General features: G+C 57.9%; 50 protein-coding genes and 5 pseudogenes (1 of these 55 running past the window's edge). 11 read left to right on the top strand and 44 right to left on the bottom strand.

Annotated features, from left to right (window positions below; translation table 11 throughout):
• The 25 genes and pseudogenes from bcsA to FBY04_RS26885 form a co-directional block, all read right to left on the bottom strand.
• On the bottom strand, positions 1-140 hold the beginning of the coding sequence (gene bcsA / locus FBY04_RS26995) for a UDP-forming cellulose synthase catalytic subunit (RefSeq protein WP_145318230.1). Its footprint begins 2452 nt before the window's first position; only the first 140 of its 2592 coding nucleotides appear in the window; it begins with the start codon at positions 138-140; its stop codon lies beyond the left edge, outside the window.
• Positions 137-859 carry a cellulose biosynthesis protein BcsQ gene (bcsQ, locus tag FBY04_RS26990; protein WP_145318227.1) on the bottom strand — a complete coding sequence of 241 codons (723 nt, stop codon included), beginning with the start codon at positions 857-859 and terminating at the stop codon, positions 137-139. The genes bcsA and bcsQ overlap by 4 nt, the downstream gene beginning before the upstream one ends.
• Complete coding sequence (gene bcsR / locus FBY04_RS26985; RefSeq protein WP_145318225.1) at positions 856-1107, bottom strand: cellulose biosynthesis protein BcsR; 252 nt, start codon at positions 1105-1107, stop codon at positions 856-858. The genes bcsQ and bcsR overlap by 4 nt, the downstream gene beginning before the upstream one ends.
• Entirely contained in the window at positions 1077-2684 is a 1608-nt protein-coding gene (gene bcsG / locus FBY04_RS26980; RefSeq protein WP_145318222.1) for a cellulose biosynthesis protein BcsG, read from the bottom strand. The genes bcsR and bcsG overlap by 31 nt, the downstream gene beginning before the upstream one ends.
• Positions 2677-2871 (bottom strand): cellulose biosynthesis protein BcsF, encoded by a 195-nt coding sequence (gene bcsF / locus FBY04_RS33360; RefSeq protein WP_145318219.1) that lies wholly within the window; start codon positions 2869-2871, stop codon positions 2677-2679. Before bcsF ends, bcsG begins: the two co-directional genes overlap by 8 nt.
• Complete coding sequence (bcsE, locus tag FBY04_RS26970) at positions 2868-4397, bottom strand: cellulose biosynthesis protein BcsE (RefSeq protein ID WP_256667178.1); 1530 nt, start codon at positions 4395-4397, stop codon at positions 2868-2870. The genes bcsF and bcsE overlap by 4 nt, the downstream gene beginning before the upstream one ends.
• A 263-nt stretch (positions 4398-4660) precedes the next feature.
• Positions 4661-5374, bottom strand: coding sequence for a methyl-accepting chemotaxis protein (locus tag FBY04_RS33355; protein ID WP_371927872.1), 714 nt, complete (start codon positions 5372-5374; stop codon positions 4661-4663).
• 147 nt (positions 5375-5521) lie between these two features.
• A pseudogene (locus FBY04_RS33350) lies at positions 5522-6589 on the bottom strand (methyl-accepting chemotaxis protein); the annotation flags it as partial.
• A gap of 119 nt (positions 6590-6708) precedes the next feature.
• The gene (locus FBY04_RS26960; RefSeq protein WP_145318210.1) at positions 6709-7242 is read right to left on the bottom strand and encodes a chemotaxis protein CheW; all 534 of its coding nucleotides are present in this window, start codon (positions 7240-7242) and stop codon (positions 6709-6711) included.
• A 4-nt stretch (positions 7243-7246) separates the two neighbouring features.
• Positions 7247-8446 carry a methyl-accepting chemotaxis protein gene (locus FBY04_RS26955; RefSeq protein ID WP_371927871.1) on the bottom strand — a complete coding sequence of 400 codons (1200 nt, stop codon included), beginning with the start codon at positions 8444-8446 and terminating at the stop codon, positions 7247-7249.
• Positions 8420-8959 (bottom strand): annotated as a pseudogene (locus FBY04_RS33345) (MCP four helix bundle domain-containing protein); the annotation flags it as partial. The gene FBY04_RS26955 and the pseudogene FBY04_RS33345, both read right to left, overlap by 27 nt.
• Positions 8960-9346: 387 nt before the next feature.
• Positions 9347-10081, bottom strand: a complete 735-nt coding sequence (locus tag FBY04_RS33340) for a methyl-accepting chemotaxis protein (RefSeq protein ID WP_371927870.1) — start codon at positions 10079-10081, stop codon at positions 9347-9349.
• 123 nt (positions 10082-10204) lie between these two features.
• Positions 10205-10891: pseudogene (locus tag FBY04_RS33335) on the bottom strand (cache domain-containing protein); the annotation flags it as partial.
• A gap of 228 nt (positions 10892-11119) precedes the next feature.
• Positions 11120-12181: a chemotaxis response regulator protein-glutamate methylesterase gene (locus FBY04_RS26945; protein WP_145318203.1), complete on the bottom strand. Its 1062-nt coding sequence runs from the start codon at positions 12179-12181 to the stop codon at positions 11120-11122.
• The gene (locus FBY04_RS26940; RefSeq protein WP_145318199.1) at positions 12178-12690 is read right to left on the bottom strand and encodes a chemotaxis protein CheD; all 513 of its coding nucleotides are present in this window, start codon (positions 12688-12690) and stop codon (positions 12178-12180) included. Before FBY04_RS26940 ends, FBY04_RS26945 begins: the two co-directional genes overlap by 4 nt.
• Positions 12683-13489, bottom strand: coding sequence for a protein-glutamate O-methyltransferase CheR (locus FBY04_RS26935; protein ID WP_145318196.1), 807 nt, complete (start codon positions 13487-13489; stop codon positions 12683-12685). Before FBY04_RS26935 ends, FBY04_RS26940 begins: the two co-directional genes overlap by 8 nt.
• Positions 13486-14412, bottom strand: coding sequence for a chemotaxis protein CheW (locus FBY04_RS26930; RefSeq protein ID WP_145318193.1), 927 nt, complete (start codon positions 14410-14412; stop codon positions 13486-13488). The genes FBY04_RS26935 and FBY04_RS26930 overlap by 4 nt, the downstream gene beginning before the upstream one ends.
• Positions 14413-14459: 47 nt before the next feature.
• Positions 14460-14903 (bottom strand): annotated as a pseudogene (locus FBY04_RS26925) (methyl-accepting chemotaxis protein); the annotation flags it as partial.
• A gap of 41 nt (positions 14904-14944) precedes the next feature.
• Entirely contained in the window at positions 14945-15478 is a 534-nt protein-coding gene (locus FBY04_RS26920; RefSeq protein WP_145318189.1) for a chemotaxis protein CheW, read from the bottom strand.
• A 4-nt stretch (positions 15479-15482) separates the two neighbouring features.
• Positions 15483-17123, bottom strand: a complete 1641-nt coding sequence (locus FBY04_RS26915) for a methyl-accepting chemotaxis protein (protein WP_145318186.1) — start codon at positions 17121-17123, stop codon at positions 15483-15485.
• Positions 17124-18027: 904 nt separating this feature from the next.
• Entirely contained in the window at positions 18028-18396 is a 369-nt protein-coding gene (locus FBY04_RS26905) for a hypothetical protein (RefSeq protein ID WP_256667176.1), read from the bottom strand.
• 44 nt (positions 18397-18440) lie between these two features.
• Entirely contained in the window at positions 18441-20021 is a 1581-nt protein-coding gene (locus FBY04_RS26900) for an integrase (RefSeq protein WP_145318177.1), read from the bottom strand.
• Between the two features lie 47 nt (positions 20022-20068).
• Positions 20069-20533 (bottom strand): hypothetical protein, encoded by a 465-nt coding sequence (locus FBY04_RS26895; RefSeq protein ID WP_145318174.1) that lies wholly within the window; start codon positions 20531-20533, stop codon positions 20069-20071.
• On the bottom strand, positions 20523-22064 hold the full coding sequence (locus FBY04_RS26890; RefSeq protein ID WP_145318172.1) for a site-specific integrase: 1542 nt from the start codon (positions 22062-22064) through the stop codon (positions 20523-20525). The genes FBY04_RS26895 and FBY04_RS26890 overlap by 11 nt, the downstream gene beginning before the upstream one ends.
• Entirely contained in the window at positions 22057-23178 is a 1122-nt protein-coding gene (locus FBY04_RS26885) for a site-specific integrase (protein ID WP_178118332.1), read from the bottom strand. The genes FBY04_RS26890 and FBY04_RS26885 overlap by 8 nt, the downstream gene beginning before the upstream one ends.
• A 267-nt stretch (positions 23179-23445) precedes the next feature.
• Between FBY04_RS26885 and FBY04_RS26880 the strand changes: the two are divergent.
• A pseudogene (locus tag FBY04_RS26880) lies at positions 23446-23976 on the top strand (histone deacetylase); the annotation flags it as partial.
• A 185-nt stretch (positions 23977-24161) separates the two neighbouring features.
• On the top strand, positions 24162-25403 hold the full coding sequence (locus tag FBY04_RS26875; protein ID WP_145318166.1) for a TIGR03862 family flavoprotein: 1242 nt from the start codon (positions 24162-24164) through the stop codon (positions 25401-25403).
• Positions 25404-25537: 134 nt separating this feature from the next.
• Here FBY04_RS26875 and FBY04_RS26870 read toward each other — a convergent pair whose 3' ends face one another.
• Both FBY04_RS26870 and yedA read right to left on the bottom strand, forming a co-directional pair.
• On the bottom strand, positions 25538-26872 hold the full coding sequence (locus FBY04_RS26870; protein ID WP_145318163.1) for a DEAD/DEAH box helicase: 1335 nt from the start codon (positions 26870-26872) through the stop codon (positions 25538-25540).
• Between the two features lie 52 nt (positions 26873-26924).
• On the bottom strand, positions 26925-27851 hold the full coding sequence (yedA, locus tag FBY04_RS26865; protein ID WP_145318160.1) for a drug/metabolite exporter YedA: 927 nt from the start codon (positions 27849-27851) through the stop codon (positions 26925-26927).
• A 164-nt stretch (positions 27852-28015) separates the two neighbouring features.
• On the opposite strand from yedA, the gene FBY04_RS26860 reads away from it, so the two are divergent.
• A complete protein-coding gene (locus tag FBY04_RS26860; protein ID WP_145318157.1) occupies positions 28016-28471 on the top strand; it encodes an Lrp/AsnC family transcriptional regulator in 456 nt (151 codons plus the stop codon).
• Positions 28472-29047: 576 nt separating this feature from the next.
• Here FBY04_RS26860 and FBY04_RS26840 read toward each other — a convergent pair.
• The 3 genes from FBY04_RS26840 to FBY04_RS26830 form a co-directional block, all read right to left on the bottom strand.
• Positions 29048-29659, bottom strand: coding sequence for a PolC-type DNA polymerase III (locus FBY04_RS26840; protein ID WP_145318154.1), 612 nt, complete (start codon positions 29657-29659; stop codon positions 29048-29050).
• A 22-nt stretch (positions 29660-29681) separates the two neighbouring features.
• Positions 29682-30161, bottom strand: a complete 480-nt coding sequence (locus tag FBY04_RS26835; protein WP_145318151.1) for an NYN domain-containing protein — start codon at positions 30159-30161, stop codon at positions 29682-29684.
• Between the two features lie 269 nt (positions 30162-30430).
• Positions 30431-31177 carry a DUF2076 domain-containing protein gene (locus tag FBY04_RS26830; RefSeq protein WP_145318148.1) on the bottom strand — a complete coding sequence of 249 codons (747 nt, stop codon included), beginning with the start codon at positions 31175-31177 and terminating at the stop codon, positions 30431-30433.
• Between the two features lie 178 nt (positions 31178-31355).
• Between FBY04_RS26830 and FBY04_RS26825 the strand changes: the two genes are divergently transcribed.
• Together FBY04_RS26825 and FBY04_RS26820 are read left to right on the top strand one after the other, a co-directional pair.
• Positions 31356-32030 (top strand): YciC family protein, encoded by a 675-nt coding sequence (locus FBY04_RS26825; RefSeq protein WP_084319622.1) that lies wholly within the window; start codon positions 31356-31358, stop codon positions 32028-32030.
• Between the two features lie 67 nt (positions 32031-32097).
• Entirely contained in the window at positions 32098-33174 is a 1077-nt protein-coding gene (locus FBY04_RS26820) for an endonuclease/exonuclease/phosphatase family protein (protein ID WP_145318145.1), read from the top strand.
• Positions 33175-33289: 115 nt separating this feature from the next.
• On the opposite strand, the gene FBY04_RS26815 is transcribed toward FBY04_RS26820, so the two are convergent.
• The 5 genes from FBY04_RS26815 to FBY04_RS26795 form a co-directional block, all read right to left on the bottom strand.
• On the bottom strand, positions 33290-34126 hold the full coding sequence (locus tag FBY04_RS26815; protein WP_084319608.1) for an ABC transporter ATP-binding protein: 837 nt from the start codon (positions 34124-34126) through the stop codon (positions 33290-33292).
• Complete coding sequence (locus tag FBY04_RS26810) at positions 34114-34917, bottom strand: ABC transporter permease (protein WP_084319610.1); 804 nt, start codon at positions 34915-34917, stop codon at positions 34114-34116. Before FBY04_RS26810 ends, FBY04_RS26815 begins: the two co-directional genes overlap by 13 nt.
• Positions 34918-34926: 9 nt before the next feature.
• Complete coding sequence (locus FBY04_RS26805; protein WP_084319612.1) at positions 34927-35913, bottom strand: ABC transporter substrate-binding protein; 987 nt, start codon at positions 35911-35913, stop codon at positions 34927-34929.
• A gap of 398 nt (positions 35914-36311) precedes the next feature.
• A complete protein-coding gene (locus tag FBY04_RS26800; RefSeq protein ID WP_145318142.1) occupies positions 36312-37682 on the bottom strand; it encodes an aspartate aminotransferase family protein in 1371 nt (456 codons plus the stop codon).
• A gap of 21 nt (positions 37683-37703) precedes the next feature.
• Positions 37704-39194: an aldehyde dehydrogenase gene (locus tag FBY04_RS26795; protein WP_145318285.1), complete on the bottom strand. Its 1491-nt coding sequence runs from the start codon at positions 39192-39194 to the stop codon at positions 37704-37706.
• A gap of 225 nt (positions 39195-39419) precedes the next feature.
• Here FBY04_RS26795 and FBY04_RS26790 point away from each other — a divergent pair, with 225 nt between their 5' ends.
• Complete coding sequence (locus FBY04_RS26790) at positions 39420-40367, top strand: LysR substrate-binding domain-containing protein (protein ID WP_084319739.1); 948 nt, start codon at positions 39420-39422, stop codon at positions 40365-40367.
• Between the two features lie 477 nt (positions 40368-40844).
• On the opposite strand, the gene FBY04_RS26785 is transcribed toward FBY04_RS26790, so the two are convergent.
• Positions 40845-41420, bottom strand: coding sequence for an ABATE domain-containing protein (locus tag FBY04_RS26785; RefSeq protein ID WP_144930613.1), 576 nt, complete (start codon positions 41418-41420; stop codon positions 40845-40847).
• Positions 41421-41619: 199 nt separating this feature from the next.
• Between FBY04_RS26785 and FBY04_RS26780 the strand changes: the two genes are divergently transcribed.
• The gene (locus tag FBY04_RS26780) at positions 41620-42507 is read left to right on the top strand and encodes an alpha/beta fold hydrolase (RefSeq protein WP_144930612.1); all 888 of its coding nucleotides are present in this window, start codon (positions 41620-41622) and stop codon (positions 42505-42507) included.
• 331 nt (positions 42508-42838) lie between these two features.
• Here the strand turns inward: FBY04_RS26780 and FBY04_RS26775 are convergent, their stop codons facing one another.
• The 5 genes from FBY04_RS26775 to hrpB form a co-directional block, all read right to left on the bottom strand.
• Positions 42839-43273, bottom strand: coding sequence for a hypothetical protein (locus tag FBY04_RS26775; RefSeq protein ID WP_144930610.1), 435 nt, complete (start codon positions 43271-43273; stop codon positions 42839-42841).
• Positions 43270-45321: an integrase gene (locus FBY04_RS26770; protein WP_145318139.1), complete on the bottom strand. Its 2052-nt coding sequence runs from the start codon at positions 45319-45321 to the stop codon at positions 43270-43272. Before FBY04_RS26770 ends, FBY04_RS26775 begins: the two co-directional genes overlap by 4 nt.
• Positions 45318-47135 carry a hypothetical protein gene (locus FBY04_RS26765; protein ID WP_256667173.1) on the bottom strand — a complete coding sequence of 606 codons (1818 nt, stop codon included), beginning with the start codon at positions 47133-47135 and terminating at the stop codon, positions 45318-45320. The genes FBY04_RS26770 and FBY04_RS26765 overlap by 4 nt, the downstream gene beginning before the upstream one ends.
• Before the next feature lie 106 nt (positions 47136-47241).
• A complete protein-coding gene (locus FBY04_RS26760) occupies positions 47242-48714 on the bottom strand; it encodes a site-specific integrase (protein WP_144929885.1) in 1473 nt (490 codons plus the stop codon).
• Positions 48715-48782: 68 nt separating this feature from the next.
• Positions 48783-51284, bottom strand: a complete 2502-nt coding sequence (gene hrpB, locus FBY04_RS26755; protein WP_145318133.1) for an ATP-dependent helicase HrpB — start codon at positions 51282-51284, stop codon at positions 48783-48785.
• A gap of 110 nt (positions 51285-51394) precedes the next feature.
• On the opposite strand from hrpB, the gene FBY04_RS26750 reads away from it, so the two are divergent.
• Positions 51395-51814, top strand: coding sequence for a hypothetical protein (locus FBY04_RS26750; RefSeq protein WP_017340970.1), 420 nt, complete (start codon positions 51395-51397; stop codon positions 51812-51814).
• Positions 51815-51844: 30 nt separating this feature from the next.
• Positions 51845-52753 carry a cation diffusion facilitator family transporter gene (locus FBY04_RS26745; RefSeq protein ID WP_084319732.1) on the top strand — a complete coding sequence of 303 codons (909 nt, stop codon included), beginning with the start codon at positions 51845-51847 and terminating at the stop codon, positions 52751-52753.
• Here FBY04_RS26745 and FBY04_RS26740 read toward each other — a convergent pair.
• Entirely contained in the window at positions 52738-53766 is a 1029-nt protein-coding gene (locus FBY04_RS26740; protein ID WP_145318130.1) for a DUF6515 family protein, read from the bottom strand. The genes FBY04_RS26745 and FBY04_RS26740 overlap by 16 nt on opposite strands.
• 575 nt (positions 53767-54341) lie before the next feature.
• Between FBY04_RS26740 and FBY04_RS26735 the strand changes: the two genes are divergently transcribed.
• Both FBY04_RS26735 and FBY04_RS26730 read left to right on the top strand, forming a co-directional pair.
• Positions 54342-54821: an Lrp/AsnC family transcriptional regulator gene (locus FBY04_RS26735; protein WP_007894448.1), complete on the top strand. Its 480-nt coding sequence runs from the start codon at positions 54342-54344 to the stop codon at positions 54819-54821.
• 201 nt (positions 54822-55022) lie between these two features.
• A complete protein-coding gene (locus tag FBY04_RS26730) occupies positions 55023-55232 on the top strand; it encodes a DUF2788 domain-containing protein (protein WP_007937369.1) in 210 nt (69 codons plus the stop codon).
• On the opposite strand, the gene FBY04_RS26725 is transcribed toward FBY04_RS26730, so the two are convergent.
• Both FBY04_RS26725 and amn read right to left on the bottom strand, forming a co-directional pair.
• A complete protein-coding gene (locus tag FBY04_RS26725) occupies positions 55227-55868 on the bottom strand; it encodes a pseudouridine synthase (RefSeq protein ID WP_084319730.1) in 642 nt (213 codons plus the stop codon). The two genes, FBY04_RS26730 and FBY04_RS26725, sit on opposite strands and share 6 nt — an antisense overlap.
• 71 nt (positions 55869-55939) lie before the next feature.
• Positions 55940-57439, bottom strand: a complete 1500-nt coding sequence (gene amn / locus FBY04_RS26720) for an AMP nucleosidase (protein ID WP_174602660.1) — start codon at positions 57437-57439, stop codon at positions 55940-55942.
• Positions 57440-57671: the final 232 nt, after the last annotated feature.

Genomic DNA, 57671 nt, shown 5'->3' with positions numbered 1-57671 from the left:
AGCAACTGTCGCCAGGCGGGTGATTCCAAACGCAGTACCGTCCAGGCCAAGAGACTCCACAGAGCCAGCAACAGCGCGACCGACGGCGGGCAATCATGCTGGCCGCGCAACTGCCCATAAGGAAACCAACGAGCAATCACCTCAGCTCACCTTGGTGGGCCTGACACCAGATCGCCAGGCTCAGCACGTCCTGGGCCACCAGGCTGTCCGGCGCATAGCGACCCACCGGCTGCTTGTAGGCCAGCGCTTCGCGCATCGCTTCATCGCTGTGTACCGTCACCGGCAGCAGCCGCGCGTCGTAGTGCTGACGCCAGATCAACGCGAGATCACGTTGAATCTGGCTGGCAGGATCAAAACGATTGAGCAACAGGCTGTCCGCCCTCTCCTCCTGCTGTTGCAGCAACACATGACACGCGGCATCGGCTTCGATGACCTGAATCTGCAATTGGCACGGCACAGCGTCATCCCGCCAAGGCGAGCGCCGAGGCAAATCGAACAGGATCCAATCGAAATGTTCTGCCAAGACGTTCATACGCCGGGCCCAGAGTCCGGGCCGGTGGTTCAACGCTTGCTCCAGATGCGCGCGGTCGGCGCCGATGAGACGGCCATGGGGCAGCACACTCAAATTCGGCGCAAGACTCCAGATCTGGTCGGTCCAGTCCTGGCCATCGAGCAAGGCCCGGGCCCATCCATCGGTTTGCGTGAGGGCGAGATTGAAGTGCAGGCGCAGCAGATTCTCCGGGCACATGTCCACCAGCAGTACGCGCCGCTCCAGGGTGTGCAGGGCATAACCGAGCGCCGCCAGCAATGAACTGCTGCCGGTGCCACCCCGTAGTCCGTACAACCCCAGCGAAGTCATGCGCTCACCGGCTGTTCATCGCGACGCGCCAACGACACACGCGCGTCCGGCGCACGCTGTGCCTGCTCGAGTTCGGCGAACAACGGCCAGCGCTCCACGGCGCGGCGCAGCTCCCTCTGGAGCGACACGTCGACGTATTTCAGGGCGGGCAATTGCAGCTCCACCTTCAATCGCGCGATGTCATCGGCCCGCTCGGTGCGCGACATCAGCCTGGCGCTCATTGGGACACCGGACGGTAAGGCAGCCATGGGTCGTTCTCCGTAATCCGTACATAGGGAGTTGCGGCGTAATCGAGGACGATGCTGCCTTCGCTTTCGGAAACCAGCCGGGCCTGAGCCAGGCCTGTCAGCAGCGGTTGCCAGTCAGGCTGCTCGCCCCCTGCTGGCGATGGCGTGCCATACAATCGGTTAATAAGCTGCGCCACGGCCAGATAGCTACTCGGTTCGCTGACGTGCAACGGCATGGACCGAGGATTACGGCCCATGCCGATCAACTTGATGCCAACCGGTACTTGGGTGATGGACGGGCTGGGTATCTCGTGCATGCCGGGGAGTTGCATGCGATCGCCGCGCAGGGCCGCGCCGTGACCAGGCACCATCACCACGACCACGCGACGGCCACTGTGCTCCAGTTGCTCGATAAACCCGCTCAGGTCATCCAGCAGGACCTGGGCTCGTGCCTTGTAGTCGGCACGACGGATGTTGCCATCGGCTGCCACGACATGATTACCCTCGTGCAAAGTCTGGGTGTTGTAGAACAACGCCACCCGCGCCTCAGGCTGCGCTTGACGCTGTCTCCACCAGTCGCCCAGCACTTCGCGATCACGCCACACCGGCGAACCGTCCGGCCCTGAGAGCATTGACTGCCAATGGCCGGCATCCACTTCCGGCTCCGGCAGCGAACCCAAGGTTTGCACGGCATTCAGAAAACCCGCGAAACGCCCCGTGTGGTTGAGCAGCGTCTGGCCGACGAAACCCTGCTTGCCCAGTTCATCGAACAGCAGGCAAGACTCTGGCGCCGGAACGAACAAGTCACGGCGAGCTGGCTGCCCACACCCGGCACGCAGCAGCCGAAGCGCCGCCGGGACCTGGTCGGAAGCGGCCGAGTTGAAGTGGTCGAACAGCACATCCATCTGCCGCAGCAGCGGGTGGTCGCGCAAACCGACGGCATCCAGATCGTCCCAGGACATGGAATTGATGTGGATCAGCAACAAGTCAAAAGGCTGAGCCGCAGCCGTCGCAGGCAAGAACGAGACTCGCCGATCAGCCTCCGAGTCGTAAAACTGCTTCAAATAAACGTCGACAGGAGCGGCCTTGTCTGCCGAGGCCAGGGCGCGGGTCAAACTTGCTCCGTGGGTGAGCGGCAACACCGACGGATGGGTAACACTCAACCACGCCAGGCCGGCCAGGCTCAGCGTGGTCAGGCGCAGCCAGGGCTGGACGAACTGGTACGCCATTACCAACACCAGCAGCCAACCACAAAGGCTCCAGTCGACCAGGCTCCCGGCCAACGTCAAAAGATGGTCGGAAGAAAAATCCATCACCGAAGGCCACTTAACCCATTCATCCAGAGGTGGCAGCCAGGTGTCTCGATACAACAGCGCCATGGCCACCGGCACAGCGAGCAATCGACGGATGACAACTGTGGAATGCTTGCGCAAGGGAATCAGCAAAAAAGCCACGAACAACAGGTTGGGCAATACCTGGATGTTCAGATAACCGCCCCACTGCAACGCGAACTTGAGGATGAAATACAGATTCCAGTGCCCCAGGCCGGGCCAGACCCGCGCCGTGCTCGCGCCAGTCACCGACTCGAACTTACTCATGGGGCGCCTCCGGGACCACTGGTGGGCAAGCGCGCCGAGGCGAGCGGCGGGGTTTCAGATAGCGCGGCGGCAACAAGGACTGGAGCAATGCTTGCCCCTGACGCCAAACGCTGCGCAACAGCCACACACACGCCAGCGTCAACAGACTGCTCACGGCAATCAATTGGAACAACTCAAACAGATTCATTCACAGGCATCCGCGATGGCCAGCGTGATCCGCTGTGGTGTGTAGGCACCCAACTGTGCTTGCGTGCGCAGCGGTGTGTCGGTGCGGTCCGGGGCCATACGCAACGTCTGCGGCAGACTGACTGCATTGCTGAACGCCTCATGCGGCAAGTCATCGAATTCGGCGAGAGTCTGGCAATCGCTGAACAGGTTGCGCCATGACAGGCGACAGATATTGCCCAGCGCCGCTTCCAGACCATCGCTACGACAAGCGAATAGAAACAGATAGAAAACCCCATTCGCCACGGTGGCGACGTCGCCGAACCGGCGCAGGCTTAGCTGGTACAGACAATGCTCCATTGTCAATGCCGGGCGCGGGTGCAGCCGCAACAATTGGTGCTCGACTTCACCGGCGGCACCGCCATAAATCTGCTCCAGCGCCGACAGAAACTCCCGGGGCGCCAACAGGCCTCGCATCTTCGGCGCGCGCAGACGTTCGATGAGCGACTCCAGGTCACCGCTCAGGCGACCGCGCCTCCAGACCTGCCCCTGCACACTGTCCAACAGGCTGAAGAATCGGGATAACGCGATGCCGAAAGGCACGATGATATTCGCCCCACACGACATCAACAGACGCTCGTCGCGATAGCGCAGGCAGGGCTCCATTTCCCGGATAACGATTTTCAACGCCGTACCGCAGCGCTCGCGCAGCTCGTACAATTCTCGCGCCAGTACTTCCACCTGCTGATCGCTGTCGACAGCCACGATAACGCTCGCGGCGCGGGCCAGGGCCGCCTGCCCCAGCAGGTCGATGCGCCGTTCGAATATGCGCCAGTGTTCCGACAGTGCCGTGGCACCTTCCAGCGCGACGCGCTGGGCAAGATAGATGCGCTGGTCATCGGTGCGTGTCGGCAGCGCGACGGCCTGTTCGGCCGGGGCCAGGCTAAAACCCGAGGCTTGCAGATCGAGCTCGAACGCCTGGGCACCACAGACGCCTCGCTCGTTGTGCCAAAAATGCGACTGATAGTGGATAACGCCGTCTCGCCGATACAACTGCGCCAGACCGGACAAATGCTCATTGAGACGAATCAGCTCGGCATGCAGATCGGGGGCCTCGCCATGGCACAGCACCAGGAGCGTGCAACGTTGTTCACGCAACCAGCGCTTTACCCTGCTGCACCATTGACGCAACTGCACCGCGTCGAATGCCTGCCAGCCACTGGTCGGCAGCATCAACAATACGAGGCTGCCCGGCACTGTTCCAGCACGCTTCAACTCACTGGGCAGCGATTTGAGCGCCGCGCTAATGGCGGCCTTGGACACTTCGAAAACCCGCAACTCGTCGGGCACGGACCGTTCGCCCAAGGCGCTTATCATTTGCTCGGGGTGATGACCACACCACACCAGACTCGCCCGGTGCCGCTCGGGCAAGGCGGCCAGACTCTGGAACGCCAACGCTTCGACATCACGGGTACGGTCGACAGCCACCCAATACAGTCCTCCTTGACACATCAACAACTGCTCATCCGGAACTTCCCGGATAGCCAAGGAAACATGACTCAAGCGTACGCCCCTCCCCTTATATGTGATGAACGCGTGACGGGGCAGTTCGTAAAGCCAGGGATCGATCCAGGCAATCGGAAGAGCAACGCAGCGACAACACGATCACCGTTCAACTTTCGGAAGCGGCGATATCAAAACAGTGGCGATAATGCAGGGGGTCAGGCGCAGAGACCATCAGGTGCGCCTGATTTTTACCAGGAAAAAGGATTACACTTGTAGGGCCAACCCTACCCCATACTTCCTCCACTTCAAATTTTGAAATGGCCGACCATCATCTGCAACTGATTTCCCAACCGTGCCAACTCGACGCTTGAGGCAGCCGTCTCGTCGCTGGCGGCGGCGGTTTGCTCGGACACGTCGCGCACACTGACGATGCTGCGGCTGATCTCGTCGGCCACGACGCTTTGTTGTTCGGCAGCGGCCGTTATCCGCTGACTCATCGATTGAATGTCCGACGCCGTGCGAGTAATGCTTGCCAGCGATAAACCGGCCTTGCGTGCCAGCTCGACACTGCTCTCGGCCAGGCTGCGACTATTGCTCATGACGTGGGTCACCCGCTCGGTAGCGCTCTGCAGGCCGGACAGCATTCCTTCAATTTCTTCGGTGGAATTCTGAGTCCGCAGGGCCAGGCCACGGACTTCGTCGGCCACCACAGCAAAACCGCGCCCCGCGTCACCGGCGCGAGCGGCCTCGATGGCGGCATTGAGTGCCAGCAGATTGGTCTGCTCGGCCACGGATTTGATGACACCCATGACGCTGCCGATTTGTTTGCTTTCTTGCTGCAACACTGTCACAGCTTCGCTGGAACGGGCGACCTCCCTGGCCAGATGTTCGATCCGCTCTATCACCTCAGCGACGACCTTATCGCCTTCGCGAGCCTTGTCATCGGCGGCCGTGGCGGCTTGCGAAGCCTGCCGGGCGTTACGCACGACTTCCTGCCCAGAGGCGGTCATCTCATGCATGGCGGTGACGATCTGATCAGTTTCGATTTTCTGATGGTTGATCCCAACACTGGTTTGCTCGGTCACGGCCGACAGCTCTTCGGCCGCGCTGGCGATCTGCGTGACACCCTCGCGAACACCGCCGATCAGGTCGCACAGTGTCTCGCCCATGTGCAGGATGCCTTGTTGCAACACTCCCAGCTCATCGCGGCGGGTGACCACTAGATTATGCGTGAGGTCGCCGGCGGCAATGCGTTCGACAATATCCATCGCCTCACGGACAGGACGGGTGACTTGGTGACTGATGATGATGGCGGCCAAGATACCCAGCAACAAAGCGGCACTCGCGATACCGATGAGCAGCATTTTGGATTGTCTGGACACCTGATCGCGCTTCACGATTTGTTCGGACGACATCTGCTTGAACAATTCAAACAGCCGAGTCACTTCGTCATCCAGAATATTTTGCGCCTTTTGCGCGGCAAGTTGCGCATTGCGAAACTGATCGACGGCGGCGCGAAAACCTGTGAGCGTCCGACCGACACCTTGCACGCCATCGGCCAGCTCAGGGGGCATGCTGTCGACCAGTCGATCGATACCGTCTTGAGCCCGGTCGATGGCGTCTAGCGCAGATCGCTCCAACTGCACCTTACCGCTGGCGGCGTATTCAACCCATTTGAATCGTGCCTCTCGTATCAGCATGCCTTGCGCGACAACGGCATCCTGCAGCTTTTCCTGTTTATCCAATCCCCCATAAGGAGTCGCTCGTTCATGCAGTACATCGAAAATCTTGCTGAGTGCACTCGAAGAGGCATCGGCATACTGGTGGGATTGATCAAGGATAGCCCCACCCGCTTCGACGGCGCGACTGAACTGGCTGAACGCGGCGCGATAGTTGCTGGCGCTCCTTATGCATTCTTCTATCGCTTGAATATCCCGGGGTGCCTTATGAAATGCCCGAGCCTGCAGCAGATTTTGATCGAGACGGTCCAATTGCCCGACGACGGCCGCAGCATTCACAGCACCATGATTGGCGGCGTAGAACAGACGTGCGATACGTAAATCCTTGCTGATTTTTTCAATTTCCGAAATCGACATCTGCTTGTCGCTACGCACGCTCATGGCGTTCAACCCGAACCAACCGACAAAGGTGATGATCAACGTCAGCAGCAAGACCAGAGAGAAACCCAGTGCAAGCTTCAGGTTTACGCTCAGATTACCCAGCAGTTTATTCATTGGAATTTTTTCTCGCGGAGCCTTTCGCTCTTCAGTTTCAAGCGACACCTACCGGTCATGCCGTAGAGTCGGTCGCTCGGTTATCAATGAGCACAGCCCCCCCCAGGAAACCTTGGAGTTCAATTATCATCCTCCTCGTATCCTGATGCCCCGCTCACTTTCTCCAGCGTGGCAAGCTCATCCACCGAGAGCACCTGGCCGATGTCCAGAAGAATAACGAAACGGTCACCGACCTTGCCCATGCCCTGGATAAAGTCGGTGCGCACATGCGCACCGAAGGCCGGTGGCGGCTCGATGGCCGCCGGATTGATTTCCAACACCTCGTTCACAGCGTCGACCAATACGCCGATCACTTGGCGCTCGTCGACCTGGCGCACCTCGATAATGACGATGCAAGTACGCCGTCCGACCCCTGTCTGCCGACCGCCGAACCGCACTCCCAGGTCGATCACCGGCACTACCGCACCGCGCAGGTTAATGACCCCGCGAATGCTTGGCGGCATCATCGGTACGCCGGTCAGCTGGCCGTACTCAATGATCTCCTTGACGCTGAGTGTACCCACGGCGAACTGTTCACCTGCGAGGGTGAAGGTCAGGTATTGCCGGGGTTGCGGCGCGCTGTCGGGACTATGCCCCTTGATCAACTGTCCCATGACATCACTCCAGGAAGCGCACGAAGCCGGCGGGTACGGCCGAGTCGCGACTGCTTACCAGCAGCTTGCTCGGGGCGGGCACGGATGGGGTCGACTTAGCTCCAACGGCGACTGTGTTGCGTTCGCCTTCACCATGGCGGGCGAGGGTGAAGAAGCCCATCACTTGCTGCAGCTGTTCAGCCTGACTGCTCATTTGCTCGGCGGTGGCGGCCAACTCCTCGGAGGCCGAGGCGTTCTGCTGGGTGATCTGGTTGAGTTGATTCATCGCCGTGTTGATCTGGCCGACGCCGGAGGATTGCTCTTCGGAAGCTGCGGCGATTTCCTGGACCAGGTCGCTGGTCCTGGCGATACCGGGGACGATCTCGTCGAGCAGGCTGCCCGCGCGCTCGGCCAGGGCCACCGAGTTCTTGGCTACCTCGCCGATTTCCTGGGCAGCGACCTGACTGCGCTCGGCCAGCTTGCGCACCTCGGCGGCGACCACCGCAAAGCCTTTACCATGCTCACCGGCACGGGCGGCCTCGATGGCAGCGTTGAGGGCCAGCAGGTTGGTCTGGTAAGCGATGTCGTCGATGATACCGATCTTATCGGCGATGCTCTTCATCGCGCTGACGGTGTCCTTGACCGCCTCGCCACCCTCGCGGGCCTGTTTGGTGGCCTTGCCGGCCATGACATCGGTGAGCCGGGCGTTCTCGGTATTCTGCTCGATGGAGGCGGACATCTGCTCGACCGAGGCAGATGTCTGCTCGACGCTGGCGGCCTGTTCGCTTGAGGCCTGGCTCATCGATTGGGCGGTGGCGGAGACTTCCTCCGAGGCACTGCTCAGGGCGTTGGCCGAACCGCGCACCTCACCAATGACTTGCGAGAGTTTTCCCACCATGGCTTTGATGGCGAACAACATGCTGGCGCTATCACCGGCCCGGGTCTGCACCTCCACGGTCATGTCGCCGCCGGCAATCTTCGATACCACCTCCACCACATAGGCCGGCTCGCCGCCAAGCTGCTTGAGCAAGGTGCGCAGAAACAGCAGCCCGAATCCGATCGAGAATAGCGCAACCAAAATAGCCGTTATGATCGAAATGGTGCGGATGAACGATGCAGCCACCTCCTGTGCCTCGATCTTGCTCTTGGCCTTCAAGTCCTGTGCGCTCTTGAGTTCGGACAGCGTACTGAAGGCCTTCACTGCGTTGTCCTTGACCTCACTCAGGTTGATCTCGCCGCCACGCTTGATGTCACCGGCCTCGATAGCTTCAACCTGGTGTTCCATACCCTTGCGCATACGCGCATAGGCCTCACCCAAGGTATTGACCGACGTCGCCGTGGTCGAATCGGCCAATGCGTTCAACTCACCCAGCAACTGGTCGACCTTGTTGAAGTGCTCGGTGTTCTGGGCTTTCCACTCGGCGATGGCGCTCGGACTCCCAATGGCAATCATTCGCAGGATATTGATGTCCACGCGCGTAAGTAGCCCATCAATCTGACCGATGGTCGATGCCACATGGTAGTCGTTGTCATACAGACTATGGATGTCGGCAGTAGCGGCTGCCTGACGACCTAGCAGAAACACTGTCAACCCCCCAAAGGCCAGAATGACCGAGGCGAGCAAGATGCTAATTTTTTGTCTGATGGTCCAATTGTTCACGAAGTGAATTCCAAATAATGGTTTGTGGTGAGAAAGGTTCGGGAAAAGCGTTGTCCACACACCGAGCTTTAGGATCATCGATTGCCGTGCAACCCTCAGGTCGCGGGTAATTGGTGAAACGCCGGCCAATACCGAACATGCCTCCATTACAAGTCAGGTCAAGCAGGAGCAACGGGCACACCCGGATGTTTAGCTGCGAGCCAGGGCATGCTTTTGAGCGAGTTTCAAGCACCCATGATTCAGACTCGAAGCGTTTGCCGGCAATCAGTAGCCGCTTATTTTTTGGTAGGGCAAATCCGCACCATCCAGGGGGACGCCGACCAACTCGCTGAGCGTGCCTTTGGTTGAAACGACAACGACTTTCTGCGTTATCCACAAAGGCCTGCCACACCGCGGCTTCACGCAACTGAAACCCGCCCTCTGAAGTTTTCCAAACTGCAAAAACTTGCTGTGCGGATTTACGGTTCAAACCCGAAACTGGCCCAGCAGACGATTCAGTTGACCGGCCAATTGCCGCAGATTCTGGCTGGCGGCACTGGTTCGTTCGCCGGCCTGAGCGTTTTCCTGTGCGAGGCCGGTGGCCTGGGTGACGTTGCGGTTGATGTCTTCGACCGCCTGAGATTGTTGAGAGGTCGCACTGGCAATGGAGGCATTGAGCCCGGTCAGGTTACGCAGGGAATGGCCTATTTGATCCAGGCTGCGGCTGGCCAGGTTGGCTTGTTCGATGGTGAGTTGCGAACCCTGGCGGCTCTCGTCGATCACCTTGACCGCGGCATCGGAGTTACGCTGCAGGGTTTCGATCATGCCCTGGATCTCGGTGGTCGATAGCTGAGTGCGCTGAGCCAGCATGCGGACTTCGTCCGCCACCACGGCAAAGCCGCGACCCTGCTCCCCCGCCCTCGCCGCTTCGATGGCGGCATTGAGGGCAAGCAGGTTGGTTTGTTCCGCAATGGCGCGAATCACTTCAAGAACCCTTCCGATCTGGGTACTTTCCTGCGAGAGGGTCTGAATAACCGCCACCGCTTGCTCGATGGTCCCTGACAGCTGCTCGATCTGCCGTGAACAATTGTCAATACTGCTTTGCCCCAACCGGGCTCGCTCATCGGCGTCACGCACTTCCCCGGCGGCCTGTTCGGCATTCTTCGCCACATCCTGGACGCCGTACGTCACCTCATCGATCGCCGCAGCCACCCGCTCCATCTGTTGTGACTGCTGCACGCTGTGGCCCTGGCTTTCGGTGGCGATGGCATTCAGTGAAGCCGATGCCTGATTCAGTGCATTGGCCGCTTGCAACGACTGCTCGATCACGCCGCGCAGTTTTCCAGTGAAACCGTTGAAGTGACCGGCCAGTGCGGTCAGCTCATCTTGACCGCGAGCGTCCAGTTGACGCGTAAGGTCGCCGTCTCCGCCGGCGATATCGGCCATCGCGCGCACCGCGTCGCTCAATGGCCGGGTGATGCTCTTGCTGATCAGTATGATCAGGCCGCCCAGCAGCAGGCCGATGCCCAGGAACACAGCGGCAGCTTTCCACATCTGAGCACGAAACGCGGCTTGCACGTCATCGGTGTACGCGCCTGAGCCCAACACCCAGGCCCATGGCTGGAACAGCTGGACATAAGAGACTTTCCCCACTGGCTCGCTGGCGCCCGGTTTGGGCCAGCGGTAGTCCACAAAACCACCGCCCTTGCTCTTGGCGACCGCGACCATGTCCATGAACAGGGCCTTGCCGTCCGGATCCTTGAATCCAGAGAGGTCCTGACCGTCGAGCTTGGCATTGGTCGGATGCATCAACATCTTCGGCCCGAGATCATTGATCCACAAATAGTTATCACCGTCATAACGCAGCTTGCGCACCATAACGATGGCTTGTTTCTGTGCCTCTTCGCGGCTCAGTGCACCGGTCTTTTCCAAACCGTGGTAGTGCTCAAGTATGTTCATGGTGACTTCAACCACTTGCCGGGTCTTTTGTTCCTTGGCGGCATAGTCCTCGATGTAGATCTGGCGCAACATCGTCAAACCGAGCAAAAGAAGCATGGTCATGGCAAGCAGGAGTACGATCCATAGCCGACGGCTGATGGGCATGTTGCGAAGAATTTTCATTTGAATGTTCGATCCTCATGAGGCGAAGGTGATTTTTCAGGCTCCGGGCTCGGGCCTCTTTTCAGCTGCACAGCCCATCCCCCTTACAGAGCCGTCAGTGCCCATCGATATAAGTGGGTTCTCTGGGAAAGCTTGTATTCATCGCCTGCCGGTCATGCCCGCGAGGATCGCCGCGGGGATCTCACCGAGGGGGAGCATCCGCTCTACCGCGCCCAACTTGAACGCCTCCTTCGGCATGCCGAAAACGACGCAGCTGTCCTCGTCCTGGGCAAGGGTTCGTGCACCCGCCTCGCGCATTTCCTTCAAGCCGCGCGCACCGTCGTCGCCCATACCGGTCATGATGATCCCCAGCGCGTTGCCGCCGGCCGCACGGGCAGTGGAGCGAAACAGCACGTCGACCGAAGGGCGGTGCCGACTGACCGGCGGGCCGTCGCGAACCTCCACGTGATATTGGGCACCACTTCGTGTTAGCAGCATGTGCCGCCCACCGGGGGCGATCAACGCGCGCCCTGGGGTTACCCGGTCACCATTGCGCGCCTCCAGCACCTCGATCCGACACAGCCTATTCAGCCGCTCGGCGAAGGCCGCGGTGAAGCGTTCCGGCATGTGCTGAACGATGACCAGGCCGGGACAGGCCCGCGGCAAGCGCGTAAGTATCGCTTCCAACGCCTGGGTGCCGCCGGTGGAGGTGCCGATGGCCACCAGCGTCTCGGTGGTCTGTGCCATCGCCAGACTTGCGGCTGGCAGGATCGCGTCGGCGGACAATTTGACAGCAGCCTGGGGGACCAGACGGCGCAGGTTGGCCCGCGCCGCGCTCTGGATGGCCTGGACCAGTTCGTCAACGGCTTCGTGGAGGAATTGCTTGAGCCCCAGCCTGGGTTTGCTGACGATACCGACCGCGCCTTCCGCCAGCGCTTGCAGGGTGGTCTGCGCCCCAGCCTCGGTCAGCGTAGAACAGATCACCACCGGAGTCGGTCGCTCAGCCATCAGTTTCCTCAGGAACGTGATGCCGTCCATGCGTGGCATTTCCACGTCCAGCACCAACACATCGGGCCATTGCCGCTGCATTTTCTCCAGGGCGAACAACGGATCGGCGGCCACGCCGATCACCTCGATCCCCGGCTGTGCGGCGAGCACGGCCGACAGCACCTGGCGCACCACGGCGGAGTCGTCGACGATCATGACCTTGATGGGCGTCATGCGCGCGTCCCCTGGCGTGGGTCCAGTGCCGGCGAAACATGCTTGAGCGAGACATGGCCGCTCCACAGGTCGAAGATAAGGTTGCGGTGGCCCACCCCCTCCACATGGGTACCCCTGCACGTCAGACCGTGAACCTGTAGCAACTGCCTGGCGGCGTCGACGTTCTTTTTGCCCACGTGCCTGTCCTTTTGCCTACCGATAGAGGGAAACATGTTGCCGCCGCCGAATAACTGGATGCGGAACTCCATGGGCGAGACGCCGTGAACGCGAGCTTCACGCAGCATCAGCTCGATGGCTTCATCGCCATAACGGCCGTCCAGCTCCCCGGTTGGCGGGTGCGGCCGGGTCGGCAGCATGAAGTGGCACATGCCGCCGATCAGCAGCCTGGGATGCCAACACACCAGAGATACACAGGAGCCCAGCAGAGTCCGGATGCGCGTGTAGCGGTCGCCGAAATACAACTCGCCCGGCTGCAAAAAGATCTCGATGATGCCGTCGGGTCTACGCATGAGGCTTGCGGTAGATGGAAGGGGCCACGACTTTAAGCTCGTCGCAGACACCGTTCAGGCTCTCCGAGTGGCTGACGATGAAATAGCCACCCGGCTTGAGCAACGGCAGCATGCGCCGCACCACTTGACGCTTGGTCTCGAGGTCGAAATAGATCATTACGTTACGCAGGAATATCACCTCGAACTCACCCAGTTCCGGCAGCGCTGAATTCAAATTTATCTGCTGGAAACGCAGACGGTTGCACAACGCCGGGTCTATCAGCAGCTTACCGGCGTGCTCGCCGACTCCCTTGAGGCAATATCGGTTCAACAGCGGCCGTGGAATGTTTTCGGCGTCGGCAATGTCGTACAAGCCCGCGCGGGCCTTTTCCAGCATGCGTGTACTGAGGTCCGAGGCGAGCAATTCCCAGGGTCGACTGCCGAGGGCATCGGCCAAGGTCATGGCGATGCTGTAGGGCTCCTCGCCGGAGGAGCAGGCGCCACTCCAGACGCGCAAGCTGGAACGGTCGAGCAACTCCGGCAGGATCCGCTCACGGAGGAAGTCGAAATGCTTCGGCTCGCGAAAAAAGTAGGTTTCGTTGGTGGTCAACAGGTCCACCGCGACCTGCAGTTCCGCGCGCTCGCTCATCAGCAGGCGAAAGTATTCGCCATAGCCGGACAGCCCATGCTGGCGGACGCGCTTGGCCAGGCGACCGCTGATCAGGGGCTTCTTGGCATCGGACATGCTGATCCCGGCGATCTCGAAGATCATGCCGCGAAACTGCTGAAACTCTTTATCGGAAAGCACCGGATTATTCATTCTGTAGGGCTCCTTGGGCCGAGCGCAACGAACTCATTCACTGAAAAACCTCGCCCGATATCCAGCAAGGTGACGCCCTGGTTGTCGATCGTGACTGTACCGAGGATGAAATCGCTGGAAATCCTGTTGTCCGATGTTGTCGGCGACTGGATGTCCTGCAAAGGGATTGGCAGCACTTTGACGACCGCATCGACCAGAACACCGACCAACTGCTTGCTGTCGTCGCGAATCACTTCGAAGATGACGATGCTGGTGCTTGGACCGATCTCTATCGGCGGCCCACCGAAATGGGCACCCAAGTCAATCACCGGCACCAGCGCATCGCGCAACCTGATCGCCCGACGCAACCGCGTCGATAGACCGGATCCGGTCACGATTGGAGTGACCTCGACGATCGTATCGACACTCGACGCGCTCACCGCGAACGGCGCGCCACCGAGTGTGAAAAAGAGGTAGCGACTATTTGGCGCCGCGGTGTCGGCGGCCGGCGATGTACCAACGCCCGTACCGACAAGAGCCCGCTCGATATCAAGCAACTGAGCGGCGAGCCTGTTCAGCAGGCACACTTTGTCCTCAAGCTCATTGAGCTCGTTGCCAAAGGAAATATCGGGTTGCTCACCGATGATCAAGCGGCGCTCATGGCGTTTGGAGTCGCTGTCCTCTCCCCTGTCGTCAGGCTTGTTGAGATGCTTTTTCGCAAGAATCTCAGAGACGGCACTGAGTTGTTCGATCGCGTATCGATTGAAGCGCTCGAGGCTGTCCGGTTCGACTTCGGCAAGCGACTCAAGGGGAGCACTTATCTGAATATCGGTGCGTGGATCTCCCCGGTAGCGAGTGCTCAAGACGACGAGTATCACGATGCCGAGAGCCGAGACTGCCAGCAGCCAGAACATCAGGTTGCCGGTGTCGATCAGTGAGTTCATTGCATTACTCCTGCAAAGCCAGACGACTGCCAGTCTTGACGCGCAGCGCCGGCGAGCGTGAAGAACTCCATTAATCGCTGCAACCGCTCGGCCTGGCCGCTCATTTCCTCGGCCATGGCAGCCAGCACTCCAGAGGCCGAAGCATTCTGACGGGTAATCTGGTTGAGCTGGTTCATCGCCACGCTGATCTGACCAACGCCGCAGGACTGCTCCTCGGAAGCGGCAGCGATCTTCTGGACCAGAACACTGGTCTTCGCGATGCCGGGAACGATCTTGTCAAGTAGACTGACGGCCCGCTCGGCCAGCTTGCGCACCTCGCCGCTCACCACGGCGAAGCCCTTGTCGTGGACGCCGGCGCGTGCCGCCTCGATGGCGGCATTCAGGGCGAGCAGGTCGGACTGGCAGGCGATGTCATCGATGATGCCGATCCTTTCTGCGATGCTCTTCATCGCCTGCAGCGTTTCCTTCACCGCGCGCGCCCCTCTCACTGCGATCATCAGGCGCGCCGAAATGCCCATACGAACTTCAGGAATCAACAATCCGACTCTCCGTACTCAAGAGCCTCGCTCACCTCATCCAGCGCAGCGAGTTCGCCCACCGAGAGCACCCGACCGATATCCTGAAGAATGACCAAACGGCCGTCGACCTTGCCCATTCCCTGGATGAAGTCGGTGTGCACATGCGCACCGAAGGCCGGTGGCGGCTCAATGTCCGACAGATTGATTTCCAACACCTCGTTCACTGCGTCGACCAATACGCCAATCACCTGTTGCTCATCGCCACAATCCACTTCGAAGATGACGATGCAGGTGCGCCGGCCGACCTCGGTCGGCCGGCCACCGAAGCGCGCTTCCAGATCGACCACCGGTACCACCGTCCCATGCAGGTTGATCACCCCGCGAACGCTGGGTGGCATCATCGGTACACCAGTGAGCTCACCGTACTCGATGATGTCCTTCACGCTGAGTGTGCCCACGGCAAACTGTTCGCCGGCCAGGGTGAAGGCCAGGTACTGTCGGGTCTGCAGTGAGTCTGCGCGATTGTCCAGCTTGATCGACTGTCCCACGGCATCACTCCTGGAAACGCACAAAACCGCTTGGCACCGCCGAATCACGGGTATCAGCCAAGCGGCTGATGGCGGGCTGGTTCGAAACCGCCCTGGACCTGGCAGAAGCGGTTGAGGGAGAAGCGCCACGCTCATTCTCACCGTGGCGCGTCAGACTGAAAAAACTCATCAGTTGCTGCAACTGCTCAGCCTGCCCACTCATTTCCTCGGCGGTGGCGGCCAACTCCTCTGAGGCAGAGGCGTTTTGTTGGGTGATTTGGTTGAGCTGGTTCATCGCCGTATTGATCTGGCCCACGCCGGAGGATTGCTCGGCGGATGCGGCGGCGATTTCCTGGACCAGATCGCTGGTCTTGGAAATGCCCGGAACAATTTCATCGAGCAGGCTGCCGGCACGCTCGGCCAGGGCCACCGAGCCCTTGGCAACCTCACCGATTTCCTGGGCGGCGACCTGGCTGCGCTCAGCCAGCTTGCGTACCTCGGCGGCGACCACGGCAAAGCCCTTGCCATGCTCGCCGGCGCGGGCGGCCTCGATGGCGGCGTTGAGCGCGAGCAGATTGGTCTGATAGGCGATGTCATCGATGATGCCGATTCTTTCCGCGATGCTTTTCATCGCGCTGACCGTGTCCTTGACCGCCACGCCGCCTTCAACGGCCTGCTTGGCGGCGTTGCCCGCCATACCGTCGGTGACCCGGGCGTTCGCGGTGTTCTGCTCGATGGAAGCGGACATCTGTTCGATCGAGGCCGACGCTTCCTCGACGCTGGCCGCCTGCTCGCTGAAGGCCTGACTCAAGGACTGTGCGGTAGCGGAAACTTCCTCGGAGGCGCTGGTCAGGGCATTGGCCGACCCACGCACCTCGCCGATGATTTGTGAAAGTTTCTCTACCATGCCCTTCAACGCGGCTAGCATGCTGCCGGTGTCGTTACTGCGCAGTGGTATCGTTACGCCGAGATCACCCGCTGCAACCCTGGACAGCACCTGCGCCGCAAACGCCGGTTCGCCGCCCAACTGCCTGAGCAACCCACGGGTAATGAAAAAGGCGATAAAGACAGAAACCAATACCGCAGCAATTAGCATGCCGATGAGAATCTGCTGCGCCCTGTTTGCAGCCGCATCACTTTCGTCGTAAGCCTCTTTAGCCAACTGGTCGTTAAAATCGACGATGTCCGACAATACATCATCCACTGCCTGAAACAACTGAGTGGTCTCATTATTCATGAGATCCGTGGCTTTCAGCTTATCGATTTGCGCAAGAGCCAAAACTCTTTTGGCCGATACTTCATAAGGCCCCCATGCAGTATCCAGTTTTTTCAATAAATCCCTTTCGCGATCAGTGAGATAGGTCTTTGCGTACTTGTCGAGCAACTCAGTCATCTTCGCTTTGTTTCGGTCCATACCCTCGACAATTTTGTCCAGCTCGACCTTGTCGGAAATCAAATAGTCATAAAGCCCACGGTTATGGTAAATGGCCTGCATGTTGGCATTCGCCACGTCTTTGATAGGGACTAGGTTGTTGGCGTACATTTCGTTGAGCATGGTGTTGATGTTATTGCCACCCACCAAACCGACCAACGCGATAATCAATGTAATGAATATAACGGACGCAAAGCCCAAGCCCAGCTTCATCGCAACGGAAACACTCTTCATTACTTCACGGCCCTTTAATTGACTAACTTTTTACGAGCTAACGTAGCCGCGCCTGCCAGAGACGCCCTGCTCCCCTGCCGTCAGGATGCAGGCGACATGCGGGATCGCCAGGCGACGAGGAAAGATGCGTGGGCCACGGCATGATCGATTGCCGTGCTCGCTACGGATCCGCCACATATCGGCCGGGCCGCTAGTGGGAACCGGTACCGCTCGCTATGCGTCGAAAGATTGACGGCAGAATGCAAGCAGCCATGATGCACGCCGTGGCCACTGATCAACCATCAGACCCCGCTGGTTTTGAAGTGAGCATTTTAGAGATGTAAGTAAGCATTGCCCTACAGCGAGAGACTCCTGCAAGCAGACTCCGGGAGTGTTGCCGCTGATTGAAAACTGACCCAGTGGGTCAGTTTTCAATCAGCGCCAACACGCTAAGGAAAAGGAATGTTTCCTTTTAGTGGTGAATACAGCCGTAAAGACAACATTTCTTTACTTACGGCTATCGACCGGTTGAATCCACAACCAAAAACTGACATTCGTGATCGATGACGGTTTTCTGGGTACAACCGCGCTTTGAAGCCGTCGCCAGTGGAATGCCTGGAAGTCAAAGCGCCCATTCGTGGCCTTCCCCAACGACTTGGTGCGATTCGCTGACCACGATTAGTGTCTTACCGCGATGCACTAGACAAAAACTCGATACAAGCTCAGCGTCCACGCCGACGGCTGATGTTATGTCACCAACCGTTCCGATCCAGACATATCGCTGGGTTTCGAGGCAAGCCAAGTAGTAGCCGACAGACATAGCATGCTCCACAAACAAAAATACGAATCCCAAGCTCCCTGAAGCTACCGAGGGCAGTCGCAGCAACAGGCGTGATCTACGCCCAGCATGAGCGCCTGCCATCCACTATGGTCTTTGCTGTCGATTGATGGCGGGTAGTGGGCGGCATAGGAACTGTTCATCCAAACCCCGGCTGTAAGCGTTATAGGCCCACCGCACAAATTGTTCGAGCAGTCGATCATTCTCCATTTGCAGGCGTTGATTCTCGCCTTCCAAACGTGCAATTCGCTCGTTTGTCGCTTGAAACTCTGGGCTTATGGCCTTCTTCTTCCCAACCGAAATAGAGAGTGTTTTTTTACGTAAAGTGAACGCACTCCTAATCCGTTCATGCTTATGAAGCGCCTGACGCGTGTAGGTCCCCCGCAAACGGCGAGCGACGCTTTGGATCAGCAGATCCCAAGTCAACTTTCCAGACCAGCCATCAAGGATCGACACGATCTGCTCTATAGCACCAGGGGTAAGATTTCTCGAACGAGACATCACAGGTCCTCAGACTCTATGCGTGGCACATTTGGATCTTCAATGGCTGGACCTTGAAGTTCATACGTTTTCACAATTTGATGATGGGCCAGTAACTGTTCCAATCTTGACGCGGGTACAACCCCACGCGGCTGAATAATTGCGTTCGCGGCAACGGAAGAGTCCTCAAAAATGTCACACAGTTCATCCAAACGTTTTAGGGTCAGCGTCTGGTGTTCGACCCAACGGTTGGCACCAAATGCCTCCTCGTCCAGCGCTTCTAAGGCTTTCGCGAGGAGGATCTGGATTTCCAGACGATGCTGACGTATAGCCTGCTCTCGGACCACATCACCTTTAATGCACACATGCTCATCACAATTGAGGCAATCTCGATAGAGCTGACAAGGCAGCATGGAAAAATCGTGCAGGCAATATCCCAGGTCCGTTGTATGGGCGGTCACGATCTTCAGTGCCGCAAACTGATCCCGTGCAATCAAACTACTGGGTGGAATACTGGCGATATGCCCGGCCGACTTTTCCGGATCACCTAAAGCGGACCTGGCGAGTGCCAGCACATCCCTGTCGGATTGGTGATCATAGCACCTGTTCTGTCCAACCTTGGCGCGACCGCTCCACTTGGCGATGTCGAGTTGCGATAATCCGCCCATCTGTGCCACGGTATTTAAAAAATGGCGAAATTGATGCGTCGTGATTTTCATTGGGCTGCCATCTAATTCACGATATCCGAAGCGATCAAAAATATTGAGGGCCCTTCGCGCACTTGACAATTGCTTCTGAATATAACTGGTGTCTGGTAAGACGATTACCCCTCGGTACGTTGCCCACGCCTCGGTTAATTCATTAACGCGCGTCAAGCAAAGCCCTTCACTGTATTTCAGGTTGTTGTTCTGGTCCGCCATCGGGAAGTTAGTTGGCAGCATCGAAATGATCACTCGTTCAATGTCCGCGAACAGAAATCTCGGGGCATTTTTTCGCTGAGGTTCATAAGGAATGTGTTCAACAATCCCATGCTTCCTGCACCACCGTGCCCCACGCTTGGCGTGATTGCCATCGGGCGGTGGAGTGAGAAAAACAATCGAACTCACCTCTTCTGAACTTACTAGCGTCCTCCCCCGAAGAGTCTCCAATTCCGCTGGTAAATAAATGGCATCAGGATGTTGCTCATACCACCGTGCTACGTCACGCGCGGGCGTAGAAATGCTCCTGAGTTTACTCACCGCCTCTCGAGCAACACTGGCCATGGATTGCACCACCCATTTGACTTGCGCCTTTCCACCCTTTGAAGGCCGCCAGCGCAATCCATACAGTTGTTGCTTCGTTTTTGGATCGAACTCCTCCACTTCGCATTGTATTGAAATGGATAGCACCTCATTAATGCGACTTGGCGCCGACGCCAACAAAGCACAAACACAGGAGGTGAAGATGTCGCCAAGTTTTTCGGCGGCTCCGAAGATTTCGGCAATCGCCTCTAATGAGGCCGACGAGGGCAGACGAGCTTGACGCGAAGCATCAAACTCAGGCCCAACGCGGCGCTCAAAACTCGTTGGCGCTCGAAGCGGGTTTTGCCATTGGATTGGCACAGTGCAGAGCTGGTGCTCGACAAGAAACTGCGAAATGCGCTTGAGTTCTACACCGGCAAAAAAGCGGCGGAGGTTTGATAACGCTCATTAAGTATCGCGCATGCGCGATTAAAATGCCCCAGACCGGCTTTGATTGGCGTGACACAATCCTCTGTTTCCTCCAAAGCTACAGCCAGAGAACGGAGTGCGGCCAATCGGGAGCTTACGGTGGTATAGGGACACAACGCATAATCATAACGGCAGTAAGCTTTGGCAAAGTCTTTGTAAGGCTGAGGTAAGCAACAAGAATCCCTTTGCCCTCGCCCACTAGGGAATCCATGAAATCGGATACTTGAGCAAGAGTTTCGTCGTTTCAATCGGACATAATTGGTGACATCCCAACTGTCTGCATCAAAAATCAACCCACTACCAAAAGCCGTCAGAGAATCTCTGGCGAGGGTAATGAAATCCCTTAAGTTATCTTCAGCCGCGTGCGCTGCTCGGGGCTTGAACAGGATGACTCTATCGTCCATGACCCTGCTCCTTTCTGCTGCGGCATAAATGGACCACCTCTGCCACGGCGAGCATCGTTCGATCATTGATTGCCGCAATACGCCCATCCGAATAGCGTTTAGCATCCTCTAGCAAGAAATCCAGGACCGCCTCATGCGGCCCGTCCAACCAAGGTTGAAAACATTGGCAGGTGTAACAGGCCACGGGAGCATTCAATCCGCAGAAACTGAAGCTTCCACAAGAGCCCATTGGCCCTGCGCTTTGATCGATACGCAGATCAATGATGCGGCTGGAAGGGTCTGCACCACGAACAGCATTGCCCTCATGAGCTATCAATTGACCTTTAAAGGCTTGAGCCAGTGGCGCCATGTACAGCGCAGTCGCCTTTTCAATCCGCATCGCAAGTTCTGGTGTGGCGGCGACATAGACCCCCGCAGAGTCGGTACGCGAATGATCAAGCAAGTCCGCAATAACCAATACCCCATGACCTTCACGAGCAAGATTTGTCCCTAAGGTGCGCCGAAAGCGTAGGGCACAGATATTAATCACAGTCCCTGTGCGTTCAGATCGAACGGAAAGTTTGTCCAATGCAGACACCAACATTTTCCGTAAATTCTCGCTGGTGCGATGGAACCTTCCCCATCCTGGCCCACTCGCCAAATACTGTAACTGCAGGGGCAAAGGAAACAGGGGCGCCTGCTGGGTGTCTGGAAACTCTCCAATAAAGCGCTCGCTAACGCGCTGAGCATAATCAAACAAGGGGCGGCCAATTTGATTCACTAGCGCCCTGGGTTTGAGTTCCTGACGAAGCAGTGGATTTTGTTGCTTCGCACGCGGAATGAGCAAAAGAAAAGACTCTGTTCCATCCGCAGCCGCAGAGCGCACGACATCACAAACTTTCAAGGCTGCCAACTGAATAGGACGGGAACCTAACGCAATGAACAACAATGCCAGCAGGTAAATTTCCTCACTCAACTGCCCTGAGGCATAAGCGTCATTCAAGGCATCTTGAATGCCCTCTTGCTCAATTGGCGTGAAGGGTCCCAATACGGGATCCCACGTCAACACGGCAACCCCCGTTTCTCTTTTTCGAAGTTTTTTCTTGTCTAGGACGTACACCACATCATCTTGAATCCCCGGCAGGCCCATTGCATGCCATCGGCGTAAAAAAGCAAAGAGATTGCGTGTTCGAAAGGCGTTGGCGTCGCAATGTATAAATACGTCATTTCCGCCGATAAATTCCAAAGGTTCAACTCGATCCTCCTGCAATCGCAAGGCAAATGCTTTCAAACCTATAAAATGCCCCATCAAGGTACCCGGCGCCCTATTTTCGGCAAACCATATCAACGTAAGGCGGACCGAAGCCAAGAGCACGACGGAAAAATTCAGCGCCGAAAAATTTATATAAACCGAATCCACACCGTCCCGATACGACCAAAGAAGCTGGTTAGGGTCAAACACAACTCCGCTTTTGCTCCGAACTACCAAGGGAAGTGAAGGACAGACATCACTTTCTGCCATTACGAAGTCTATCTCTGCACTTTTACTCATCCCGATGAGCCTCCATACGCAATTGCTTTTGCATTTGTAAGGAAACAGCGGTGGCTTTTTTCTTGATGTGGCGCTGGTTATACACAGTGGCCATTCCGGATGTCTCGGACCACCCCATCAGTCGCGATCGCAGTTTTTGCTCCACGGTCGACGAAACTTCGTTTCTATCAATCTCTTCCGAAAAAAGATCATTCCAGGTATGACGAAGGAGATGGGGACAGAGATTTTCCGGCAATTCCGGGCAGTGTTGCCGTAGAGTGATGAACACTTTATTGAGTCCCGCAAGACTCAGCGGTTTGCCCGACCCACAGGCCACCCAAAGATATTCATGCTTACGCGCGCCTGTAATATTTCGACGAATGGACATTACATAAGTTCGAGTGAGCTCTGCTAACTCTGCGTCAAGTGCTAATAATCGACCACTCGTTTTGGCATTGGGTTGTCTCAAGCGAGGATCCGCAGGATCATCTGCCCTCCTGGCAATTAAAACTTCATTGGTCTGAAAATTAATATCCGAAATTTTCACACCAAGCAATTCACCTCGCCGTATCCCCAAGAATAATAACCAGCGAATCATTAAGTAGTTTCGCTGCCGAACATATTCATGTGACCACGGATTTTGCCCAAACGTTGGATCAACCACCTGTTGCAGAAGCGATAACATTTGCTCAGATAAGCCCTCGCGAGGCGTTACATTTGAAAAACGGTGTACTGAAGGGATGCGAGCCTTTATGGATGTAGACACCCGCTCCCGTAATTTTTCTAAATTAGAGAAATGTGGGTGTCCGCCCCCTGCTTTTAGTAAGTAATCGGTAGCAATCCAGTCAAGGTATCGGGCAATGTATAAAAGGCGTATGGCAATAGTGGCGGGATTAATTTTTTGCGAATTTGAGCCACTTGTATAATATGACCATGCAAACACACCACTTCCACATCGTTCTTCATCGCCAGCTGAGATTGGCAACTTACACGCCCCAACGATAGCTTCTATATCTCCTACAGTTAGAAGCTGGCCTTCACGCAACCGGGCGCATAAATCTATTTTTAGTTTATCCAGAACAATGAACAGCACCATCAGCGAGCGAAGTGCCTGATGAAGAGTGCTCGTTGACAAGTTAGCCGTTCTTAACTCTATCAGTACCCAAAGCGTGGCACTGTGTACGGGCATACCATCTTGCCGAGTACAAAGGACGGGAAACCGCTCGCCGCTATCGAATCGCACAAGCTTAATTCTATAAGGATTCATTGTTTACACACCTGACAGGTAAACAATAATCAACCTTAGATTACAAATTACTTCTGCGCAAAAAATATAAATAACTCTCTGTTTTTATTAGCTATTTTCCGAATAAATTTACATCCATGAAATGGTCATGCTGACTGCATCTTCAATGACCTGGCGGTGATCAGCCATTACCTGCTGGAGAGCGGTCGCGTGAATCGGGTGCTGATCTTCGATTGCGACGTGCATCAGGGCGACGGGACTGCACGGATCCTGCACAACACCCCGGACGCGGTGACCGTTTCCCTGCATTGCGAGAAGAATTTTCCCGCACGCAAGGCTGAAAGTGACTGGGACATTCCGTTGCCCAAAGGCATGGGCGATACCGATTACCTTAAGGTGGTGGACGACGCGCTGAGTTATCTGCTGCCGCTCTACCAGCCGGACCTCGTGTTGTACGACGCCGGTGTCGATGTGCATAAGGATGACGCGCTCGGTTATCTGAAGCTGACAGACGAAGGCGTGGCCGCCCGTGATGAAAGCGTGATGCGCCATTGCCTGGGACGGGATATTCCGGTGGTCGGGGTGATTGGCGGCGGTTACAGCAAAGACCGCAAGGCGTTGGCGCGACGTCATGGAATCCTCCATCACAGCGCGCAGCGGGTCTGGACGTCATCAGGTTGTCATTGAGGTGTGAGTCTTTACCCACAATGCCTGTGGAACTGCCTGTGGATAACCTGAGTGAAAGGACCTACAGGCCTTGCAGCGTATAGCCTGCAAAGGGGTGGTTGTTTTTTGATCAGCCCTCGAGCACGCCCACATTGGATCTGTACGGTAGAATGCCCGGCTTCATTCCGCCAAACCGCAGTGCATTCATGACCCAAACCTCCGCCGCCCTCCCCCTTCAAGTCGCCATCATCGGCGGCGGCCCCGCCGGCCTGATGGCCGCCGAAGTGTTGAGCCAGGCCGGAATCAAGGTCGATCTGTACGACGGCATGCCTTCGGTAGGCAGGAAATTTCTCCTCGCTGGCGTGGGCGGCATGAACATCAGCCATTCCGAAGCCTACCCGGCATTCCTCGCACGCTACGCCGAGCGTGCACCGCAGATTGCACCACTGCTGCGCTCATTTGGCGCCGAGGCGCTGTGCCAGTGGATTCATGATCTGGGCATCGAAACCTTCGTCGGCAGCTCCGGCCGGGTGTTTCCAACCGACATGAAAGCCGCGCCCCTGTTGCGCGCCTGGCTCAAACGATTGCGGGATGCGGGTGTAGTTATCCACACCCGCCACCGTTGGCTGGGCTGGGACGAAAACGGTGGATTGCTCATCGGAAGTCCCGACGGTGAAAAAACCATTCAACCCGACGCCACTTTGCTGGCCCTCGGCGGCGGCAGCTGGTCGCGTCTCGGTTCGGACGGCGCGTGGATGCTGCCATTGGAGCAACGCGGCGTAGGACTTATGCCTTTGCAGCCGAGTAATTGCGGCTTCGAGGTGCAGGCCTGGAGCGAATTGATGGTCAGCAAATTCGCCGGCGCGCCGCTGAAAAACATCGCCATCGGGCTCAACGACGATGTTCCGCGGCTCGGGGAATGTGTGATTACCGCCACCGGCATTGAAGGCAGTTTGATCTATGCGCTGTCAGCGCCCATCCGTGAAGCCATCAATCAACACGGCTCAGCGACGATTCATCTCGACCTGTTGCCCGGCAGGCCTGTGGATAAAGTTCAGGCTGCATTGAGCAAACCGCGCGGTTCACGTTCCATGTCCAAGCATCTGCACAGCCAGCTGGGGATTGATGGCGTGAAAGCGGCGTTGCTGCGCGAACTGACGCCGGCAGAATGCTTCGCCGATCCGGCATTACTGGCCAAAGCAATCAAGGCGTTGCCACTGACGCTGGTGAAAACCCGCCCACTGGATGAGGCCATCAGCAGCGCCGGTGGCGTGATGTTCGAGTCGATGGATGAACGTTTGATGCTCAAGCAACTGCCTGGCGTGTTTTGCGCGGGGGAAATGCTGGATTGGGAAGCGCCGACCGGCGGTTATCTGCTGACGGCGTGTTTCGCCAGTGGGCGAGCGGCGGGGTTGGGGATGGTGGAGTGGCTCAAGCGCAAGGGTTGAGACCGTGGCGCGCCCATCGCGAGCAAGCCCGCTCCCACATTGGATCTTTTGTGAACACATAATTGGTGAACACCAGAGATCAAGTGTGGGAGCGGGCTTGCTCGCGAAGGCGGCCTAGCAGACGCCGTAACGAATCAAGGCTTACGCTTACGCGGCCCAGTATTAAACACCGGCACTTTTCGCACAGGCTTGATCGAAGGTTCCGGTGCCGAAGCATCCCCGCTCTCGACCCATTTACCCAAATTGCGCTTACCGCCACTGGACGTTTTCGGCTTCTTCGGTTTTTTCGGTTTCTTCACCACCTGGCCGCTGGCATCGGTGTCCGGCACGCGGTGCTCAGGTTCGAAATCGTGTTCCATCTGCCGAGGCAACGTCTGACGCGTCAACGTCTCAATGGCCGACAGCAGATTCACTTCATCCGCGCACACCAGCGAAATGGCATGCCCGGTGGCACCCGCACGGCCGGTACGACCGATCCGGTGGATATAGTCCTCTGCCACGATCGGCAGGTCGAAATTGACCACCAACGGCAGATCTTCGATATCCAGACCACGGGCGGCGACGTCGGTAGCCACCAGGATCTGTACTTCGCTGGCCTTGAAACGGTCCAGCGCACGCTGGCGGGTCGCCTGCGGTTTGTCGCCATGAATGCCGTCGGCATTGATGCCCAGGCCCTGGAGTTTTTCCACCAGCGCGTCCACGCCGTTGCGGGTCTTGGCGAACACCAGCACCTGCTTCCACTTGCCCTTGCGCAGCAAGTGGATAAACAGCTCAGGCTTGCGCTTCTTGTCCACCGTCACCACCCACTGCTTCACAGTGTTGGCAGCCACGTTGCGCGGGCTGACTTCGATGCTCAGCGGATCGTTGAGCATTTGCCCGGCCAGCAGGCGAATCGCATCGGAGAAGGTCGCGGAGAACAACAGTGTCTGACGTTTCTTCGGCAGCACGCGGTAAATGTTCCCCAGTTCCTCGGAAAAGCCCAGGTCGAGCATGCGATCCGCTTCGTCCAGCACCAGGGTTTGCAGCTGGTTGAACTTCAGCGCGTTCTGGCGGAACAGGTCGAGCAAACGGCCAGGCGTCGCCACCAACAGGTCGACGCCTTTGCGCAGCTTCATCATTTGCGGGTTGATGCTAACGCCGCCGTACACCGCGTAAGTGCTCAGCGGCAGGTTCTCGGCATATTGGCGCACGGCTTCGTGAACCTGTTCGGCCAATTCGCGGGTCGGCACCAGGATCAGCGCACGCACCGAGTTGGCAGTGACTTTCGGCCCTTCCATGGCCAGCAATTGCAGCAGCGGCAGTGCGAAACCGGCGGTCTTGCCGGTGCCGGTCTGGGCGGCGGCCATCAGGTCACGACCGGCCAGCACCGCCGGAATGGCTTGCGCCTGAACCGGCGTCGGGGTCTGGTAGCCGAGCGTCTCGAGAGAGCGCAGCAAGGGTTCGATCAGGCCAAGGGAGGCGAAAGTCATGGGATTACCGTAGGAAAAATCAGCGCGGGTATGCAATGGCGCGCAGTTTACCCTAATTCACGCTCGATTCTGTCTGCACCACGGCAGCCGGTCGTGCCGGCGTCCGGCGCCACTGCGGCAGACCGATCAACACCACGGCACTGATGATCACCAACATGGCCAACGCTTCTTCGATACCGATAGTCTCGCCAACGAACACGATTCCCAGCAACACCGCCACCGCCGGGTTGACGTAGGCATAACTGGTGGCTGCCGCCGGACGCACGTTTTTCAACAGGTACATATAGGCGTTGAAGGCGATGATCGAGCCGAAGAACGTCAGATAGGCCAGCGCCGCCCACCCTTCAATCGGCGGCATGGCTTCCAGATGCTCACCGCTCAAAGCACTGCCGATCAGCAGCGCCACGCCACCCACCAGCATTTCCACGGCACTGGCCATCGCGCCCTGGGGCAGCGGCAAGTGTTTGCTCCACACCGAACCGAACGCCCAGGCCGCTGCCGCAAAGATCAGCAACATCGCACCCAGCGGGCTCGATTGCAGGTTGGAACCGAGGTTGAGCATGGCGATGCCGATCAGTCCAAGCACAATCCCGGCCCATTCGAGACGGGTATTGCGCGCGCCCCAGAAATAGCCGCAGAGCAAGGTAAACAGCGGCACCGTCGCCACCGCCAATGCGGCGACGCCGGAAGCGACACCCATGTGTTCCGCCACACTGACCCCGCAGTTACCGCAAGCCAACAGCAAAATCCCGATGATCCCCGCCGCTTTCCACTGCGCCCAGGTCGGTGCCGGCGCCCCGCGCCAGCGCAGGAAGGCGTACATCAAGGTCCCGGCAATCACAAAGCGAATACCAGCGAGCAGCAAGGGCGGCCAATACTCCACACCGATACGAATCACCAGGTAAGTCGAGCCCCAAATCACGTACAAGGCGAAAAAGGCAGCGATCAACGGCAAGGGAAAACGGCGCAGGCCAGGCATGGGGCAGCTCACAGGCAAGGACAAATGAACAGCTATTCTAGAAAGGCCAACGGCGGAAAATAAGCTACAAAACCTGTTTATAGCGCCGGTACACTTTTCAAACCACGGAGATCAGCGCTATAAACCGTGTTTTCGAAAGTCAGTCATTTTTCAGGAATCCGACCATGGACAAATACGACCGCATGCTCCTCAGCGCCCTGCTGGAAAACGGTCGCGCGTCCTACGCCGACCTCGCGCGCAAGGTCAACCTGTCCGCCCCGGCCGTGGCCGAGCGCGTGGCCAAACTCGAGACCAGCGGGGTGATTACCGGTTACCAGGCGAAAGTCGACATGGCCAAGCTTGGCCTGCCGATCCAGTGCGTCATCGAACTGCGCCTGAACCAGCACGGCAACCAAAAGGCCTACGACGACCTGATCAAAATCCCACAGCTGACCGAATGCCACCGGGTGACGGGCGATCCGTGCGTGATCATGCAAGCGGCGGTGGGGTCGATGCCGGAGCTGGAAGAACTGATCAACCGGATCGCCAAATTCGGGTTCAGCAAGACGTCGATTGTGTTGTCGAGCGCCATCGAAAAGCGCGTGCCGTTGGGGCACATCGAAGGGAATGGAAAAGTCTGATACGACACTGCCCCTGTAGGAGCCGGCTTGCTGGCGATAGCGGTGTGTCATTCAACATTGATGTCGACTGATATACCGCTATCGCCAGCAAGCCGGCTCCTACGGGGGGATTGTGGTGTGTCTGGCGGATCTATCAAACGCCGCTGTAACTGGCAGACAACAAACCCGGCATATCCCGCAGCCGAACCTAAGGCTCCTTGCGCCAATGCAGCAGCCGCAGTGTTCCGCCGGCCCACTCCATCCGTCGAATTTGAGGCGCCGCTAAACACAAGCACCGAACCCCGTAGGAGCCGGCTTGCTGGCGATTGCGGTGTGTCTGGCGGATCTATCAAACGCCGCTGTAACTGGCAGACAACAAACCCGGCATATCCCGCAGCCGAACCCAAGGCTCTTTGCGCCAATGCAGAAGCCGCAACGTTCCGCCAGCCCACACCATCCGTCGAATTTGAGGCGCCGCTAAACACAAGCACCGAACCCTGTAGGAGCCGGCTTGCTGGCGATTTGCGGCGTATCAGCCGCCATCAATGTTGAATGACGAACCGCCATCGCCAGCAAGCCGGCTCCTACAGGTGCGAATCAAAATCCGCGATGGCGCTTGAGATGCTCATTGATCTTCGCCGCCGGGACTTTCTGCAGGCTGACCAGCAGATCATGCGACAACTCGCGCAACCCGTGCTTTTTCCGCAGCTCCTGCGCCAGATGCGCCGTCAGGTTGGCAGCCATTTCGGCATCGGCCATGGCCCGGTGAGCCTGGCCGGTATGGGGTAGTTGGGCGAAGGTGGTGAGCGTACCGAGTTTGTGATTCGGCGCGGCGGGCATGAGGCGGCGGGCGAGGAGCAGCGAGCAGGCAAAGTTCTGCAAACGCGTGCGCTTGATCCGCCCCAGTTCAAAGTCCCAGAACTTCTGGTCGAACGCCGCGTTATGCGCCAGCAACGGCGTGATCCCGACGAATTCGTTGACCTCGTTCATCACCTGCTCCGCCGACGGCGCGGTGCGCAGCATAGCGTTGCTGATGCCGGTGAGTTGTTCGATGAAGGCCGGGACACGCACGCCAGCATTCATCAGGCTCTGGTAACGCTCGACGATGCGCCCCTGCTCAAGGATCACCACGGCAATTTCCGTGGCCCGGCAGCTACTGCTCGGGGAGATCCCGGTGGTTTCAAAGTCGATGACTGCTATGCGTTCCAAACCTGTTTCAACTCCGTAAAAATCAATTCTTGAGCAGCAGCGCGCCTTCGATGGGCACGTAGCGACTGGCGGCGCGGATCAGCGAGTTGGCCGTCAGGCCCGGCACGCCGTAGGCCACCGCTTGTACGCCGTGCTTGGCGATGATGCGCTCCAGCAGCATGTCGAAATCACCGTCGCCGGAGGCCAGCACCACTTCGTCGACGTGGTCCGCCGCGTCCATGATGTCGAGGGTGATGCCCACGTCCCAGTCGCCCTTGGCCGAGCCGTCGCTGCGCTGGATGTAGGGTTTGAGCTTCACGATGAAACCGAGGTTGCGCAGGATCTGCTGAAACTGCTGCTGCTTGCTGTCACCACGATCGATCGCGTAGGCATAGGCCTCGACGATCTCGCCCTGTTTGCTGATATCAGCCCACAGCGCGGCGTAGTTGAAGTGGCAACCATAGGCCTGACGCACGGTGTAATAGAGGTTTTGAACATCGGCGAACACTGCAATTTTTTTCACCGCACATCCTCTCGGCGCTTAAAGCGCGCAGGCTGGATCAGGCACCGGGCCCGAAAAGTTGCCCAGTATGCCAGCCTGAAGGATTGTTCCGCGAATAATCGGCCCGAAGCATCCTGGATGCCTCGGACGAATGGCACCTGTGGCGAGGGGATTTATCCCCGTTCGGCTGCGCAGCAGTCGTGTATCCGGCCCACTCCATTTATCTGACCGGACGCAGGGGGCCGCTTCGCAGCCCAGCGGGGATTTATCCCCCCTCCACAGAAAATCAATCAGACGAAGGAATCGTCGTCGCCAAAGAACGATGAGCTGTCATCGCTGTAATCAGCATCCGTGAAACCGCCCTGATCGCTGGCGTTGTCAGCCACACGCTGATCGTCGCCCCAACCTTTGTCACCGCTCTGATCGTTGACCTGAGCCGGCTCTTCCTTGATCACTTCAACCACTTCCGGCTGCTGATTGTGGTGAAACAGACTGCTGATGCCCTGTGCCAGCATCACGCCACCCGCCACACCGGCGGCGGTTTTCAGCGCGCCACCGAGGAAACCGCCACCGACAGGTTGCTGTTGCGGCGCGTAGTTCTGCTGCGGTGGCGGCGCACCGAAGTTCTGCTGTGGCGGCGGCGGCGAGTTGAACGACTGCCGCCCCGGCTCACGCCAGCCACCACTGGAGGGCGGTGCACTGGGCGCAGGTGTTTCACGGGAGCTGCCGCCGAAAATACTCGACAGGAACCCACCGCCGCTCGGCGCCGGAGCCGTCGTCTGCGCCTTGGCCGATTGCAGTTCGGCCTGCAATTGCTGGACTTGCTGATCCAGTTGCTTGTTCTGCGCGTCAAGGCTCTTGATCGCTGCCTCTTGCACCAGAATGGCCTGGGTCATGAAGTAGCCCGCCGCGGGTTGGCGAGTCAGGTGTTCCTTGATCCGCGCCTCGGCCTGGGCGTCGCGCGGGGCTGAATCCGTTTCGGCCTGTTGCAGCCGGGAAAACAGTCCATCGATCAGGGTTTGTTCTTCGCTGTTCATGGCGACCTCGTAGATTGCCGGGGAAATCGTTGCCCTTCTCCAAAGAGGATAAGGTGCTCGACCTTAATGGAGGCTGAAACAAGTTGTTTCAATGACCTTTACCGAACGTTTACGTTTGCGTCCCGAAGCGCTGCATCGGTTAAAGTGGGCCACTGCTTTCAACCTGCGATACCGACTGATGAATCCGTTCGACGTACTGCGTGACTCTTTGTATTTCTTCAAGCGCAATCTGGGCCAGATCGTGCGGCTGTGCCTGCCACTGGTGATCGTCGAAGCGCTGCTGCAACAAGTTGTCGATCACTCGACCGAGCCGGACAGTTTTTCCGGCATCAGCGTGATCGTCGGGCTGCTGGTGTATCCGCTGTACACCGCCGCGCTGATCCTGTTTCTCGATGCGCGCAGCCGGGGTGAATCGCCGCGCAACCGTGACCTGCTGTCGAGGTCCGCCTACCTGTGGCCGCGCTTCGCCCTGCTTACCGCGCTCAATACCTTGCTGATCCTGATCGGCCTGTCGTTGTATTTCCTGCCCGGTATCTGGCTGATGGTGACCCTCGCGTTCGGCGAGTACCTGCTGGTGCTGCGCGGCCTGGCGCCACTGGCCGCGATGAAGGAAAGCCTGCGCCTGACCCGCGGCCATTTTCTGCGCATCCTGGTGTGCATTCTGTGTGTGATGGGGCCGTTGTGGTTGCTCAAGGGCTTGACCCTGGAGGTTTACCCGGAGCCGCAGAACCCGGTGATTTCCTTGCTGATCGACAGCGCCCACAGCTTTTTGCAGTTGTTCACCAGCGTGGTGTTGTTCCGTTTGTTCATGCTGATCACCGACGTTCCCGAGAAAGTCGACCGGCCGCTCTGACCGTGGGCTTCGGCGCGGCTCTCGGTTATGCTCGGGGCCATCTTTTGTAACGCTAATAAGCCGAGCCATGACCCGTCTACTGCGCTACACCCTGCTGGGCCTGGTGATTGCAATCGGCCTGATTGCCCTGCTGATCTACAGCCTGACCTGGCGCCCCGAGGCCAGGGAAATACTGCCGGTCAGTTGCAACGCCCAGGCGCCGAAACTGGTGCCCGGCCAGGCCCTGAAAGTCATGACCTGGAACGTTCAGTACCTGGCGGGTAAACGCTACGTGTTCTGGAATGACCTGGCGGCCGGCAACGACGAAAAACCGACCACCGAGGACATGGCCTTCAGCCTCGATGAAGTGGCGCGGGTGATTCGCGACGAGCAACCGGATGTCGTGCTGCTGCAAGAGCTCGATGACGGCGCCAAGGCCAGCGATTACCAGAACCAGTTCAAACTGCTTCAGGAACGGGTCGCCGACCTGTATCCGTGCAGCGCAGCCGCCTTCGACTGGAAAGCCGATTTCGTGCCGCAGCCGCATATCTTCGGCAGCGTCGGCCGGCAACTGGCGACCCTCAGCCGCTACCAGATCGAGCACGCAGAACGCCTGCAACTGCCGACCCTGCCGGCTAATGTCATCAGCCGCCAGTTCAAACCGAAAAACGCTTTGCTGGTGACATACCTGCCGTTGAGCGATGGCGGTCAGATCGCGGTGCTCAACACGCATCTGGACCGAGTCCTTCAACCCGACGACACGCTGCAAGCCCAGGTGACCGCAGTCGCCAAGGTCCTCGACCGATTCGAAAGCCGCGGCACCCCGTGGCTGATCGGTGGCGACTTCAACCTGTTGCCGCTGGGGCAATATCGACGCCTGCCCACGGAACAACGCGCGCCCTACTCCGCCGACAGCGCATTGCATGTGTTGTGGGACAAGTACCCGATGATCCCGACCAACAATGAAGCCAGCGGAATCGATCGGGCGCAGTGGCTGACGCATTACCCGAACGATCCGGGCTTGAACGGCCCGGACCGGACCGTCGACTACCTGTTCTACAGCCCGCGGATCAAACGGGTCGAGGCGATGGTGCGGCAGGACGATACCTTGCGGATCTCCGATCATTTGCCGGTGATTGCGCGGTTTCTGTTGCCGGCCAACTGACACACATAACCTGTAGGAGCCGGCTTGCTGGCGATAGCGGCGCCTCAGTCGACATCAATGTTGAATGATGAACAGCAATCGCCAGCAAGCCGGTTCCTACAGGAGATTGTGCAGCTCAATGCACCTCCTCCAGATCATCATGCAGCAGCCCGAAGATATTGCGCTTCATCTCGATAAACGAGCGCTCCATGACCATGTCCAGGGTCCGTGGGCGTTCGATCGGCACGTCCAGAATCTGTTTGATCCGCCCAGGCCTGGCGCCCATTACATAGACTCGATCGCCCAGCAAAATCGCCTCGTCGATATCGTGGGTCACGAACAGCACGGTCTTCTTGCTGTTGCCCCAGACCCGCAACAACAGCTGTTGCATTTGCAGGCGCGTCTGGCTGTCGAGGGCGCCGAAGGGTTCGTCCATCAGCAGGATCTGCGGGTCGTTGGCCAACGCCCGGGCAATCGCCACGCGCTGCATCATGCCGCCGGACAGCTGCTTGGCGTAGTTGTCGGCGAACCCGGTCAGGCCCACTTCATTAACGTAGTAATCGACAATCTCCTTGCGCTGCGCCGCCGCCATGCCGCGCCGCTTGAGGCCGAACTCGACGTTCTGGCGCACGGTCAGCCACGGGAACAGCGTATAGCTCTGGAACACCATGCCGCGATCCGCGCCCGGCCCCTGCACTTGCTGGCCACCGACATAGATCTCGCCTTCCGTGGGCTCGTTCAGGCCGGCGGTGAGGTACAGCAAACTCGACTTGCCGCAGCCCGACGGTCCGACCAGCACGGCGAATTGCTGATCCGGGACTTCGAATGAAACCTGATCCAGCGCGGTGAACACGCCGCCGTCGGGCTTCTGGTAACGCAGGCTGACCTTGTCCACCTGCAGGCGTGGCGCGGTGTGCGCCGGGGCAGCCATCGGGGTGACGAAACGCGGGTTGACGGCGGTTACTGAGCCCATGCGGTAATCCTCAGACGAAGGAAACGGAACAGTTGATCGGTGACCAGGCCCAACAGGCCGATGATCGCGATGGCGAGGAAAATCACATCCACCTGAAAGCCGCGCATGGCCTTGAGGCTCAAATAACCCAAACCGCTCGAAGCCGCGACCAGCTCCGCAACCACCAGGTAAGTCCAGGCCCAGCCCATGGTCACGCGCAAGGTGTCGAGCACGCCCGGCAAAGAGGCCGGCGCGATCACATGCAGCACCGCATCGCGACGGTTTGAACCCAAGGTGTAAGACGCATTGATCAGGTCTTTGGAGATGCCTTTGGACACGTCCGCGATCATCACCAGTTGCTGGAAAAACACGCCGAAGATGATCACCGAGACACGCTGTTCCAGACCAATGCCGATCCACAGAATGAACAGCGGCACGAACGAGGTCACCGGCAGGTAACGAATGAAATTCACCATCGGTTCAAGGAACGCCTGGACGATGCGGAAGCTGCCCATCAGCAACCCCAGCGGCACCGCCACCAGCGACGAAACGACGAAACCGACCACCACCACTTCAAGACTGGCCCACACGTGTAAACCGAGCGTGCCGTCGCGGCTCAGGCGCACGGCGGCTTCGACCACCGCGCCCGGCGTCGGCAAGAACATGCCCGGCACCACGCCGCCGTAAGACAATCCGGCCCACAGGCCAACCAACAACACCCAGGCCAGGCCGCTTGCGCTCCAGATCACCGACACCGGCAGGCCGGTCTTGGGCGTGATGCAGCGGCTCAGCCATGAATTGCGCTTGAACATGCGAACCTCCTACAGCGGGGTGACGAAGCGGTTGTCGATCAGGTCGTCATTGCTGACGTTGTAGGGTTTGCCCTGCAATTCACTGGCGGTTTCGTTGGCCAGTTTGATCAGCGGTTCGCTGTCGCCCGGCTTGCCCGGCGAGCCCAGGAGTTTTTCGCTCATGGCCTGATCGTAGAAGCGCACGCCTTGCGCGGCAGCTTCCAGCTCCTTCGGATCGGCGAGGTAACCACCGACGCCCTTGGCCATGATTTTGTAGGCCTCCTTCGGATGGTCCTTGGTGTACTGCACCGCTTTGTACAGACCGGCGACCAACGCCTTGACGTCTTCCGGTTGCTTCTCGATGACCGTGCAGTTGAGCGCGACCACGTCGACGATCACCCCCGGCGTGCTGCTGCTGTCGATCAGCACTTTGCCTTGTTGCTTGTTTCGCACCATCGAGAGATGAGGTTCCCAGGTCACGGCGGCCGGCACGCGACCGGCGATGAACGCGGTGGCGGCATCGTCGGCCGTCATGTTCTGCACGGTGATGTCGCTCATGCTCATGCCGTGTTTTTTCAGCAAGTACGACAGCCAGAACTGCGAGGTGGAACCTTCGTTCACCGCCACCGCCTTGCCTTTCAGCTCCTGCAGACTCTTGACGTCCTTGCCCACCAGAACACCGTCGCCACCATGGCTGTCATCCAGTGCAGCGACCGCTTTGAAGCAGAATTGCGGACGGTACTTGAGTACCTCGTCGATGGTCGACGCTGAGCCGGACAATTCGCCTGAGGCCTGCGCGGCCATGTACATCGAGGCCTCTTCGACGACCGGCAATTCGACGGTCAGACCGTTTTCCTTGAAGTAGCCCAGGTCCCGGGCGAGGTAGAGCGTGCCGTAACCGACCCACGTTGTGTGGCCGATAGAGAGGGTGCCGGCCTGGGCGCTGGTAGCGACCGTGGCGGCAAGGGCGGTGATCGCCAGTGGATGAACGACGCGGGTAAGCAAGGACTTGATCATGGAGCACTCCCAAAGCTGTTGGTTTAGTTTTGTCATGGGCAGTACGGCCAGCGGCCTTTGGAGAAGAGCTGCTACGGGCGGTCTCTGATGGACCTTGTTGTGGGCAGCGTTCGGCTGACTGGCGAGGTCGATGTTGGACCAAGGCGGGGATTAGGAAAATTAGGAAATATGTCGATGGGAGTGATGAAAAAACTGGGTAGCGTGCGCGGTAAAAGGGCGGGGTTGGCGGGGGTGCACGAGGTTTGTGCAAAAGTTAGAGGTGTGCTGAATTGACTATCGCATTCGCGAGCAAGCCCGCTCCCACATTGAATTTATGTCGGTCACAAAATTTGTGTACGACACCGATCAAATGTGGGAGCGGGCTTGCTCGCGAAGAGGCCTGAAAGAGCGCTACAAGGTCAGAGCCGGCCGTATTCCTGAGCGGTACGATCCACCGCTTTCAAGGTCTTGCCGACCAGTTCATCCACTTCCTCCCGACTGGCAATCAACGCCGGCGCCATGATCATCCGCCCCAGCGTCGAGCGAATGATCACCCCTTCCTCAAACCCGATCGTGCGGCAGCGCCAGGCAATGTCGTTCTCATGGGCAAAGCGCTTGCGGCTGGTTTTGTCCTCGGCCAATTGCAACGCCGCGACCATCCCGACACCCTGGATATCCCCCACCAACGGGTGATGACCAAACACCTCGCGCAAGCACTTTTGCAGGTACGGCCCGATGTCATCCTTGACCCGAGTCACCACGCCTTCATCGCGCAATGCCTTGAGGTTGGCGATGGCCACTGCGGCCGCCACCGGGTGCCCCGAATAAGTCAGGCCATGGGCAAACACCCCGCCCTGCTCCACCAGCACCCGGGCCATTTTCTTCGACAGAATCAGCCCGCCCATGGGGATGTAACCCGAGGTCAGACCCTTGGCGATCGACAGCGTGTCCGGCTCGAAACCGAAGTGCTCGTGGGCGAACCATTCGCCAGTGCGACCGAAGCCGCCGATCACTTCATCAGCACACAACAGCACGTCGTACTTGCGACAGATCCGCTGAATTTCCGGCCAGTAACTTTCTGGCGGGAAGATCATCCCGCCCGCGCCCTGGAACGGTTCGGCGATAAACCCGGCGACCTTGTCCGCGCCGAGTTCAAGAATTTTCGCTTCCAGTTGCTGCGCCGCCCGCAAGCCAAATTCGTCCGGGGTCAGGTTGCCTTCGTGGGCGAAGAAGTACGGCTCGTCGATGTGCTCGATGTCCGGCAGCATGCCGCCCATTTCATGCATGAACTTCATGCCACCGAGCGCCGTCGCCGCCAGCGTCGAGCCGTGATAACCGTTCCAGCGACCGATCATGACTTTCTTCTCGGGCTTGCCGAGGATCGTCCAGTAACGACGCACGGTGCGGATCAGCACCTCGTTGGCTTCGGAGCCGGAGTTGGTGTAGATCGCGTGGCTGTAGTGCCCCGGCAACAGGCTGAACAACAGCTCCGACAGCTCGATCACTTGCGGGTGGGTGGTGTGGAAAAACATGTTGTAGTACGGCAATTGCTCAAGCTGTCGAGTGGCTGCCGCCGCCAGGTCCTTGCGCCCGTAACCGAGGTTGGTGCACCACAGCCCGGACATGCCGTCGAGGTAACGCCGACCATCGTTGTCCCACAGGTGCAGGCGCTCGCCACGGACCATCACCCGCGGCCCTTCGTCGTTGAGCGCCTTCTGATCGACGAATGCGTGGATGTGGTGCGCAGCGTCGGCGGCCTGGTAGTCGCGGGTTTCACGTGGTGTGGTCATCGCCAGTTCTCCGTTTTGTTTTTAGCGCAGCTGAAACCAGGTGGTCTTCAACTGGGTGTATTTATCGAATGAGTGCAGCGACAGGTCACGGCCGAAACCGGACTGCTTGCCACCGCCGAAAGGCACCGTCACGTCGAGCGCATCGACGCTGTTCACCGACACCGTGCCCGCGCGCAATTGCCGCGCCACGCGGTGGGCGCGATTGAGGTCGTCGGTCCACAGCGACGCAGCCAGACCGTAGACGCTGTCGTTAGCCTGCTGCAAGGCGTGTGCCTCGTCATCAAACGCGGTGACCGCCAGCACCGGGCCGAACACTTCGTCGCGGAACAGCGGCATGTTCGGGGTCACGCCGGTAAAAATCGTCGGCCGGATGAAATTGTCGGAGCCGTTGAAAATCGACTGCCGACCGCCACACACCTTGGTCGCGCCCTGGCGCTCGGCTTGCTCGATGAACTTCATGATGCGCGCGGTCTGGCGGCTGTCGACAATCGCCCCGGCGCTACTAGACGGGTCCAGCGGATCGCCCGGCAACCAGCGTTCGGCCTGCACCTTGAGACGCTCGACGAACTCGTCATGGATCGAACGCTGCACCAGCAATCGTGAGTTGGCCGAACAGACTTCGCCCTGATTGAAGAAGATCCCGAACGCAGCTTTCTCGGCCGCCAGATCCAGGTCCTGACAATCGGCGAACACCAGGTTGGCGCTCTTGCCGCCGCACTCCAGCCACACCTGTTTCAGGTTCGATTGCGCGGAATACTGCATGAAATATTTGCCGACTTCAGTGGAGCCGGTGAACACCAGGCAATCGACGTCCGGGTGCAAACCGAGGGCTTTGCCGGTTTGTTCGCCAAGGCCCGGCAGCACGTTCAGCACGCCCGCCGGCAACCCGGCTTCCAGCGCCAGCTCGGCCAGACAAAGGGCGGAGAAAGGCGATTGCTCGGCGGGTTTGAGGATCACCGAATTGCCTGCCGCCAGCGCTGGCGCGAGTTTCCACGCGGCCATGTCCAGCGGGAAGTTCCACGGCACCACGGCGGCGACCACGCCCAATGCTTCGCGAGTAATTGTCGCCAACACGTTTTGTGCGCTCGGTGCGATCTGGTCGTAGAGTTTGTCGAGGCTTTCGGCGTACCAGCGAAACACCCCGGCGGCGCCCGGCACGTCGATGTTGTAGGCGTCCATCACCGGTTTGCCCATGTTCAGCGAATCCAGCAGTGCCAGTTCTTCGCGGTGGCTCATGATCAGATCGGCCAGACGCAGCAGCACTTGCTTGCGCTCAGCCGGCGAACGCGCCGCCCAGGTGCCGGCCTCGAACACTTGCCGCGCATTGCTGACCGCGGCGTCGACATCTTCAGCACCGCAAGCGGTCACATGGGCCAGGCACTGGCCGGTGGCCGGGTTGATCGCGGCGAAGGTCTGGCCCGATTGCGCCGAACGGGCTTTACCGTCGATCACGGCCAGGTCGGGAAACTGCAGCGCAGCGGCTTTTTTTTGCCAATATGCAAGCTCGAACACGTTCAGATGCTCCATGGGCTTTTCTTGTGTCTGGATGGTGGCCCAGGCCCGTGTCGAGGAAAAATAGTAAAAATGTCTTCGCAGACCATGAAAAAACTGGGCAGCCCATCTCCACGGTTGCGCGGTATGTGGTTATTGTTCAGGCACAACAACACCGTCGTCAGAACGGATGCAGTCGGCGCAAAAATTGCCTGGATGTCGAGTCCATCCACCCTGAGGTTTGCCGTGGCTGCCTACAACCTGCGTCAATTGAAGTACTTCATCACCACCGTCGAATGCGGCAGCGTCGCCGAGGCCTCGCGCAAGCTGTACATCGCCCAACCGGCCATTTCCACGGCGATCAAAGGCCTGGAAGACAGCTTCGGCGTGCAACTGCTGATCCGTCATCACGCCCAGGGCGTATCCCTGACCCCCAGCGGTGCACGCTTCTACCGCAAGGCCCAGGAACTGTTGCGCATGGCCAAGGAGTTCGAACAGAACGCCCTCGCCGACAACGACGTGGTGGCCGGGCAAATCGACATCGGCTGCTTCGAAACGGTTGCGCCGCTGTACCTGCCGCAATTGATTGCCGGGTTTTCGGCGCTGTACCCGGGGGTGAAAATCCGCATCCGCGACGGCGAGCAGCAAGAGCTGGTGCAAGGCCTGACCTCAGGCACCTTCGACCTGGCGATCCTCTATGAACACGACCTCGACGCCACCATCGAAACCGAACCCTTGATGCCCGCGCAGCGGCCTTACGCATTGCTGCCGGCGGATCATCGCTTCGCCCAGCTCAAGCAAGTGTCGCTGCGAGATCTTTGCCTGGAACCAATGATTCTGCTGGACGTGCAACCGAGCCGGACCTACTTCGTCAGCCTGTTCGAAGAGCTGGGTCTTACGCCACACATTGCCTTCAGCTCACCGTCGATCGAGATGGTCCGGGGCATGGTCGGCCAAGGGTTCGGCTTCTCGATCCTGGTTACCCGTCCGCACTCGGAATGCACCTACGATGGCCAGAAAGTGGTGTGCGTGGACATCGTCGAAGACGTCACCGGCTCGGGGTTGGTAGCGGCGTGGCTGAAGCGTGGGCAACTGACCAAACCGGCGCAGTTGTTTGCGGATTACTGCCGAGAACAGCTGACGGCCAAGGCCGAAAGATCACACCCGGCGCCTACAAGGTGCGTGGATGTTTGAGGCGTTGAGGTGAACCCAATCCTGTAGGAGCCGGCTTGCTGGCGATGGCGGTGGGTCAATCAGCCGATTTGTTGACTGGACCACCGCCATCGCCAGCAAGCCGGCTCCTACAGGGTCGGGTTTACCTATTTGCGGGGTTTGATCCGCGCGGTCGCTTCGGCCACCAGCGGATCATCCGGCCAATAATTGTCTCTATCAAGTACCCGGCGCACCTTTGACACCTGTCAAAGCCCGTATTTCCAAGGTTTTTAGCCAATTCCCCGAAAACGCATTGACAGTCAATCCTGATGAGTAGTTTGACTGAAAAATGGCGCGTAGTGGTTCTGTGTTTGACTGCGAAATTGCACTCTATTATCCCACCCGCTTGCATTCGACCTCGTCAGAAAACGGCCAATAGGAGACCATCAGGGCCAAAACTTCGGCGTTACCTCGGCATGACCACCACCAAGCGCCGTTGGCCAGCACCTGACTAATCGGTTACTTCTGATACTGACGTTTGCGATGCTCGGCGACCTTATGCCGGTTGCCGCAGAGTGCCATGGCACACCAGCGACGTCGGTGCGACTTGGTGCGATCGTAGAACCAGAGCGTGCAGTCCGAATGTTCACACTGGCGGACCAGAGTGAAATCGCCATGGCATAGCAAGTCTGCCGCCCGTTCCGACAGGGGGGCCAGCCATTGCTCCGGCGATTGGCGCTCGGCAATCCGCAGTAGACGCGGCTCGGCGGAATGCTCCCAGACCAGTTGCGAATGGCTGGCCGCTTCGCACAAGAAACGGTTGAGCGTCGTTGGATCGCCGTACACTCCGGCCTTGCGTTGCTCGACCAGGACACGTACGGCTTCGCGCAAGGCTTTCGCCGCCTCGAGCACAGCCCCTTTGGCAAAGCGTGGCACAGGAGCCTCCCTTAACCCGGTGCGTTTCATCCAGGTGTGCACATCGGCATCGCTCTGCCAGAAATCGGTAGCGACGCCATCGCGAGTGGCAATGGTGTTGAGCATATCCAGCGCCGGATGATCGGCGATTACGAAGGGCTCGGTGACAGGGGTGGCCATGGCATTTCTCGCGGAAGATCGTTGCCGTCATGGTAACCGTTGTACTAGACGATTCAAGTTACATATCCGCCAGAACTGCCAGTCGTCGGTCATGACTGTAACCTCTAAAATAATCATTGACTGGTTACCGTGTGCGTGCGAGATTGACCCTCGTAGTAACCCACCGCCTTATTTTCGCTGGTTACAGAGGGCTCATCCGATGAACACCATCTGCCGCTCCGCCCATTCAGTCCGCCACCAGTTCGTCGAAGCCGACGGGGTTCGTGTCTTCTACCGTGAAGCCGGCAAGCCGGATGCCCCGGTGCTGCTGCTGTTGCATGGTTTTCCCAGCTCATCGCATCAGTTCCGCAACCTGATCCCGCTGCTCGCCGACCGCTTCCGCCTGATCGCACCAGACCTTCCCGGTTTCGGCTTTACCGAAGTGCCAAGTGAACGCAACTATAACTACAGCTTCGACGCCCTGGCCCATACCCTCGGCGCCTTCGTCGACGCGCTCGGGCTGACGCGCTACGCCATGTACGTGTTCGACTATGGCGCACCGACCGGCCTGCGCCTGGCCGTCGCGCATCCCGAACGGGTGAGCGGCTTCATCTCGCAGAACGGCAACGCCTATCTGGAAGGGCTCGGCGATGCCTGGGCACCGGTACGTGCTTACTGGGCTGATCCGTCCGCCGCCAACAGGCAGGTCGTCCACGATGCCATGCTACATCTGGAGGGGACCCGCTGGCAGTACCTGCATGGCGTCGCCGACCCGACGCAGGTCGCCCCCGAGTCCTACACCCTCGATGCGCTGCTACTGGAACGTCCGGGCAACAAGGATATCCAGCTGGACCTAATTCTCGACTATGCCACCAACCTCGAGCGCTACCCGGAGTTCCAGGCGTTTTTGCGCAACTCCCAAGTGCCAGCGCTGATCATCTGGGGTCGACACGACCCGTTCTTCATCCCGCCAGGCGCCGAAGCTTTCAGGAAGGACAAGCCGAACGCCGTGGTCGAGCTGCTCGACACGGGCCACTTCGCCCTGGAAACCCATGTGGAGCACATCGCCGCACGGATCCGCGAGGTAATAGGCAGCGCGGCTGCCTGATCACTGGAGTGCCGAATGGAGCGTGTACTCTTCGGCCACCGTTGAATCCAAGGCCGTATCGCCATGGCGTCACTATCAAAGATTGAATGGAAATATTCGAATTCCGATACTTCAGCGAGGTAGCCTGGGCGGCCACTCATGGAAAACGCCACGAGGCGTTCCACGGGTTGGCCATTCGCCCTACGCGAATTCGGGAGCTGTGTAGGGTGGACAACGTTTAGTTGTCCACCCCCTTCTGCGATTGGCCGCAAAGGGTCGTTCTCTGCCGGTCATGTCCACAAAATGTGGTGGTTAACCCCCTCTTCCTCGTGGTCCAGGTTTGGACAATTGATCAATGCGGACGTCTGAACTGCTTGACGTTAGCAGTGCCCGTATTTTTCAACGAATATTCCAAATCACGTACCCGATCCCATAATTTCATATTCTGAGCAAAAACCTTATCGCGCTGAATTTGGGCCGTTAACAGCTCTTTTTCTAGCGAAGCTAACTGACTTTCCAACTGTCGGATTCGACGACCATTTGACGAAGTCCCTTTGCCGGCCCCTGCCCGAACAGACTCAATCTTTGCGAGTAGCTGTAAGTGCGACTTACGAGATTTCTTTAAGTACCCACGGTCAAACCCCGCCTCCAGACTAACAATGCTCGCAGTGAGCTTCGAAAGGTCTAGGCCTACATGCTCAGCGACAACGGGATTGCCATCTAGGAGTCGCTGGAAAGCGTTCTCACATGCACTCAGGCCGCTACTATCAACCAGGCCACTCTTCATAGCGATAACTCCACGGTATCAATCAACCGAGCTTTGTAAGCCGTCAAACGCTCAATATCACCCCTCACAATCTGATATTCGCCAGAGTTTTCCGGGTAATTACACAATTCTTCCGTCGCGTCCTCGATAGCCGCATCTAGGTTCGAGCGTTTTATAATGGCCCCCTCACAAGTCAAGCACTCAGTGTAATCACCCAACAGAAACGAATCGCAACGACCTACCTTGGTACAACCACCGAGAAGCGTTGGCCTGTAACTGATTGCACCATTTTTAACCCGCTGTTCAGTGTCAGCACGGACATCTTCAATTCGAACCTCACCCGCCTGAAGCCGTTTTTTCTGCTTCTCCATATACGAACCAGTGCCGCCAAATAACGGTTCCTCACTGAATAGAAGATCAGCAATCAGTTGATTGGCTACAGCCATGGGCATAGCCATCTGATATTCGAAGGCAAAGTGATTGCGTGGCAGCAAAAATTCATTTCTGCTCTCATCGTAATAGCCAAATATCGTTCGCAAATTCTCGTAGTTATTAGCGTAATATCGAGCCATCTGGATGGTCATGTGTTTAAACTGTGTTCGAAGCGTTGGCAGCGAGAGAAAGCCGCTGCTACTACCATAAAACGCCAGCGAACGTCGGAACTGATGCGTGGTCAGCGGCCAGGGCTGGCCGACTGCGAATTCCGGATCGTTGTGAAAATCACGAGAAGGGTCGCTTTGACATAGTTCTTTAACATCCTCGTCCTTAATCAAAATCAATCGTAAGGTAGACTCTTGAGTAGACCTTAAAGAAAAGCTCGTAACACCAACCTCTGCTTTACCTCTCGTAAAACTCAATATCGATGGATTGAGAAAAAGCGGACAGCGATCATCTAGCTCGACCTTATATAGCTTAGCGAGACCACGGCAAATCGCTTTAGCAATCTCGATAGCCTTGACGACTTCATCTGGGGCGAACCAAGTACTTTCTTTCTTGTAGCCCGAAAATTTCGTGGTGGTCGATAGAATATTTACCGACTGTGACTTATCTCGGAGTATACCTTCATCATCAAGAACCGCTTCCTGGGCAATTTTATCGGATAAACAGATATAGGACATTCGCATGACCTCTTGATCGCGCATGCCGGTATAAAGGTGGACTACGGTTGCCAGCGTATACTGCATCTTGAGCAAGACGGTCTGTAAATGTCTCTTATGAGCGCACGCAAACTCTCCGGAGAACACCGCGCTCAGATCGTGGTCCTTGAGTGCCTGAGGCATGTCAGGGTGAAAGCTCGCGTTGTAGCCCAGATCTTTTTTTTGCCTTATGCGCGTACGGCCATAGTGCTCATTGGCGAAACACTCTATAAATGACTCGAATCTGTTTAAACCGGGGTGTAGCTGATCGATGAGGTCACCAGTTACATTGATCAGGCTCAAATAGATACGCGTAGGAATAACGGGATGTTGTTTGGAATCTGGAGCTTTAAGATCAAATGCACTTGGGTTGAGCACGGCGTACCCCAGTCGATTACCGCCTACGCTAACCAAGGCCCGCAATATTCCAGTCAGAACCTTGCCAACAGGTTTTTGCTCACGAATAAACGCCGCAAGATATACCGGCACTGTGAACAACTGTTCCAAAGAAAGCACGCCGACCAAACGCTTCTGCTTCTGCTCGTAACAAAACTTCATGGCCATGCGCAAAACCATCCAGTACTGACTCAACGTGGATACACTGAGCGTACCGCGTCGTCCACCGCCTGCAAAATAGATCAGACAGTACAGCAAATACTTGACATCATCGATCAATACTGACTGCTCTTCCCCTTCATCATCAAAAACTGTATCAAAGGATATTCGATTAACTTTTTTTGCACTCAACCTGTATGGATTGAAGTCCCAAGAAGCACCGTTATATATCGCCGTTGCTATGCCATTCTCATCGCGACATAGCACAAAATTTGGACTAGGCTTCCCATATAAATGAAAGGCATTATCTGGCTCGGAAGTACCAGCGAAGTGACCGCTAGCAAAGAGACTGCCTATGGACTGAACAACATCACTCAAAATGTCACCCCCAACCGTTCATAACGGCTCAATCGGCTTTCCCAAAACGCAGTAATTTCACCATACTCAAACACTTTTATTTTGACCGCTTCGACAGTCTGCCTCGTTGAATCAGAGCGTTTGCAAAGCGCTTCGATGATAAACTCAATTCGGATAGAGAGATCTTTGTATAGTGCCTCAGCGTGCGCCACGTCAGGAACCGTTTTACGCACGGAATTGATTACGTACTGCAAACTCAACAATTTATGTAGATCCTCTTCGTCACTGTGGCAGATATAGTGCTCGCAATATAAACACCCGTACTGTGTGCGGCAGTTCAGCTCGACAAATTTCCCCACACCCGCTACGGGCGTCGGATGGTTGAAGCCATCGCAGTGACCCGCTGCTGTTCCGATCACGCCATTGCTGTGAACCTGGCTGCGCTCACGTATGACTTGGGCTGCATGGCGCATGGATTGCCAAAATTGGCCGAATTCGGCGTCTTGCTGCTCAGGTGTCGCATCAGCGTAAGTCGATATGTTCACTGCCTCAGTGTGGTTCAACGATACCGCTATCGTAGAGGGCGAAATGCGAGCAGAGTGCATTCCATTGCTCTTATGTTTCCGCATTTTACGTGCCGAAATTATAGGTACATTCGGATCGAGAAAGACGCCACTAATCGAATTGTAAAACTTCGTAACAGTTTGAGTTACGGAGACCTCAGCGAAGCTAGTAGGGAAGTTTCTACGTTGAGTGACATCGGGGCAGGTAAAGAACAACCTTTCATGCGTTGTGCCATTTAAAATCCATTCACGAAGCTTTAGGTATTCTTTCAAAAGCGGCAAGCCAGTGTTCCGCCCAACATTATAGGTCGTCGATTTCCCTCCTGCGCGAAACTTTACGGCAGACAACTCTTTCTTTAGAGGGGATTTCTCTACTTCCTGCGCATCTTCGTAGCTGAATTGGGCAAGCTCGGTTGGCGTGGCGCCCGTGATCAACAAAAATAGGCACGTGTAAGCTCTTGCAGCAAGATACGCCACATGCAGACGGTGCCAATGGCGGTCATCTTCATTGGAAGAGTCTAGGTAAGTTCGCGTCTTTTCTAAATCAAAGGCGATGTTACTTCTAACCCCAGGCTTACAGCCACGCTTAACACAGGCAGAAATATACTCTTCCACCGTTGCAATACGACGCTCAGCTGCATTATAAGAAAGCGGAGATTCCTTGAAGGGTCCTACTGCACCATGAAAAGAAGGAAATACTACGACTTCATAATCCCTGATGTTGACCACACATGGGTACGGCTTGTTGGCCAAAACAAAATCCCCGCACTGTAGGGCAATAGCCAAACAAACGTCCCTATACAACCCAACATGTATTTCATTAGCTGACTCCGACCCTCTGTCCGGAATTATTTTAACCGCACCCGAAAGAATATGGTGATAGCTCTCAGGAAAACATAATTCGATCAGTCTCACGGCTCCGCTTTGAAACTGCGAGGCTGTCGTGGGTTTCCAAATACTGTGTGCTATCTGGTGATTAAGATACGCGGTATAATCCCGATATGCTTGTTGTGCATACATTTCACTGAAAAAAGCTTCTTTGTAGCCGTTCGTATCTACCCAGTCGATGAAGCGCTCGGCATTGCTGAAAAATTGCAACACCGATGCGTCGCGCAATCCTATAAAAGACTCTAGAAGCCTCACAACAAGCTCACGGCGATTTTCAACAAACGAACTAATTACAACCGGCGTTCCGCGATTATCCTTCGCGCTTTCATTTCTTCTTCTAAGTAAATAAACTAAACTGCCAACATCCAACGGTTTCTTTTTCACCTTCGCGGACAATTGAAGGCGCAAGCGCTCCGGCTCGGAAAACTGCTGAGCCAACTCAGCTGGAGTAATAATCAGCGTATCGGGCCGATGCTCGTAATAGTGTAAATTATCGATCTTCCGCCTCCAAATTCAGTACTTCATAGCTGCCATTGAACAGACTTTTCTCCCACAGCTCTTGGGCAATTACTTTTTCCTGGGTCATTTTAAATAACTTTAGATAATTCTCGGTAGTTTGCCTAGATTCATGATGCATTCGCTTTTGGATGAAGTCGATATCTTCACCCGGCTTCAGCAGTCCTTTTTGAACAAATACCTGCAGGCGCTGATAGAGCTGATAAGCAAATGTCGCTCGAAGCCAGTGATATGAGAAATCCTTCGGAAAGCGGCTGGGAGCTTTGTTAATTAATTTGCGCTTGATCGTATCGGTAACCTGCCCCGACTGTGGTGACCTTACAACAGGATAGCGTGGGTCATTTACTGCCATGTAATAGCAGTTTCCTTGATCAGAGAGAAATAGATAAATATCATCCTCATCCATGGTTACGCCTGGATGGCTTTCCTCCAGTTGGACCCTGAATTTCCCCCGCCGCTTCTTCATTAGGGGGCTTTCAGCAAGGGCGACCAGTTCGTCGGCGAGTTGCTTAGGGAAGTGTAGAATTTGCGCTTTGTCGAATTTTGTATCTATACCTGTTCGGGGACCAGCATGCAATTTATACGCTCCGTCCCTGCCGAGCCGGCCCTCTGTAAATTCTTTAAGATGCTTCATGCGAATGGTCAACACGCTTTGCTTGCGGGCGCCCGTCATTAGTGCGGTAAGTAGGATCAAACGCTCAACTGAAGACCATTCATTTTCAGTATTTATAGTTTCCAGAAATACACCCAACTCTAGATTAGATAGCGGCCTAAGATCCTCGCCGTCTTCTCGCACGAAGCCTAATGGCACCGAACTAACAGGAGGGGTACGCCGCGTTTGGCTTCTCTTATCAGCTTCAACAACCTTCACCCCCTTACGAGTCTGCACTAAGATTCGGACCTGTTTGATCGTATCGACTCGTTTCATGTCAAGGGGATGCCAATTCTCGGACACGTACCGATAAAAATGATAGACCGCCGCGGTATACTGATTAATTACTTGGTTGCTACGCGCACCTTCATCAATCAGATGATAAAAATATTTATAGGTTGGTCGAAGTGGAGGTCTTGCACCTGAAAAGTCCAGCCAGTCTAAATCGTTATCCTCACAATATAAGAGATAGTCAAGTAATTTACTGGCACGGCGTCGAACGTCATCCGTTCGTATATTTACCGAGGAGTTGTCCCGCATGAGGCTCAGCAAATAATCATTTGCCTCGTGCCAGGGGTCTCCGCTCGCATGAAATAAAAATGGAAAATTGAACAGATCACGAACACTTCCACTGCCTACTTCATCGAGTTGGAAAACGACTAGAGAGTTGTCCCCTTCGATCTCCATTGCAGTCGCCCCAGGAGGTGCTTCGTTGACGTGTAGGCTGGCAAACGCATCACGCAGGTGCGGGATGATAATCAGACGGCTTTCGTGACGTGGATTGGTGTAGGCCATGACTCCCCCTTAACGAAGGAGTCAGATCCTAGAGATTTCGAGATGTACTCACAACGTGAGCAGTCAAACTATTTTTTGTTAAGGGATTCAACCCAAGGATCAAGCTTATGGAATAGCTTCGGATACCGCCCTTTCAGGTCCTTCTTCACCTCGGCGTACGTGCTGCGCCAGAAGTTCGCCAGGTCCTGCGTCACCTGCACCGGCCGCCGCGCCGGTGACAGCAGATGCAACTTCACCACCTGCCGCCCACCGGCGATGCGCGGCGTTTCAGCCAACCCGAACAGCTCCTGCAACCGTACCGCCAGAATTGGCGGCTGCTCGCTGTAATCCAGGCGAATCGACGAGCCCGACGGCACACTCAAATGATGCGGCGCCAGCTCATCCAGCCGCTGCGGCAACGGCCACGGCAGCAAGTTATGAACGATGTTCGACAAGTCCAGATTGGCAAAATGACTGAGCCGCGAGACCTTCCCCAGATACGGCATCAACCAGTGTTCGAGGCCTTTGAGCAGCGCAGCATCACTGACATCCGGCCACTCACTCTGATCCTTGCTATCAAGGTCCAACTGCCGCAACAGCGCCACTCGCGCCTGCCACTGACGCAACTCCGGCGTCCACGGCAACAGCTCCAGCCCCTTGCGCCGCACCAGATTCACCAGCGCCTGACTGCGTGCGGTTTCATCGAGCCCGGTCAACGGTTCACGACTGAGGATCAGCTCCCCGACCTTGCGCTGACGCTCGGCGCGCAACACGCCTTCGCGCTCGTCCCAATCCAGCTGATCAACATTGCGCACCTGTTCTGCCAGCACCGAATCGAACAGCGTCGGGTCGAAATCCGCCGCCAGATAAATCCGCTCTTCACGCTGGCCTTGACGACTGCCGAGATCGGCGATCACCAGCCACGACTGCTTCATCAAACTGTCGGCTTCAGCGAACAGCGCCGCGCGACCGTTGGCCAGGCGATATTCCGCACCACCCGCTCGACGCTGCTGCGCAACACGGTCGGGATAAGCCAGCGCCAACAGTGCGCCGAGCCAACGCGGATGATCCGGATCACCGACCGGCTCCGACGGTTTGCCGCGCAGGTAACCGCGATACTGGCGCGCCAGTTGCCGAGCCCGTTGCACGCCGCCCTGAGCACCGCGCGCGGCACGTTCTTCGCCAGACAGCAGTACCAGTCGACTGTGCAAATCGGCGCCCGCTCCGCGCAGGATATCCCGCTCACCGAGCAGTGCCGCGACGTCACACGCCATGTCCGCCAAGCCAAGGGCCTGACCGCGCAGCAGCAAATGGGCGATGCGCGGATGCGCCGGCAGTTCGGCCATGGCCTGACCGTGACGGGTCAGCGCTTCACCGTCCAGTGCGCCCAAGCGATCAAGCAAGTCCTGAGCCTGGGCATAGGCGGCGGCGGGTGGCACATCGAGCCACACCAACTGCCCCGGCGACACACCCCAGCGACGCAATTGCAGCGCGAGGCCTGCGAGGTCCGCGGATAAAATCTCCGCACTGGCGTAGGCCGCCAGTTGCTCGTGTTGATCCTGCGACCACAAGCGATAACACACGCCCGGCTCCAGCCGCCCCGCCCGACCGGCGCGCTGAGTGGCGCTGGCGCGGGAGATCCGTTGCGTGTCGAGGCGGGTCATGCCACTGCCCGGATCGAAACGCGGCACCCGTGCCAACCCGGCGTCGATCACCACGCGCACGCCGTCGATGGTCAGGCTGGTCTCGGCGATGTTGGTCGCCAGCACCACTTTGCGGCAGCCTGCCGGCGCCGGATCAATCGCGGCGCGTTGTGCGGCCAAATCCAGTTCACCGTGCAACGGGCAGAGCAACACCTGCGTGCTCTCGCCCAGCGCATCGGCCAGTTGTTGATGCACCCGGCGGATTTCCGCTTGCCCCGGAAGGAATACCAGGAGGCTGCCAGTTTCGTCATTCAAGGCTTCAAGGATGGTCTGCACCAGACGCGGCTCGATGAATTCACCGGGCTGGAACGGTCGGCCCCAGCGCATCTCCACCGGGTACATGCGGCCTTCGCTGCGCAGGATTGGCGCGTCGTCGAGCAGCCCGGCCAAGCGTTCGCCTTCCAGCGTTGCCGACATCAACAGGATTTTCAGCGGCTGATCGTCGCGAAACAGCTCCCGTCCATTCAGGCTCAGGGCCAGCGCCAGATCGGCGTCGAGACTGCGTTCGTGGAATTCGTCGAAGATCAGCAAACCCACGCCTTCCAGCGCCGGGTCGTCCTGCAGGCGTCGGGTGAGAATGCCTTCGGTGACCACTTCAATGCGGGTCTTGGGGCCGACTTTGCTGTCCAGCCGAATGCGATAACCGACGGTTTCACCGACCTTTTCGCCCAGCTCACTGGCCAACCGCTCCGCCGCCGCACGCGCAGCCAACCGGCGCGGCTCGAGCATCAGAATGGTCTGCCCGGCCAGCCACGGCTCGTTGAGCAGGGCCAAGGGCACACGGGTGGTTTTACCGGCGCCGGGCGGTGCTTCGAGCACGGCTTCGTGGCGTGTAGCCAAGGCTTCACGCAGGGCGGGTAAAACTTCATCAATCGGCAAAGAAATCATGCTGGCTCCAAAACAGAGCCGCGAGTATAACGGCGAACTGCTCGGCGTTCGTCGCGGTCCTAATTCATAACGGCGACACTTCATTTTCCAGATGACTCAGGAGATTTCCTATGCGTGTTCCCTTTCGCCTGATTGGCGGTGTACTGGTTGCAACCCTGCTGACCCAGGTAACGGCTTGCGGATCGATTTTCTACCCTGATCGTCGCGGGCAGATCGACGGCAAGATCGACCCGGCCATCGCTGCACTGGATGCCGTGGGCCTGCTGTTCTACATCATCCCCGGCCTGATCGCTTTTGCGGTCGACTTCGCCACCGGCGCGATTTACTACGCACCGGGCGAGACCGCGCAGGTGGCGCCGGAAAAACTCAAGGAAGCCATCGGCGCCGACGGCAAGGTCGATACCCACAAGTTGCAGACTATTCTGGAAACCGAGCTGGGCCGCAGCTTCCCGCTGGATGACCCACGCCTGATCCAGCACAAGGGCAGCACCCAGCAACTGGCCTTGCTCGGCCTGCAACCAGCCGCGTAATTCGTGCACCTATAAGGAATAGCCGCACCTATGATTTCCAGCTCCGAACACGCCCGCCTGCTGCGGCTGGCGACCCGTGCCTCGGTGGCGGTGGCGTGCACGTTGATCGTTGCCAAAGCCATCGCCTGGTGGCTGAGCGGTTCGGTGAGCATGCTCGCCGGGTTGACCGACTCCACCCTCGACGGCGTCACCTCGCTGCTCAACCTGCTGGCGGTGCATTACGCCTTGCGCCCTGCTGACGACGATCACCGTTACGGGCACGGCAAGGCCGAGTCATTGGCGGGCATGGCACAGGCGTTGTTCATTGGCGGCAGTGCGGTGCTGATTGCCTTGCAGGCGTTTGAACGGCTCAAGCATCCGGAACCGGTGGGTGCGCCGTGGATCAGCATCGGAGTGATTGTGTTCTCTCTGGCGCTGACGCTGGCGTTGCTGATGTTGCAGCATCGGGTGGTCAAGGCCACCGGCTCCAACGCCGTGCGTGCCGACTCCCTGCATTACCGTTCGGATTTGCTGCTCAACGGCAGCATTCTGGTGGCGCTGGTGCTGGCCGGCTTCGGTTGGCATCAGGTGGACGCGTGGTTCGGATTGGGTATTGCCGCATACATTCTCTGGAGCGCCATTCAGATCGCCCGGGAAAGTTTTACCGTGTTAATGGATGAAGAGCTGCCGGCGGATGTCAGCCGGCACATGCTCGAACTGGCTTGCAGCGTTCCGGGGGTTTTGGGGGCGCACGACCTGCGCACGCGGGTTTCCGGCAATCAGTGGTTTGTGCAATTGCACCTGGAATTACCGGGAGAGTTGACGCTGTCAGTGGCTCACGGCATCAGCGATCAGGCGGCGGATGCGATTCACGCCGCTTACCCGCGAGCCGAAGTGCTGGTGCACGCCGACCCGCAGGAGATGGTGAAGGTCGCCAAGGCCAATCAGAAACTCACCTGATACCCGCGGCTGCTCAGGCAGTTACCCTGAGCCTGACGGTAGGCTTGCACCACCGAGGGGGCCGGTTGATAGGTGGCCGTGCGCGGATCGAAACCGCTCTGCTGCACCGCGTATTGATAGCACTCGTACCCGTCCTGATTGACCTGCTCCGGCGACTGGCCGTTTGCGGGATACGCCACCACGTCATAACCATTGCTGACCGGTTGCGGCTGCGGTTGCACGGGCGGCTCGACCACCACGTAATCCTGAGTCGTTTCCTGGTAGGCGTAATACGACCCGGCCGCGAGGAACAGCAGCGCACCACCAATCCACACTTCACGGGCGTAATCGGGCAGGTAGCTGACGCGAATCCCGCGCGGCGGCTGCACCACCACATAGCGCGGCCCTAGCGGCCGGTACCAGTAGCCGCCGGAGTAGAAATAATCCTGGCCCCGATAGGGCACGCGGTAGTCGCGGTCCGGGAAGCGGTCGATCACATGACCGGGACGATACTGCGGCCCTGGCCCCCAACCATTACCGTGCCCGTCCGGGCGACCGGCCCAGCGATGATCATCGGGACGCGGCCCGTTGTTCTGCCAGTGCTGGTTGTTGTCGTTACGCCGCGGCACGTCATTGTAGTAACCACGCTGTGGCTGCTGGGTCTGGCGCACAGTATCGGGCCGCCCCTGGATCGGCAGGTCGTTGGCCGGCAATTGGGGTGGTGGCGGCGGTGGCCGAACGGGGTTGTTGAAATCGCGAGGCTGATTGTCTCGTGGCTGATTGTTTTGCCATTGACCGCCATTGCGCGGCTGCCCGTTGTGCTCGAACTGGCGACTGTTGTCGCCGCGAATGATGTCGGTGTTCTGCGGGCGCGGTTGATTGTTGCCCCCATGGCCCTGGTTGTTGCCCTGATGGCCGTCGCCTCGTTGCCCGTTGTCGGGACCACGGTTCTGCGGCTCGTCGGCCATTGATTGCGCAGTGACACTGATACACAGCAAACCAACACCGGCCAAACGCCAGATGCGCGACTTCATGCTTTTCCTCACTGCGGGTTAGGGCCTGTACGTAAGACTGGGAAAGCACAGGCCGGTTCTGCAACAGGTTATCAGTCGCGCAACTTATTTATTGAGGGAGAGGCAAAAGAAAGATTGGCTGTTCGGGTGTACACAAATCCCCCGTAGGAGCCGGCTTGCTGGCGATGGTGTGTCAGTCGACATCGATGTGTCCGACACACCATCGCCAGCAAGCCGGCTCCTACAGGTATTGCGTCCCTGGGGTTGCGTGAAAAACAAAAAGAAAAGGGAGACCCGTCGGCCTCCCTTTGAGAACTCCGTCCGTGCTCGACGCTTATGACGTCGGCTCACCTCACGCCGTCTTCTGGACAGTGTGCAGCTCGGGGGCCGGCACATCCCCGGTGGGGGTGGCGGCCGCGACTGGCCTGATTGGGCGAGTCGCTGTGGACTGTTTGTCCGAGCAGTGATTCTGGTGATAAGGATAGGCCTGCAGCGCCGACAGATGATTGCGAAGATTGCTCAAATAAACATGACTTGCGCAATTTTTAACCCTGGATAGATAATCTGCCGCAATTGATATGACAAAGGCCTGATTGATGAGCAAACTCGACCGATACGACCTGAGCATTTTGGCGGAATTGCAGCGCGACGCGCGCATCTCCAACCAGGAGCTGGCCGAACGCATCGGCCTGTCGCCTTCACCGTGCTCGCGCCGGGTCAAACAACTGGAGGACGACGGCTACATCACCCGCCAGGTGGCGCTGCTGGACCGCAAGATGCTCGGCTTGAGCCTGACCGCCTATGTGCTGATCGGCATGGACCGGCACACACCGGAGCGGTTCGAGAACTTCGAAGCGGCGATTCGTACGTTGCCGCAGGTGCTGGAATGCAGCCTGGTGACGGGCATGGATGCGGACTATCAGCTCAAGGTGGTGGTGCCCGACATGGATCACTATCAGAAATTGCTGCTGGGGCATCTGACGCGGATTGAAGGGGTGACGAGTGTGCGCTCGAGTTTTGTACTGAATCAGGTGCTGAACAGCACCGAACTGCCGCTGACTCATCTGCGTAGCTGACACCTTCGCGAGCAAGCCCGCTCCCACATTCGACCGCATTCTCATGGTAGAACTCGGTTACATGTGAGAGCGGGCTTGCTCGCGAAGGGGCCAGCACAGGCGACGAATAGCTGCGACACGCTGCCGCAGGCCAATACTGCACCAATCCCCCATACCGTATACTCCAGCGCCTTTTAACCCCGCCCGCGCTGGAGTTGTCCAATGGATCCTGCAGTATTCGAAGAGTGGATGATGACCGGACTGGTCAGCATTCTGATCATTTTCATGGGTTTCATCGTCTGGGATCTGGCGAAAAAATCCAAGGCCGGACGCTTTGGCTCGTTCATCCTGTTCTTCGTGCTCGGTCTGGGCGTGGCCGCGTTCGTGATCAAAAGCGTGGTGATCGGCCTGATCGAATCCGGCACGTTATAAGCGCGCCGGCACTTCTTTCCACTGGCCCTGTTCAAGCCCTTCGATCGACCAGTCACCGATCCTGACCCGCACCAGGCGCAACGTCGGCAAACCGACTGCCGCGGTCATGCGCCGGACCTGACGGTTACGCCCCTCGCGAATCACCAGCTCCAGCCAACTGGTCGGCACACTTTTGCGAAAGCGTACCGGCGGGTTGCGAGGCCACAATTCTGGCTCATCCAGTTGCCGCGCTTCGGCGGGCAAGGTCATGCCGTCATTCAGTTCGACACCCTCGCGCAAACGCTGCAACTGCTCGGCGCTCGGCTCGCCCTCCACTTGCACCCAATAGGTCTTGGCCAGTTTGTGCCTGGGATCGGCTATCCGCGCCTGAAGCTGGCCGTCGTTGGTCAGCAGCAGCAAGCCTTCACTGTCACGGTCCAGGCGTCCTGCCGGGTAGATCCCGGGAATCTCGATGTAATCCTTGAGCGTCGCCCGCCCTTCGCCGTCGCTGAATTGCGTCAGCACATCGAAGGGTTTGTTGAACAGGATCAGCTTCGGCTCGGCCGGCGGCGCTTTGGCGACACGGCGCGGGGCTGAAGAGGATGGCGCAGGTTTCACGCCAGGGCGGCGGGAAACGGGACGTTGGGGACGGGACATGGCGAAGTGAACATCTAACGGTCAGGGCTGCTAATGCTAGTGCCCCGACCGCCAAATGACCATGACAACCGTTAGCGGAACGGCGGCTCGTCGAAGCTGCGCAGTTTGCGCGAGTGCAACGAGTTGAGTTCAGTGCGCAACAGGTCCACCGCCTCGATACCGATCTTCAAGTGCTGGCTGACCGCACGCTCATAGAAGGCGTTGGCCGAACCCGGCAGCTTGATTTCGCTGTGCAGCGGTTTGTCCGAGACGCAGAGCAACGTGCCGTACGGCACTCGCAAGCGATAACCTTGCGCGGCGATGGTGCCGCTTTCCATGTCCACCGCCACGGCGCGGGACAGGTTGATCAGCGGACGCTCCTGAGCCCAACGCAATTCCCAGTTACGGTCGTCGTAGGTCAGCACGGTGCCGGTGCGCAGGCGTTTTTTCAGCTCGTCGCCCTTCTCGCCGGTGATGTTGGCCGCCGCTTGCTGCAACGCCATCTGCACCTCGGCCAGGGCCGGAATCGGAATGTTCGGCGGCACGACCCGGTCGAGAATCCCGTCGCGGCGCATGTAGGCGTGGGCCAGCACGTAATCGCCGATGGTCTGCGACTGACGCAGGCCGCCGCAGTGACCAATCATCAGCCAGCAATGCGGACGCAGCACCGCCAAATGGTCGGTGATGTTCTTGGCGTTGGACGGGCCCACGCCGATGTTCACCAGGGTCACGCCATGACCGTCGCTGGCAATCAGGTGATAGGCCGGCATTTGATAACGATGCCAAACCACCCCGGCCGCAATCGCCGAGGCTTCGCCGTGGTCCATGCTCTTTTCGATGATCACGTTGCCTGGCAGAACCATGCGCACGAAACGCGGATCGCTGCGCAACTGCTCCAGGCCATGGACGATGAACTGGTCGACGTAGCGGTGGTAGTTGGTCAGCAGAATCCAAGGCTGCACATGGCGCCAGTCGCTGCCGGTGTAATGCACCAGCCGGCGCAGGGAGAAATCCACCCGCGCAGCATCGAACAAGGCCAGCGGCAGCGGATCGGTGTTTTCCCAATCGTACAGACCGTCAGCGATGCCATCGGTGGCGGCGGACAGGTCGGTACTCGGGAACACCCGCGCCAGCACGGCAGCGGTCACGCCGGAGCCGGCCAGTTCATCGCCCTGCTCGACCACGTAGGGATAAGGAATGTTCTGCTGGCTGACACCGACCTCTACGGTCACGGTGAAGTCGTGCATCAACGGCACGAGCTGTTCCAGCAAGTATTTACGGAAAGCCGCCGGATGGGTGACGGTGACGCTGTAGGTCCCTGGCAACTGCACTTTGGCGTAGGCGCGGGTGGTTTGTGGGACTTCGCCCTGGCAATGGTAGGTCAGACGCAATTCAGGATAACGAAACATCGCACGCTGTTCGGCGTCCGGTTCAACTCGATCCTTGAGGTAACGCTTGAGCGCCTGGCTCAGCGCGGTGGTGGCACGATTGTGCAAGAGCGCAAGCCGGTCCACGGCTTGCTCGGCGGTTTGAACGATAATAAAAGCTTCGGTCACGATCAGCATCCTGTGTTCTGACTTGCAGGCCTTCATCTTGCCTGCATCGTCGCTTCACGGGAACAGTGGCGTGTTGATACACAGACACCAGGTTCACCACGGCCCCAATGTGGGAGCGGGCTTGCTCGCGAACGCGGTGTGTCAGTCGACATCTCTATCGACTGACACGGCCTCTTCGCGAGCAAGCCCGCTTGTGTCTAGATCTAGGAATAAGCTCTGGGGTGAGAGGGGTGGATGGCAAGCTGTGAGTCCGCGGTGCTTGAAGCAC

Origin of the sequence: Pseudomonas sp. SJZ080 (genome assembly GCF_007828295.1) — a bacterium.
Lineage (GTDB): Bacteria > Pseudomonadota > Gammaproteobacteria > Pseudomonadales > Pseudomonadaceae > Aquipseudomonas > Aquipseudomonas migulae_A.
The sequence above is the reverse complement of the archived record's forward strand: the minus strand, read 5'-3'. Positions and strand labels throughout refer to the sequence as shown.

Coding starts and splice junctions, on each gene's coding strand:
- FBY04_RS26735 (WP_007894448.1), top strand. CDS start 54,342: ATGAGCAAACTCGACCGATACGACCTGAGCATTTTGGCGGAATTGCAG.
- FBY04_RS26745 (WP_084319732.1), top strand. CDS start 51,845: ATGATTTCCAGCTCCGAACACGCCCGCCTGCTGCGGCTGGCGACCCGT.
- bcsF (WP_145318219.1), bottom strand. CDS start 2,871: ATGAATCTGTTTGAGTTGTTCCAATTGATTGCCGTGAGCAGTCTGTTG.
- FBY04_RS26895 (WP_145318174.1), bottom strand. CDS start 20,533: ATGGACGATAGAGTCATCCTGTTCAAGCCCCGAGCAGCGCACGCGGCT.
- amn (WP_174602660.1), bottom strand. CDS start 57,439: ATGAAGGCCTGCAAGTCAGAACACAGGATGCTGATCGTGACCGAAGCT.
- FBY04_RS26725 (WP_084319730.1), bottom strand. CDS start 55,868: ATGTCCCGTCCCCAACGTCCCGTTTCCCGCCGCCCTGGCGTGAAACCT.
- FBY04_RS26890 (WP_145318172.1), bottom strand. CDS start 22,064: ATGAGTAAAAGTGCAGAGATAGACTTCGTAATGGCAGAAAGTGATGTC.
- FBY04_RS26730 (WP_007937369.1), top strand. CDS start 55,023: ATGGATCCTGCAGTATTCGAAGAGTGGATGATGACCGGACTGGTCAGC.
- FBY04_RS26820 (WP_145318145.1), top strand. CDS start 32,098: ATGACCCGTCTACTGCGCTACACCCTGCTGGGCCTGGTGATTGCAATC.
- bcsQ (WP_145318227.1), bottom strand. CDS start 859: ATGACTTCGCTGGGGTTGTACGGACTACGGGGTGGCACCGGCAGCAGT.
- FBY04_RS26815 (WP_084319608.1), bottom strand. CDS start 34,126: ATGGGCTCAGTAACCGCCGTCAACCCGCGTTTCGTCACCCCGATGGCT.
- FBY04_RS26810 (WP_084319610.1), bottom strand. CDS start 34,917: ATGTTCAAGCGCAATTCATGGCTGAGCCGCTGCATCACGCCCAAGACC.
- FBY04_RS26780 (WP_144930612.1), top strand. CDS start 41,620: ATGAACACCATCTGCCGCTCCGCCCATTCAGTCCGCCACCAGTTCGTC.
- FBY04_RS33355 (WP_371927872.1), bottom strand. CDS start 5,374: ATGCATGAGATGACCGCCTCTGGGCAGGAAGTCGTGCGTAACGCCCGG.
- FBY04_RS26935 (WP_145318196.1), bottom strand. CDS start 13,489: ATGAATAATCCGGTGCTTTCCGATAAAGAGTTTCAGCAGTTTCGCGGC.
- FBY04_RS26915 (WP_145318186.1), bottom strand. CDS start 17,123: ATGAAGAGTGTTTCCGTTGCGATGAAGCTGGGCTTGGGCTTTGCGTCC.
- FBY04_RS26930 (WP_145318193.1), bottom strand. CDS start 14,412: ATGAACTCACTGATCGACACCGGCAACCTGATGTTCTGGCTGCTGGCA.
- FBY04_RS26870 (WP_145318163.1), bottom strand. CDS start 26,872: ATGACTTTCGCCTCCCTTGGCCTGATCGAACCCTTGCTGCGCTCTCTC.
- FBY04_RS26860 (WP_145318157.1), top strand. CDS start 28,016: ATGGACAAATACGACCGCATGCTCCTCAGCGCCCTGCTGGAAAACGGT.
- yedA (WP_145318160.1), bottom strand. CDS start 27,851: ATGCCTGGCCTGCGCCGTTTTCCCTTGCCGTTGATCGCTGCCTTTTTC.
- FBY04_RS26805 (WP_084319612.1), bottom strand. CDS start 35,913: ATGATCAAGTCCTTGCTTACCCGCGTCGTTCATCCACTGGCGATCACC.
- FBY04_RS26875 (WP_145318166.1), top strand. CDS start 24,162: ATGACCCAAACCTCCGCCGCCCTCCCCCTTCAAGTCGCCATCATCGGC.
- FBY04_RS26760 (WP_144929885.1), bottom strand. CDS start 48,714: ATGGCCTACACCAATCCACGTCACGAAAGCCGTCTGATTATCATCCCG.
- FBY04_RS26775 (WP_144930610.1), bottom strand. CDS start 43,273: ATGAAGAGTGGCCTGGTTGATAGTAGCGGCCTGAGTGCATGTGAGAAC.
- bcsR (WP_145318225.1), bottom strand. CDS start 1,107: ATGGCTGCCTTACCGTCCGGTGTCCCAATGAGCGCCAGGCTGATGTCG.
- FBY04_RS26830 (WP_145318148.1), bottom strand. CDS start 31,177: ATGAACAGCGAAGAACAAACCCTGATCGATGGACTGTTTTCCCGGCTG.
- FBY04_RS26945 (WP_145318203.1), bottom strand. CDS start 12,181: ATGACGCCCATCAAGGTCATGATCGTCGACGACTCCGCCGTGGTGCGC.
- hrpB (WP_145318133.1), bottom strand. CDS start 51,284: ATGATTTCTTTGCCGATTGATGAAGTTTTACCCGCCCTGCGTGAAGCC.
- FBY04_RS33340 (WP_371927870.1), bottom strand. CDS start 10,081: ATGGAGCGGGTGGCTGCGGCGATCGATGAGGTGACGTACGGCGTCCAG.
- FBY04_RS26800 (WP_145318142.1), bottom strand. CDS start 37,682: ATGACCACACCACGTGAAACCCGCGACTACCAGGCCGCCGACGCTGCG.
- FBY04_RS26960 (WP_145318210.1), bottom strand. CDS start 7,242: ATGGGACAGTTGATCAAGGGGCATAGTCCCGACAGCGCGCCGCAACCC.
- FBY04_RS26740 (WP_145318130.1), bottom strand. CDS start 53,766: ATGAAGTCGCGCATCTGGCGTTTGGCCGGTGTTGGTTTGCTGTGTATC.
- bcsG (WP_145318222.1), bottom strand. CDS start 2,684: ATGAGTAAGTTCGAGTCGGTGACTGGCGCGAGCACGGCGCGGGTCTGG.
- FBY04_RS26940 (WP_145318199.1), bottom strand. CDS start 12,690: ATGCGTAGACCCGACGGCATCATCGAGATCTTTTTGCAGCCGGGCGAG.
- FBY04_RS26750 (WP_017340970.1), top strand. CDS start 51,395: ATGCGTGTTCCCTTTCGCCTGATTGGCGGTGTACTGGTTGCAACCCTG.
- FBY04_RS26785 (WP_144930613.1), bottom strand. CDS start 41,420: ATGGCCACCCCTGTCACCGAGCCCTTCGTAATCGCCGATCATCCGGCG.
- FBY04_RS26825 (WP_084319622.1), top strand. CDS start 31,356: ATGAATCCGTTCGACGTACTGCGTGACTCTTTGTATTTCTTCAAGCGC.